This window comes from Segatella asaccharophila (assembly GCF_054687055.1).
This window is the reverse complement of record NZ_BAACAN010000019.1, coordinates 1-57,671: the sequence shown is the minus strand read 5'-3', so window position 1 is coordinate 57,671 and position 57,671 is coordinate 1. Positions and strand designations below refer to the sequence as shown.

The following is a 57,671-nucleotide window of genomic DNA, read 5'->3' as shown; positions in this document are numbered from 1 at the left end:
ATAAGCCTTTACAGCACCCGTTTTGGGATCCATGCTCATAAATCCTGCCCGCAAGAACATTTTATAATAACGAATAGAATCAATCGGGGTCATCGTCGTATCCAAATCACCATGATAAGAAAATACTGTCATGTCTGTCGGAGTATGGAAAGAGCGTCTGATCTCCTGAGGAGATGCCCCTTCCCGCTTCAACGCACGATAACGGTCACTCTGGACGATCGAACGATTCATAATGGACTTAATCTGAGCACTAGTCAATTGATCAGAGAATGGGGCACTCGGCTTGTGCTGGTTTTCCGTATCAAATGCAGGCTGCAAGAAGTTTGCAATATGCTCATAGACAGCCTCTTCTGCATACTTCTGCATACGCGAATCTATCGTTGTAAGCACTTTCAAGCCATCCGTATACACATTATAAGGAGTCCCATCTTTCTTAAAGTTCTTGTTACACCATCCATAAAGAGGATCACTCACCCAGGCAATGGAATCAAGCACATACTGATCATGATTCCAGACAGGGTAATCATCCAACTGAGGCCGTTTAGCCATCATATACTGGCGTAAGAATTCCCGGAAATAGACCGCCGTTCCATCCTTATGGTCAATACGGTGGAAATTCAACACCAATGGTTGTGCACTCTCCTCAGCATAATCGGCAGAAGACAGATACCCTGCCTTGACCATTTGCTGAAGGACCACGTTCCTCCTCTGTTTACAGCGTTCAGGATAGCGCACCGGATTGAAATAAGATGGATTCTTGCAAAGTCCGATCAGTGTGGCCGATTCATCAAGGGTCAGCGTCTTCGGTTCTTTATTGAAATACACATTAGCCGCAGATTTTATGCCCACCGCATTATGTAAAAAATCAAAATAATTTAAATAAAGCGCTATGATTTCATCCTTCGTATAGTAACGTTCCAATTTTATAGCGATCACCCATTCTATTGGTTTTTGAAATAAACGCTGAGTCGTGCTCTGAGCGGTCTGGGAATACAACTGTTTAGCCAGTTGCTGGGTGATCGTAGATCCTCCCCCGGCATTTTGTTCACCCAGCAGTCCCCTCTTGATAATCGCTCTTCCAAGGGCTTTGAAATCAATTCCGGAATGTTGGTAAAAGCGGACATCTTCCGTTGCGACCAAAGCATGAACCAGATTGATAGACATCTTTGAATAAGGGATAACGATCCTGTTTTCCTTATTTAAATTCCATGTCCCCATCACTTTTCCATCAGCAGAATATACCTGTGTAGCGTAACGGTTAATCGGGTTCTGAAGGTCTGACAGATCCGGCATATATCCAATCCATCCAAACCAAATAGCCGTAAAAGCCAAACTTGAAAAGACCACGACAGTAACCAGTGCGCCCCAAAGAAAATGTATAAATTTCTTTCTCATTCTATATAATTCTCTGTTGATGTTTACCGTGCAAAAATACAATTATTTTCTGAATAATCCACACAGAGCCTAAAATATTAGCAAGTAAGACCTGAATTGATTTCTGAACGACATGGCTCCGATTTAATTCTGGTTTTTCTCATTATATTTCAACAAACATTCTGTTTTATGGAAAATATTTTCTATCTTTGCAAAGGGAAATTTGCATTCGACATCGTTGAGTCTTGTCCCTTTTACAAACATTATGCCAGGCAATATGCTTAAAGCAATCCGAAAGTGGTGATTCAGAATCAATATACGAAAGAACGATTGTTGAGCTTGTCCATAATCACTTCAAAAAGTGAATTGATTGACAAGAGGTATAATAAATTTTCTCTTTTTAAACCTATGGCTTTCGATGCTGACACTAATAGAAGAAAGCCTCATCGTCAGATTATTCTTATATTTTTATTCCAAATGTTTTTGATATAATGGAAAAACATAATTTCGTAACAATTGCCGATCTGTCAAAAGAGAAGATATTATACCTTCTTCAGATGGCACATGAATTTGAGAAGCATCCCAACAGGGAAATCCTTAAGGGAAAAGTTATTGCCACCTTATTCTTCGAACCTTCCACGCGTACACAATTAAGTTTCCAGACCGCAGCTAACCGATTAGGAGCACGGGTCATCGGTTTCTCTGATGCCAAGACCTCCAGTACGACAAAGGGTGAAACTTTGAAAGATACGATCCTGATGGTCAGCAATTATGTTGATGCCATTGCCATGCGGCATTACATCGAAGGAGCTGCGCAATATGCGAGTGAAGTAGCACCAGTGCCGATCATCAATGCAGGCGATGGAGCCCACATGCACCCATCACAATGTCTGCTGGACCTTTATTCGATCCACAAGACCCAGGGGACCTTAAAAAATCTGAACATCTATCTCGTAGGTGACTTAAGGTATGGACGAACCGTACACTCACTGATCATGGCCATGAGACATTTTAATCCGACCTTCCACTTCATAGCCCCTAAGGAACTTGCCATGCCTGAAGAGTATAAGATATACTGCAAGGAACACGGCATCCAATTTCAGGAACACACGGCTTTTAATGAAAAAGTGATTGCGGATGCTGACATTCTTTATATGACACGAGTCCAAAAGGAGCGCTTCAGCGATCTGATGGAATACGAAAAGGTAAAGAACATATACCGCCTGACCAATGACATGCTCAAAGGTGCAAAACCAAACATGAAAGTGATGCATCCATTGCCGAGAATCAATGAGATCGCTTATGATGTAGACACCAATCCTCATGCTTACTATATCCAGCAAGCCAAAAACGGACTCTATGCCAGGGAAGCCATTTTCTGTTATTGCCTGGGAATATCCCTTGACGATATCAAGAATGATGACACTATTATAGAAAGTAAATATTAATATTCAACGCTAAACAAAAAAGTCATGGCAAAAAAGGAAATGTTAGTAGCCGCCATTGAAAACGGTACGGTAATCGACCATATTCCGGCTGATAAGACCTTCCAGGTCGTCAATCTACTGAAACTTCAGGATTTCAGCTCTCCAGTGACCATCGGATATAATCTTCCTTCCAAGAAATTAGGGAAAAAAGGGATTGTTAAAGTTTCGGGCAAATTTCTGTCTGACGATGAAATCAACCGTCTTGCCGTCTTGACCCCTAATGCTGTCGTCAATACGATCAAGGACTACGAAGTAGTGGAAAAGAGGACCGTGGAATTACCAGATGTCCTAAGAGGGATCATCAAATGTAATAATCCCAAGTGTATTACCAATAATGAACCTATGGAAACTGTATTCAACGTCGTGGATAAAAGCAAGGGCATCGTGAAATGTCATTATTGTGACAAGGAACAGGAAATAGACAAAGTGAAACTCCAATAAAAAGGACATTGGTAATTGCAGAAAGTTACAAAAAGTCACTTTAAAGTTTGGATAAGTAAGAAGGATTACCTAAATTTGCAAATTGCATTTAGGCAAAAAGATTTTTAATTTTAAAATAACACTGTACACAATGGAAAGGGATCAAGAGATTTTTGACCTAATTGAAAAAGAGCATCAGCGCCAGCTCAAGGGAATGGAACTGATAGCTTCAGAGAACTTTGTCAGTGACGAAGTGATGAATGCCATGGGCTCCTGCCTGACGAACAAGTATGCCGAAGGACTGCCGGGACATCGTTACTACGGTGGCTGTCAGGTGGTAGACCAGGTAGAAAACCTGGCACGTGAACGAGTCAAGAAAGTCTTTGGTGCAGAGTTCGCCAATGTCCAGCCTCACTCCGGTTCACAAGCTAATGCAGCCGTACTTCTTGCCTGTCTGAATCCCGGTGACACTTTTATGGGACTGAATCTCTCACAGGGTGGTCATTTGTCTCACGGCAGCGAAGTCAACACTTCCGGGATACTCTATCACCATATCGGATACAACCTGAGTCAGGAAACGGGCAGGGTCAACTATGATGAGATGGAAAAGCTGGCCTTGAAATATAAACCAAAACTGATCATTGGGGGTGGTTCTGCATATAGTCGTGAATGGGACTATGCACGGATGCGTAAGATATGTGACGAGGTAGGTGCTATCTTCATGGTTGATATGGCTCATCCGGCCGGACTGATCGCAGCCGGATTATTGAAGAATCCCGTTCAATATGCAGATATTGTAACGACCACCACACACAAGACCCTTCGCGGTCCTCGCGGCGGAGTCATCTTAATGGGAAAAGACTTTGATAATCCTTGGGGGAAGACTACTAAAAAGGGAGTTGTTAAGAAAATGTCTGCTCTTCTCAATTCTGCCGTATTCCCTGGTGAACAAGGTGGCCCCCTGGAGCACGTGATCGCTGCTAAGGCAGTAGGATTCAACGAGAACCTCCAGCCTTCATGGAAAGACTATGCTTCACAAGTGAAGAAAAATGCTTCCGTACTGGCTGATGACATGATGCAGCACGGTTTCGATGTCGTCAGTGGCGGCACGGACAACCATTCAATGCTTATCGATTTCCGCTCTAAATATCCGGATCTTACCGGAAAAGTAGCTGAGAATGCTCTTGTAGCAGCAGACATTACCGTAAACAAGAACATGGTTCCCTTTGACACACGGAGTCCTTTCCAGACCTCTGGCATCCGGCTGGGAACAGCAGCCATGACCACACGTGGTGCCAAAGAGGACATGATGCATCTCATTGCAGACCTGATTGATGAAGTCTTGAAAGATCCGGAAAATGACCAGGTCATTTCAAGGGTCCGTGAGAAAGTCAATAATACGATGACAAAATATCCCCTCTTTGCTTATTGATCTATCATAAACTTTGGGGGAACAGGACATCACTGTCTCTCCCGCTTATAAATAAGGCCCGAGACAATTACGTTTCGGGCCTTATACTATATTCTTCCAACATGCAGAACTGTCCATACGGTGTTTATCTCACCGTAATATGAAAACATCCCTGGTTGATCTCATACTTGATAAAACAACGGTTATGCTTGTGCATATCGTTGAGCACTTCACTGAGCACCCACTTTAAAGTATCATTCCTCACCTTACGGCGATTTTCGCCAGGGGCTTCAACTGTCCGATAACGATTATAGCTGACATCAAAGGTTGTACCATACATGTGGCATGAATGCTCCGTGGCATTCCCATTATGACTTCTCAGATTCTGGACATCCTCCTTACTTCTCATCACGCTCGTCACGATAATCTGATGCAAAGGGATGCCTTTCAGTTGTAAACTGTCATAATAGCTCCGTCCGATATCCTGCAGAAGAATAGCAGCCCGGGGCACCAGATACGGAATGCTGGAATGGAGAGGTTCAATATAAAAATACGGATTGCTTCCTACATATACAAGTTTGCCCTTTTCTTTCATGGCTGTCTTGCGATTTTCGACCGGTTTCACCCCCCATCTACTGGCAGAGACAAGTTGGGTATCATTCTCATCCGCGAAAGTATTCTGGAAATCAGGAACGCTGATGATACGATGCTTTGCCAAGGACCCGTCCGGATTAAAGAACATCGTGAAAGCAGCCGAATCAACAGGTATACACGAATTTCCTTCTTTCTGATCAGAAGAAAGGGAACGGGCAAAGGCCTGCGAATCCCGTGCGATAGAATCATTACTCCGTTGATGCTGGCTGGATCGCATGACCCCCGGAAAGATCAATCTTACTAAAAACAAAAATAAGACGACAGACATAAAAACTCTCGTATATTTCTTTTTTGAAATCTCCATCTTCATCTCTCGAATAATTTAATCGCAAAAGTACAAAAAAGAAGAGATATAAAAGAGGCGTTTCACTATTTTTTTGTAACTTTGCAGTGTTATTATAAGGCAAAAACCGTTAAATAAAAACATTGATAGAGAAGCATATCATTTTAGAAGATATTGATCCCGTAATTTTCTATGGGATCAACAATTGTCATCTTCAGATGTTCAAATCACTCTTTCCCAAATTACATATCATGGCAAGAGATAATGTCATACGTATTCTTGGAGATGAGGATGATCTGTCAAAAGCCGAAAAGGATATAGAGACCATGCGCAAGCATGTTCTCAAGTATAATACCATCAAAGACGAAGATATTTTAGACATCGTCAAGGGTCACAAGACCAAGGAAGACCTTATTCAAGGTGTACTCCTATATAACATTTCAGGAAAGCCCATCAAGAGCAGAAGTGAGAATCAACAGAAATTAATTGATGCCTTCGGCAGGGATGACATGATCTTCGCTGTAGGGCCTGCGGGTACAGGGAAAACTTATCTGAGCGTTGCTCTGGCGGTCAAGGCTCTGAAAGAAAAAACGGCAAAAAGGATCATCCTCAGCCGTCCTGCCGTCGAGGCAGGTGAAAAACTCGGATTTCTCCCGGGAGACATGAAGGACAAGATCGATCCTTACCTGCAACCGCTCTATGATGCCTTAGAGGACATGATTCCCGCAGCCAAACTCCAGGACATGCTGGATAAGCATATCATACAGATTGCTCCTTTGGCTTTCATGCGAGGGAGGACGCTCAGTGATGCTATTGTCATCCTGGATGAAGCGCAGAACACCACTCCTCAGCAAATCCGTATGTTCCTCACGAGGATGGGATGGGATACAAAAATGATCATAACAGGTGACCTTACTCAGATAGACCTTCCGAGAGAACAGCGAAGTGGCCTGATAGAGGCCTTGAGGATTCTCCGTGGTATAGAAGGTATTTCTGTCGTCCAGTTAGGGCAAAGGGACATCGTCAGGCACAAATTGGTCACCCGGATTGTCAATGCTTACGCAGCTTATGACCAGAAAATGGAAGAAATAAAGAAAGCGCGGAAAGAGGAATGCCGAATCCCTTATTTTGACTCGGACATCAAGACAAAAAACTAATATTCAGGAAGCGGGATTCCCAAAGCATGGACAGGAGAGCTTTATACGGTTGTTAGTTTAAACTTATATATAATGAAAGCTTTAACCAGAACTGATTTCCATTTCGATGGACAAAAAAGTGTTTACCACGGAAAAGTACGTGACGTGTACAACATCAATGACGACTTGATCGTAATGGTCGCTACGGACAGAATCTCAGCTTTTGACGTTGTCCTGCCAAAGGGCATCCCTTACAAAGGACAAGTCTTAAACCAGATCGCAGCCCGGTTCCTGGACCTCACAAAGGACATCTGCCCGAACTGGAAACTTGCCACTCCTGATCCGATGGTGACGGTAGGACTGAACTGTAAAGGATTCCCGGTAGAAATGATTATCCGCAGTATCCTCACAGGAAGTGCATGGCGTGCTTATAAAGAAGGATGTCGTGACCTTTGCGGCGTAAAACTCCCCGACGGGATGAGAGAGAACCAGCGCTTTCCTGAGCCAATCATCACTCCGACGACAAAGGCTGCAACAGGCCATGATCTGAATATTTCGAAAGAGGAGATCATCCGGCAAGGCATCATTCCGGCAGAGGACTACGCTATCCTCGAAGACTGGACCAGAAAACTTTTCAATCGCGGCCAGGAGATCGCTGCTCAACGTGGATTGATCCTCGTAGATACCAAATATGAATTTGGCAAACGCGACGGACAGTGCTATCTGATTGATGAAATTCATACCCCTGATTCCAGCCGCTATTTCTACGCCGATGGCTATCAGGAGAAATTCGAAAAGGGAGAACCACAAAAACAACTTTCTAAGGAGTTTGTCCGCCAATGGCTTATCGAACATGATTTCATGAACCAGCCAGGTCAGAAAATGCCTGAACTGACCGACGAATTCGCAGAAAAGGTCAGCGATCGCTATATCGAACTCTATGAGCATATCATCGGAGAAAAATTTGATAAAGCTGCTGAAGAAGGAAACATCGCAATGCGTATAGAAAAGAATGTAAAGTCTTATCTGGCTTCACGCAAATAGTCATGATCACAGACCCGGAGTGCTCTCTTTTGCGCCCCGGGTTTTTGTAACCTTTCAAGAAACATGTATCAGCAGGAAAAAATAAAGCCGTACGGGAAAAAGGGAGAAAAGGGACAACTCGTAGAGGAGATGTTTGACCGGATTGCTCCTACTTACGATACCCTCAATCACCGACTGTCCTGGAAAATTGACAGGAGATGGCGGAGAAAGGCTATTCAGAAACTGATCCCCTATTCTCCGGAAAAGATCCTGGATGTTGCAACAGGAACGGGCGACTTTGCTGTTCTTGCAGCCAAGATACTCCATCCCCGGGTCCTCATCGGATCGGATATTTCCGAAGGAATGATGCAGATCGGACGAAAGAAGGTAGATCAAGAACATCTGGAAGACATTATTTCTTTCAAGAAAGAAGACTGCATGAATCTTTCTTTCGAGGATTGTACCTTCGATGCGGTCACAGCAGCATTTGGAATCCGCAATTTCCAGAACCTTGACCGAGGATTAAGCGAAATGTGCCGGGTACTGAAAAGGGGAGGTCATCTGAGCATTGTAGAACTCACTGAACCTGTAAAATTCCCGATGCACCAACTCTTCAGAATCTATTCGCATACTTTTCTGCCCGTATATGGCAAACTCATTTCCAAGGATTCCGGCGCTTATCATTATCTCACCAGAACCATAGAGGCCTTCCCCCAGGGAGAGACCATGATGAATATATTAAAAAAAGCAGGGTTTTCCGAAACCGGTTTCAAACGACTTACTTTTGGAATTTGCACACTCTATTTTGCCAAGAAATGAAGACAGATCAAGCATCTATTCACGATATTTAAAATAAGGAATAAGGCTTATGGATAAGTATGGACTAATCGGATACCCTTTAGGGCACTCTTTCTCAAAGAACTATTTCAATGAGAAATTTCACAATGAGAATATTGATGCCCAATACATCAATTTTGAAATCCCCGATATTGGAGACCTACCGGAGATTGTTGATTCCAACCCGGAACTGAAAGGGTTCAATGTGACAATTCCCTATAAGGAAAAGGTAATCAGTTACTTAGATTATATCAGTCCAGAGGCCCGGGCCATCGGCGCTGTAAATGTCGTGAAAGTTGAACACAAAGGCAGTCATGTCACGCTAAAAGGATTTAACAGTGACGTGATCGGTTTCACCAAAAGTATCGAGCCCCTGCTGGAGAAATTTCATAAGAAAGCCTTGATCCTCGGTACCGGAGGGGCATCAAAGGCCATCAACTACGGGTTGAAATCTTTAGGATTGGAAAACATATTCGTATCCCGTTTCCAACGCCCGGGTACAATCCAGTATGAGCAGATCACTCCGGAAATGGTTCAGGAATACAATGTGATTGTCAACTGTACCCCCGTGGGAATGTATCCTCATGTGGATGAATGTCCTCAACTCCCGTATAAGGCCATGACTACCCGTAATCTGCTCTATGATCTCATCTATAACCCAGATGAAACATTGTTTATGAAACGAGGGAAAGCTCAAGGCGCAAATGTCAAAAACGGACTGGAAATGCTGCTCTTGCAAGCCTTTGCAAGTTGGGAATTCTGGAATGGCAAAGAATAATTGACTGTCTAAAAGACAAAAGTTTAAAGATAAACATTCATCAAAATAAAGAATTATTCAATAACAAGATGACGAAGGACCGTTATATGATGCGCGGCGTTTCCGCTGCAAAAGAAGATGTGCATAAGGCTATCAAGAATATTGACAAGGGCGCTTTCCCTCATGCTTTTTGCAAGATCATACCAGACATTTTAGGAGGTGACCCTGATTACTGTAACATTATGCACGCTGATGGAGCAGGTACAAAATCGTCTTTAGCTTACCTGTACTGGAAAGAAACCGGTGATTTAAACGTCTGGAAGGGCATTGCCCAGGATGCGATTGTCATGAATACAGATGATCTGCTCTGCGTGGGAGCAGTAGACAACATTCTGGTATCCAGCACCATAGGAAGGAATAAAATGCTTATTCCCGGTGAAGTGATCTCTACAATTATTAACGGAACAGATGAAATCCTGTCGGAGATGAGGAAAATGGGCATCGGCATCTGGCCCACAGGAGGCGAAACAGCCGACGTAGGGGACCTGGTACGAACCATTATTGTAGACTCCACCGTCACCTGCCGAATGAAGCGTAAGGATGTCATTGACAATGCTCATATTCGACCGGGGGATGTAATTGTAGGATTAAGTTCCACCGGCACGGCCACATACGAAAAAGACTATAACGGGGGAATGGGCAGTAATGGCCTGACCAGCGCCCGTCACGACGTATTTGCTAAATATCTTGCCGGGAAATATCCGGAAAGCTATGATCATGCCATGCCTGAAGAACTGGTATACAGTGGCAGATACAAACTGACGGATCCGGTTGACGGGGTCCCGGTAGATGCAGGTAAACTGGTTCTGTCACCTACCCGCACCTATGCACCTGTCATCAAGAAACTCCTTGAAGAGCTCCGCCCCGAAATTCACGGCATGGTCCACTGCACTGGTGGAGCCCAGACGAAGGTCCTCCACTTCGTAAGCGAAGACTGCAAGGTGATCAAAGACCATCTCTTCCCGGTGCCCCCCTTGTTTAAAATGATACAGGAATGCAGTGGCACTGACTGGAAGGAGATGTATCAGGTATTCAATATGGGACACCGGATGGAGATCTATGTACGCCCGGAGATCGCAGAAAAGGTCATTGCTATCAGCAGGTCTTTCCACATAAATGCCCAAACGATCGGTCATATCGAAAGGGGACCGCGCAGTCTGACCATTCAGTCAGAATTTGGAGAATTCCATTACTAAGACCCTCTGTTCCCCTCCCTATCCGATTACAGAAAAGACAAATCTATAAGTTCTCGGTTCATGCCGATAATTAAGTTTAAGAAATAAAGAAGCATAATGGCTGAAAGAAACAGTATACTTGAAAAACTTGAAGGATTAGGCAACCGATTTAAAGAAATCAGTACGCTCATCACAGATCCCTCAGTTATCGCTGACCAGACCCGCTATATCAAACTGTCCAAAGAATACAAGGAGTTGGAAGAGATCATGCAGGCACGCAAGAAATATATAGCCTGCCTTGATGCAATCCAGGAAGCAAAGGATCTCCTGGCAAATGAGGATGATCCGGAAATGAAAGAGATGGCCAGGGCTGAATTGCAAACTAACGAAGAGCTCCAGCCTAAACTCGAAGAAGAAATAAAGCTGGATCTCGTTCCCAAGGACCCCGAAGACAGTAAAAACGTTCAAATGGAAATCCGTGCAGGCACGGGTGGTGATGAAGCTGCGCTCTTTGCCGGTGATCTCTTCAACATGTACAAGAAATACTGTGACAAGCGGGGCTGGAAAGTCAGTATTATGAATTTCTCTCCCGGTACCGTCGGCGGATACAAAGAAATTGTTTTTTCTGTCAGTGGTGACAATGTCTATGGCACCCTGAAATACGAGAGTGGCGTCCACCGTGTCCAGCGTGTACCCGCCACAGAGACACAGGGGCGTATGCATACCTCTGCGGCCACCGTAGCCGTATTGCCAGAGGCCGACAAATTCGAAGTGCACATCAACGAAGGAAGCATCAAATGGGATACCTTCCGGTCAAGCGGTGCCGGTGGACAGAATGTGAACAAGGTGGAATCGGGGGTCCGCCTCCGCTATCCCTGGAAGAATCCGAATACGGGAGAAGAGGAAGAAATACTGATCGAAAGTACTGAAACGCGGGATCAACCTAAAAATAAGGAAAGGGCCCTTGCCCGGCTACGTACGTTCATTTATGACCGTGAACATACTAAATATGTCAATGATATTGCGAGCAGGCGCAAATCCCTGGTCTCCACCGGTGACCGCAGCGCCAAGATTCGGACTTATAATTTTCCCCAGGGTCGTGTGACTGATCACCGTATCGGTTACACCACACATGACCTGCAAGGATTTATGAATGGGAACATCCAGGACATGATTGACCACCTGACCGTAGCTGAAAATGCAGAGAAATTAAAGGAAAGTGAACTGTAAACACCACTAAAAAGATAAATCGTAGATGAACAGACAACAACTGGTAGACCAGATCCGACAAAAAAGGAGTTTTCTATGTATCGGACTGGATACCGATATTCAGAAAATACCGGAGAGCCTTAGGGGAGAAGATGACCCGGTATTCACATTCAATAAGTCCATTATTGACGCTACAGCCCCTTACTGCATAGCCTATAAACCTAATATGGCTTTCTATGAGAGCATGGGACTCACAGGTATGAAGGCCTTTCTAAAGACCATAGAATACCTGAAAAAAAACTACCCCCATCATCTTGTCATTGCCGATGCAAAACGCGGAGATATTGGCAATACTTCTGCCATGTATGCACGTACTTTCTTTGAATATGATCATGTAGATGCCCTGACCGTCGCTCCTTATATGGGCGAAGACAGCATAAAGCCTTTTCTGACTTATCCAGGAAAATGGGTGATTCTCCTGGCGCTGACCAGTAATCCGGGCAGTCAGGACTTTCAACTGACAGAAGACAGGAAGGGAGAAAGACTCTTCGAAAAAGTCATCCGCAAGAGCCAGAACTGGGGGACACCGGACAACATGATGTATGTCGTGGGTGCCACTCAGGGAAAGATGTTCAGCGATATTCGTAAATGTGCACCGGAAAATTTTCTGCTGGTTCCAGGCATTGGGGCACAGGGAGGAGACCTTCAGGAGGTTTGTCGCTATGGTATGATCGCAGACTGTGGACTCATCGTCAATTCTTCCCGTGGAATCATTTATGCCGGTCATGGAACGGACTTTGACACTATGGCATCAAAGAAAGCCCGGATGCTGCAACAGCAGATGGCCATGGAACTGCAGAAAATCGGCCTGTGAACACAGAAAAAGCATTTATCTTTTGAACGATAGTAAAATCATCAATGATCCTGTCTTCGGATTTATCAAAATCCCTAAAGGATTACTCTATAATATTGTCAGCCATCCTCTGGTCCAACGCCTGACCCGCATCAAACAATTAGGTCTGGCCAGTGAGGTCTATCCCGGCGCACAACACACCCGGTTCCAGCATTCTATCGGGGCCTTCCATCTGATGAGCGAAGCCGTCCTTTCCCTGCAGCAGAAGGGTGTCTTCATCTTTGACAGTGAAGCCGAAGCGGTTGAGGCAGCTATCCTCCTGCATGATATTGGCCATGGCCCGTTTTCTCACGTCCTGGAAGGAACACTCATCCATGGGATCACCCATGAAGAGATTTCCCTCATGATGATGGAGCAGATCAACGCGGAAATGAATGGGGAACTGAATCTTGCTCTCAATATCTTTAAAGATCAATACCCCAAGCATTTCCTCCACCAGTTGATCAGCAGCCAGTTGGACATGGACCGTCTGGATTACCTCCGCCGTGACAGTTTTTTCACGGGAGTAACCGAAGGGAGCATCAACTCGGCAAGGATCATCAAGATGCTGAACGTTATTGATGACCATTTGGTTATCGAATCAAAAGGCATCTATTCCATAGAGAACTTCCTCACCTCCAGACGCTTGATGTACTGGCAGGTCTACCTCCACAAGACCGCCGTAGCCTGTGAGAAAGTACTGGTCAATTTATTGAAAAGGGCCAAATACCTGACGAGGGAAGGTGAAGACCTCTTTGCCCCACCCCAACTCAAATATTTTCTCAGTCGTCATGTTGACCGGAAAGTATTTCTCACAGACCCTGAAGCACTGGAAATGTATGAATTATTGGACGACACAGACATCTGGAGCAGCGTGAAAGTATGGATGCAAAGTCAAGACAAAATACTCGCCATGCTCGCCACCGATCTTATTGACCGTAACATCTTCAAAGTAGAAATACGGGAGCAGCCTATTTCCTTGGAAGAAATTCATTCTATCCAGACACATATCGCCAGGAAGGCCTCGGTCAGCTTTACAGATGCAAGCTATCTGCTCAGCGTCAATGCCATCCAAAAAGATATGTATGATGTGAATGATGACAAGATCACAATTCTCTATAAAGACGGGACTTGCAGAGATATTGCAGAAGCATCTGATTTACTGAATATTGCCTTGCTTTCCAAAAAAATTCGCAAATATTACTTATGTTATCAACGATTATGAATTAATTTTTCTACCTTTGCAACAATAAATCAATCTCATTGCCAAAATGGAATTTACTGCAAAACAAATTGCCACTTTTATTCAAGGCCGTATTGAAGGTGACGAAAACGTTACTGTAAATACGTTCGCTAAAATCGAAGAGGGCATTCCAAAAGCCATTTCTTTCTTGGCTAATCCAAAATATATTAATTATCTCTATCATACTCAATCCTCCATCGTACTTATTGACGACCAAATCAAATTAAGTCAAAAAGCCCCTGGAAACCTGACCATAATATGGGTAAACAATGCCCGTGATTGTGTGGCAAAATTATTACAACTTTACCAGTCCTCGATTCCCGAGAAGAAAGGTGTTGACTCCCTGGCCTTTATCTCTCCTAAGGCAAAAATCGGGAAAGAGGTATATATTGGAGCCTTTGCTTTCGTCGGTGAAGGAGCTGTCATCGGGGATGGCTGCGAGGTTTACCCCCATGCTTATGTTGGAGATGGAGTCCAAATAGGGAAAGACTGCAAAATTTATCCAAACGTAACCATTTACCAGGGTTGTAAACTCGGTAATCGTGTCACTCTTCATGCCGGATCGGTAATAGGAGCAGACGGTTTCGGATTTGCTCCGAATCCGAAAATGGACTGTTATGATAAAATTCCGCAAATAGGTATTGTGACCATAGAAGACGACGTCGAAATCGGTGCAAACACATGCGTTGACCGCTCAACGATGGGGAGCACCTATATCCGGAAGGGCGTCAAACTGGACAATCTGATCCAGATTGCCCATAATGATGATATTGGCGCCAATACCGTAATGTCTGCCCAGGTAGGTATCGCAGGGTCTACAAAAGTAGGAAAATGGTGCATGTTCGGAGGACAAGCAGGAATCACGGGGCATATCAAGATTGGCAATCAGGTCAAGGTAGGCGCACAAAGCGGTATCCCCGGTAATTTGAAAGATGGCCAGGAAATGATGGGGAGTTTGCCCATGCAGCCGTTCCGTTACTTCAGGGTTCAGGCGATCCTTCAGGAATTACCAGAACTCTATCAGCAGATCAAAGAACTTCGGCAAGAAGTAGATCAACTAAAAAAAGCGAAGGTATAAAACTTTCGCTTATTCCTTAAAGAGGTAAAATAGAAAATAGTATGTCCAAACAAAAAACACTAAAAGGAAGTTTCTCCCTTTTTGGTAAAGGCCTTCACACAGGACTGAATCTCACTGTAACTTTCAATCCTGCTCCTGAAAACAGCGGGTATAAAATCCAGCGCATTGATCTTAAAGATCATCCTATTATAGATGCCATTGCCGATAACGTTGTTGAGACTCAAAGAGGTACAGTGTTAGGTGAAGGCGATATACGCATAGGCACAATAGAACATGGCATGGCTGCCCTCTATGCCTTAGGCATAGACAACTGTCTGATACAAGTTAACGGACCGGAATTTCCTATTCTTGATGGTTCCGCTGCTATGTATGTAGAAAAAATACAGAAAGTAGGTATTGTCGATCAAAATGCAGAGAAAGATTTCTATATTATCCGTAAAAAGATAGAAGTAAAGGATGAAGAAAGTGGTTCAGTGGTCACCATTCTCCCCGATAATCAGTTCAGTATTACGGCGATGTGCTCCTTTCAGAGCAAATTTATCAACAGCCAGTTTGCTACACTGGACAATGTCCAGGATTTCCCAGCAGAAATAGCCCCTGCACGCACCTTTGTATTCGTCCGGGATATCGTTCCCTTGCTGGAAGCAAACCTGATTAAGGGAGGTGACCTTGACAATGCCATCGTCATCTATGAAGAAAAAGAATCTCAGGAAAAACTCGATAAACTCGCAGATGTTCTGAAAGTGCCACATATTGATGCGAACAAGATCGGCTATATACAGCACAAACCCTTGTTATGGGAAAATGAATGTACCCGTCATAAATTACTTGACATTATCGGCGATATGGCATTGATCGGAAAGCCGATCAAAGGACGTATCATAGCTACACGTCCCGGACACACGATCAACAACAAGTTTGCCCGGCTGATGCGCAGAGAAATTCACAGGCATGAAATACAAGCACCTATCTATAATCCAAACGAGGCACCGGTCATGGACAATGTACGGATCCGCCAACTGCTGCCACACCGCTATCCCATGCAATTAGTGGACAAGATTATTGATATGGGCCCCACAAGCATTATCGGAATCAAAAACGTAACCGCCAACGAACCGTTCTTCCAGGGCCATTTCCCCAAAGAACCGGTCATGCCAGGTGTCCTTCAGATTGAAGCCATGGCACAATGCGGTGGTTTGCTGGTGCTCAATCAACTCAAGGATCCAGAATGCTGGTCCACTTATTTTGTAAAAATCGATGACGTAAAATTCCGACAAAAGGTAGTACCGGGAGATACCCTCCTTTTCCGTGTAGAACTTCTTTATCCTGTCCGTCATGGTATAAGCTCCATGAAAGGATATATGTTTGTCGGTGACCGTGTTGTCTCAGAAGCAACTTTCACTGCACAAATCGTAAAGAATAAATAAATAGATAATGTCAAATAATATCAGTCCGTTAGCTTATATTGATCCGGAAGCGAAAATAGGCGAAGACAACACGATCGGCCCTTTCTGCTATATCGATCGGAATACAGTTATCGGAGATGGAAATATTCTGAGGAATAGTGTCACCATTAATGATGGTGCCCGTATTGGGAACGGCAATGAGTTTTTCCCGGGTACGAGTATCTCCACAAAGCCGCAGGATCTCAAGTATAAAGGTGAACCAACCCTCTGTTTTCTAGGTGACGGTAATAGCGTTAGGGAGAATGTAACCATTTCAAGGGGAACAGCATCAAAAGGAATGACGAAAGTGGGTGACCATAACTTGCTTATGGAGAATATGCATATCGCACATGATTGTTTTTTCGGAAGTAACCTGATTATCGGAAATTCTACTAAATTTGGTGGAGAAGTACACTGTGATGACAATGCCATCATCAGCGCCGAAGTGCTTTGCCATCAGTTCTGTCATATCGGCTCATACGTCATGATCCAGGGAGGGAGCCGTTTCTCCCAGGATGTCCCCCCCTATATCATCGCAGGAAAAGAGCCGATCCGGTATGCAGGCATCAATCTGGTGGGACTTCGCCGCCATGGGTTCAGCAATGAACTGATCGAACTGATACACAACGCTTATCGCTATATTTACTTAAGTCCCACTCGCAAAGAGGGGATCCAAAAGATTCACGAAAATCTCCAGATCACACCGGAGATACAGTATATCATTGATTTCGTCCAGAATTCAAAACGTGGAATTATCAAGTAATTCCAGCAAAAGATAAGAAAAGGAGAATGAGATCTGGAATGTCAACGTTCAGGAACTCATTCTCCTTTTCAATGCCTTAAAATCATCACCCGCTACGATATGGCAAAAACTTTAATTGTCATCTTAGGGCCGACAGGGGTAGGAAAGACTGAATTATGCCTGGATATAGCCTCTCATCTTCATATCCCGATTATCAATGCCGACAGCAGACAAATTTTCAAGGAACTGCCGATAGGTACAGCCGCACCTACCATTGAGCAACAACACCGTGTCAAACACTATTTCGTAGGAAATCACCATATCAAAGAATACTATTCGGCATCCATGTACGAACAAGACGTGATGGCTCTTCTGAACGATCTTTTCAAACAAGGGGATGTCGCCTTACTTACCGGAGGATCTATGCTTTATATAGATGCGGTCTGTAAGGGCATTGACGATATTCCTACCGTTGACCCTGCCACACGTGCCCTGATGATGCAACGATTGAGCACGGAAGGCCTGCCTGCACTTGTGGATGAATTACGCCATCGTGACCCTGAACACTGGGCCATCGTGGATAGAAAAAATCCACGACGCGTCATTCATGCCTTGGAGATCTGCAGGATGACGGGGCGTACCTACACCTCATTCCGCCATCATACACCCAAAGTGCGCCCTTTTCATATACTTAAAATAGGACTGAACCGCGACAGGAACCTGCTCTATGAACGAATCAACGGCCGTGTTCTTGAAATGATGGATACGGGACTGGAACAGGAAGCCAGAAGGGTCTATCCTCAAAGGGGACTGACAGCCTTGAACACTGTAGGATATAAAGAGCTCTTCGACTATTTTGACGGAGCCATAGATCTGAAAGAGGCTGTCCGGAGAATTCAATCAAATACGCGCCGGTATATGCGGAAACAACTCACCTGGTTCAAGCACGACCAGCAAATTCATTGGATGAATCCCGATAACATTAAAGAAATCATAAATTATATAGACGAGAGCATGGCTTTAACAAATAAATAGGTACATTTGCAATCATAAATTACTCAAAAAGCAAACAAAACAGGCAATAAATTATGAAGAAAATAGGCAAATTGATCAACTGGACTTGGCAGAAGATACGTACCTTCTGGCCGTGGTACAAGGGACTCTATAAGGGAAGGCGATGGTATACCAAGACGGGCATTGTCATCGCTTCCTGCATTATCGTCTTCTTCCTCTATTTAGGGGCCGTTGACATCAACTTTCTTTGGCTTTTTGGCAAATCACCGGGTTATCTGTCCGGCATCATGAACCCTCCGGTCAACGAGGCTTCGGAAATTTATAGTGCGGATGGTGTGCTGATCGGAAAATATTTCAATCAAAACCGTACACCTGTTAAATACAACGAGATCAATCCTGCTTTTTTCAGAGGATTGATCGATACTGAGGATGTGCGGTTCTACCATCATTTCGGTATTGACCCCATCGGTGTTTTCTCGGCTATGAAAGATGCCATCTTTCATCATGACAGCCGCGGTGCCTCAACGATCACTCAGCAACTGGCAAAGAATATGTTCCGCGTCCGCTCCCAATACTCCACCGGACTGGTAGGTCTCATCCCGGGACTCAGGATCCTCGTGGTCAAAAGCAAGGAATGGATTATTGCTACAAAATTGGAAACCGTGTACAGCAAGAAAGAGATCTTGACCATGTATGCCAACACCGTAGACTTCGGTTCCAATGCGTATGGCATCAAAACGGCTGCGAAGACCTACTTCAATACAACACCTAAGGATCTTACGACAGAACAGGCTGCCCTGCTTGTAGGAATGCTGAAAGCCACGTCTTACTATAACCCCCGTACAAATCCTAAAAACAGTATTGCCCGCCGTAATACCGTACTTGCAAATATGGTAGAATATGGTGATCTGAGCAAGACCGCTTTCGATTCAATCTCCAGGATACCTATCAAACTGAACTTCAAGGTAGAAGAGAACTATGACGGCCAGGCGAAGTATTTCCGGGAGGCTGTAGCCCAATACCTGAAAAACTGGTGTGAAGAGAACGGATACGATCTGTATACAAGTGGATTAAAGATCTATACGACTATTGACACGCGTATGCAGAGGTATGCAGAGGACGCTGCCGTAAAACAGATGAAAAGCATCCAGCAGGATTTCAAGAGTCAATGGGGCAATAATGATCCATGGATCGATGAAAACGGACATGTCATTCCGGGATTCATCGAGGGGGTAGCTGAAAAGCAGCCGGTCTATAAATACCTCTGCCAGAAATACCATAACAACCTGGACTCTGTAACTTATTACCTGAATAAACCTCATCCTGTAAAACTTTTCGACTATGAAAAGGGAACAATAGAGAAAAATATTTCCACCATGGACTCTATCAGATATATGGTTCATTTTATGCATTGTGCCATGGTAGCCATGGAGCCGCAGACCGGATATGTAAAGGCATGGGTAGGTGACATTGATTTTAACCACTGGAAATATGATAAAGTAACGGCAGAAAGACAACCGGGTTCCACCTTCAAGCTATTCGTTTACACGGAAGCGATGAACCAGGGCTTGACCCCTTGTGACAAGCGCAGGGATGAGTTTATCTCCATGCAGGTCTATGATAAGAAAAAACACATGGAGGTTACCTGGCAGCCCACCAACGCGAATGGACATTTTTCAGGAGACTCTATTCCGCTGAAGAGTGCCTTTGCACAGAGTATCAATTCCATCGCAGTCAGAATTGGTCAGGAAATGGGTATCAAGCGAATTATCGCTACCGCACAGGCTATGGGTATCAAAAGTCCGCTCGACGACGAACCTTCACTGGCTTTAGGGTCAAGTGATGTCAATCTGTTGGAACTGACCAATGCCTATAGCGTGATCCCTAATGAAGGGAAGCACCATGACCCGGTTCTCGTAACCAGGATTCTGGACCATAAGGGTAAGGAAGTTTACGTGGGACCCACTGATGATAACCAGGTCATCCCTTATAAAAGCGCTTATCTGATGCAACAGATGCTGATGAGCGGGCTCACGGATCCAGGCGGCACCTCCTCTAGACTACGGGCTTACATTGATAAATTCAGGGATACTAGTTTTGGAGGGAAGACAGGAACGACGAACAATCACTCTGATGCATGGTATGAGGCTGTCACTCCTAATCTGGTCGTCGGCGCATGGGTAGGAGGAGAATACCGATGTATCCACTTCCGGTCAGGGGCCTTGGGACAAGGATCACGAACGGCCCTGCCGATATGCGGAACCTTCCTGAAGTCTGTCTTGAATGACCCTCGCTTCAGGAAATACCATGCTAAATTCCCGAAACCGGATGAAGAAGATATTACCAAGAGCATGTATACTTGCGCAAGCTACTATAAAGCTCCTGCTGTAAAGAAGACAAGTACGAAATCAGACAGTACCAACTCATCTGCAGATCAGGAAATTCAATTTGATGAAAATGGAAATCCGGTTGCACCGGCTAACGGAAATGCCACTGAGCAGCCTGAAAACAACAACGCTCCTAACAATAACGGCAAAGGCGGCAAGCGGCATCAAGGTGAAGAGCCTGTCAATCTGAATAATCTCTGATCCTTCCATGATCCATCAAAGAAAGGAGAATAAAATAAAAAATATTCAACAAGCTAAAGAACGCATAGAAGAAAAAATTGATCTCAATAATCTGGAGTTGCAGCAAGCACTCCAGATTATTCAATTTACGCACCGGTCTCTCTTCCTCACAGGAAAAGCGGGAACAGGTAAGTCAACCTTCTTGCGTTATATCGCAGCAAAGACAAAGAAAAAACATGTCATCCTGGCTCCTACTGGCATTGCAGCAATTAATGCCGGAGGTTCCACAATGCATAGTTTCTTCAAACTCCCCTTTTATCCCCTACTCCCCGATGATTGCAGATATTCCATCCGGAATATCCGGAAGACCTTAAAATATAATTCTGAAAAGATCCAACTCCTTAAGAGTCTGGAACTGATCATCATTGACGAGATCAGTATGGTGCGGGCTGACATTATGGACTTCATAGATAAAGTCCTGCGCGTATACTGCCACAATATGCGGGAACCCTTCGGAGGGAAACAACTGCTTCTTGTCGGAGACATCTACCAACTTGAACCCGTCGTAAAAGAAGATGACCGCAAACTGTTATCTCCTTACTATCCTTCCAGCTATTTCTTTGATGCCAGAGTGTTCCAGCAATTCCAGTTGGTAAGCATTGAATTGAAAAGAGTATACCGTCAGAAAGATCCTGTGTTCATTCATATCCTTGACCATATCCGCACCTCACAGGTAAACAGTGAAGACCTGGATACCCTTAACCAACGCGTAGGAGCGAAGTTGGACGAAGACCATAGCCAACTGTCCATAACGCTGTCTACTCGCAGGGACACCGTTGACCAGATCAATCAAAAGCACCTCGAAGAACTGTCAGGACAACCCGTTCTCTTTCGTGGAAGTGTAGAAGGAGAATTTCCTGACAACAGCCTTCCTACACCTGTAGAATTATCCTTGAAGCCAGGGGCACAAATCATTTTCATCAAGAATGACATCAATCATCAGTGGGTGAACGGAACACTGGGAACGGTCACAGGATATGACAATATCAAAGAAAATCCTCAGGACGCCCTGATCTATATCACAACAGAAAAGGGAGAGGAAGTCTCCGTGGAGCAAACTGCCTGGAGCAATATCCGTTATCATTTCGATGAAACGGAAAAGAAAATTGAGGAAGAAGAAATAGGAAGGTATATCCAGTATCCCATCCGTCTGGCATGGGCGATAACCGTTCATAAAAGTCAGGGGTTAACCTTCAACCAAGTCAAGATAGATTTTACCGGTGGAGTATTTGCCTGCGGCCAGACCTATGTTGCCCTCTCACGCTGCACTTCATTGCAGGGGATCAGTCTGAAAGAGCCCATCCGCAGGGATGAAGTTTTCGTGCATAATGAGGTCAGGCAATTTGCCAGGAATTACAATAACAGGAATATTATCCAGACAGCTCTTGCACAAAGTAAAGCTGACCAGGAATATGCCCAAGCGCTGCAAGCCTTTGAACGAGGTGATATGCAGGCGGCCATTGATCATTTCTTCGTGGCCATCCACAGCCGTTATGATATTGAACAACCTGCCGCCAAACGACTAATTCGCCGTGAGCTGAATGTGATCAACCAACTCCGTGAAGAAAACGAACAGTTGAAGGAAGACTGGAAGGAAAAGGAAAACTACCTGAAGAAATTATCCACGGAATATGTCCTTTTAGGAAAAGAATGTGAAACTGAAAAGATATACGACGCTGCCGCAAAGAACTATCAGAAAGCCTTGACACTCTATCCCGGTCACCCGGTAGCCAGGCGCCGTCTGCAACAACTTCAAGACAGTGGCCGCGTGCCCGTCACCCCTATTCTGCCAGATAACGCCCCTGATCAGTGATGTTCCGGAACGATGGCATAGTATACCAGGTCATGGTCGGTAAGGTTCTCCATGTAATGAGAATGGCCCATCGGACAATAATGCACCTGACCCTCGCGAGCCACCTCTACCTTCCCGTCAAAATGGAAGGTTGCTACCCCACTAATCACAAAAATAATCTCACAGTTCCCTTCATGGGTATGTAGGCCGGTAGAAGCCCCGGGACGAAGGGTCGAATACATGATCTTCACTTTATCATCCACGTAATTACGTGTATCTAACTCGCCCTTACCTCCCTTGAAGTTTTGAATATGGGCTTCCTTGATCTGATCAAAATCTATAATCATAAATATATCTGTTAATCTGAAGTAAAAACAAGGACAAAGATAACAAAAAAATTGGAATATCCCCTCCAGGAGATACCCCAATTTTTTTATTCTTGTCTGCTTTTACAGCAGCACTGTCCTTAGAATGTTACACGAAGGCCGATCTGCATGTGCCAGCGGCTGGAATAGTCACTGATTGCAGGAGTCTCGCCCACGAAGGTATAAGAAGGAGTCGCAATCTTCGATGTCTTATCAAAAGCGACATTTTGCACCTGAAGGATATTCGCATTCCACAAACTGGAATAGAACTTACCCCAGTGCTTATTGATCATATTGCTGACATTGAGAATATCAAATACCAGAGACACCTTGCTCCCACGCTCTTTCAAGTAGAAGAAATCCTGGGCAAAATGGAAATCGAAATGATTTTCAAAGGGAGCAGTAATAGAGTTGCGCTTTGCATACTGGCCACGATGGTCTTTGGCATACTTATTACTCTCTATCCAATCTTCAAACTCCTTCCGGTTCTGTTCGGCTGTCGTTGTCACATTGCCCTTGGAATCTTTCGTATCCACGAAATTCATCTGGGCAAGTTCATCCTGTGTAGGAATGTACAGCAAGGAGTTGCCCCGGCTATAGTCACCGTTGAAGGAAGAACTCGAAGCATCTGACATGGTAAGACTGTAACGCTGTCCGCTGAAGCCATTATAAGTCAACGTAAAATGAGACTGGAAACGGCCGTTTCCATAGCGAGGGGTATTATAAGTAGCTTCCACCAGAACATTATGAGGAATGTCAAACATTGAATAAGCCAGTGCCTCATGATTAGGATCAGTACTGTAACAATAGCCCCAGTTGGAACTGGCAACAGATGAAGTACCATCATTCACGGAATAGGAATGCCCGAAGGTGTAACTGGCCATCAGGTCAAGGCCGAAGGCAAAGTTCTTCTCTAACTTTGCACTGAGACTGTAACTATGTCCTTGATTAGTATTCTTCATATTAATGATGGAATTGACACTATAGGTTCCACTCCCATCAGCAAGATTGCTGGAACGAACACTGGAATAGTAGACCGTCGCAGAATTCTTCACCCCCGGAACAGCATAAACGGTTCCATTAGGCTGAAGGGCTAGATTTTCAAAGAAAACAGCATTCAAAGAACGAGAGTACAAAGCCTCCAATGTCATCTTAATGCCGAAAGGCAGTTCTTGCTCCCAGGCCAGGTTCGTACGGAAGGCCTGCGGGAAACGGAATTTATGATCAACAGTAACAATATCAGGCGTAGCAGCGCTGGCTTTATCAGAATTCAATGCATCCATAGGATCCTTGTTACCATATTCAGAAAATTTCGGTGCTTTAGTTCCAGCTTTATCATTTGTGTACAGCGTACCACCCTTCATCTCCATACCGGTATTGGCCCACGCATTCTCTATCCAGACAAAAGGAGCCCGTCCGTTGAATATTCCTGCACCGCCACGCAGCAAACTGCTATGGCTGTCGTTGAGATACCAGCGGAACCCAAGGCGTGGAGAAGCGGCAATCATCGTAGCCGGACGGCGGCCTACACGTACTCCATCGTTTCCGGCCCAGTCTACAGTCTGATTAAAGGTTGTATTCCAGGTAGGATGGTTGAAATAGAACGGCGCATCAAAACGCAGACCGTATGTCAACTGGAAGCGTGTGGACAAATCCACCTTGTCCTGAGCATAAATGCCAAAGATCCCTGCCTTAAAAGGAGTCTTCCACTGTGTCGTACCGGTCAGCGTCGGATCTGAATACTTATAGACAAAACTGTCTGGATTCTGATCATTCAAGAACTGATCGACCGTTGAATAGACATATTCTCCGAATGCAGCCTGGATGAAACCATTCTTCATGTCATAATACTCATCATGAGTACCCAGCGTAAAGGTGTGATTCTTATAATAGATAGAGAGGTTGTCTTCTAATGTCCAGTTATTCTGGTTCAGCATGTTCACGCCGGAAGAATATTCTGTTCCCATACTGACCTTAGGAGAAGCGTTGATATAAATCGTAGGACCCTTATAACTTATATCACGATGGTCACGGACAAAGGTTGCACCGAAACGAAGTTCGTTATAAAGGTTATCATTAATATGGGAATTCAACTCAGCCACCAGGGAATGAGTAGTATTCTTCATCCGGTAACCTGAACCGTTGAAGATAAATGAAGTGGCACCGATCCCAAAGTTATCATCGTAGGAGAAATTACCCTGATAGCGGAATGACAAAGTGCTCTTACTATTGATATTCCAGTCCAGACGTCCTAAAACAGACGTTCCTTCCTGATTGATATTGCGCTTGTTATAGGTCTCCTGTATCCCCGTCACATCATAATACTTGTCAGCCATCGCCTTTGCCCTGGCAGTCGTCATGAAATAACCCGGAGCGCCGGCATAAAACTGTGAGGGATAGGAGTGCTTGCGATATTCCAGCGAAGTAAAGAAGAACAATTTATCCTTGATGATCGGGCCACCGAAGGTAAAGCCATAGGTCTGTGTGGTCTCATTCGTCAATTTCTGTTCCTTATCATAGTATGGGCTCCAGTGGCTATACATGTTCTCATTCGTATAGTAGCTGAATGCAGTCCCCGTAAATTTATTCGTACCGGATTTAGTAATCGCATTGATAGCACCTCCTGTGAATCCGCTCTGGCGAATATCAAAAGGAGAGGCCACAACCTGTATCTGTTCGATCGCATCCATAGAGATCGGGTTAGCATTGGTCTGGCCGCCATTCGTTCCCGTAGAAGAAAGGCCGAAAACATCATTGGCCACTACACCGTCTATCTGGAAGGAATTATACCGGTTGTTCGTTCCTGCAATAGAAATGCCCCCATGCCTGTTGACATTTACCAGTGGAGAGAGCTTGGCCACATCATAGATATTACGATCAATGGTCGGCGCATCTTCGATCTGCTGTTGGGAGAAATTGGAAGAAGCGCCATAGCCTCCTCTTCCCGCCTTTCCCGTAACGGTAACCTCACCGAGCGTCTGAGCATCTTCTTGTAAATCTACATTGAGAACTTCTGGCTCACCAAGAGCCAGACTAATGTTCTTTCTGGTCTCTTTCTTGTAACCGATATAGTTAATCGTCACCGTGTAAGGGCCACCTACACGCATACCCTGGATGGTGTACCGTCCATCGGCATTGGTCACTGCATGATACCGCGTTCCGGACGGTTCGTGAATAGCAGTCACGACAGCACCGACGACATTTTCACCATTTGAAACAACCTTTCCGTCTAAACTTGAAGTTGTCACCTGGGCCATTACTGTTGCACTGAAAAACAACAGAAGAGCCATTAGAAAATGCAATCTTTTTTGCATAACTTAAACTAAAAATGATTAATAATATTTAGGGGAGTCTCCCTTTTTCTAAGTACTCTGCAAATTTAATTAAAAAAGATCATAACTTTGTTACAAAATGATGAAAAAGTAAGAAAAGAACTCCGAAAAAGCAGAATTCATGATTTTGATCAATTCCTGAGGATGCTTTCTGACAGCGATAATAAGAGGACCAAAATGACCGGTTTGAAGGGCTTTCTGACACTTTGTTCCTTCCACTGCCTGAAGGATGCATTATGCAAAGATTTTTACATAATCATGTATCTTTTCAAACCACCAGATAACATTTTGACAGGATTTACGGAAAAGTCTCACAAACCATTACATTTGTGAGACTTCCAAACTTGAGGGGTAGTCCTCGCTGCCACCTCAGGTCATCCTGCTATGACATCATACGTTGTCACCATAAGCAGATCCTTAATCCTTCCTGTACCAGATTCTCATGATCTTCCTTCGGATTGCGATGATGTTAAGAACTGAAACGAGGACGAACAGGCATAATCCTACAATAATCGTGGGCAGGAGGTTACCGTCATTCAACTCGGGGAAAAGGGTCTCCAGAATATTCATGTAATATCCCCGGATAAAGAAAATAGCAATCCATGCCAGAAGCAGCACGCCGACATTCAGACCAATCGTCAGAAACTGGTATGGCCTGGCGACACTCTTCGGACTATACCCGATCAACAGCAGGTTCTCTAACTTTGAAGAATTCTTCTGTACCAGCAGATAAATGCTCAACATCAGGATATAAAAACTCAAGACTGAAATAACCAGTCCTACGATCATGACCATGGAGACCATCATCTTCAGAAAATAAGTCGTCTTTTCCTCATTCAGTTTGTCATCTTCGATCTCATAGCCTTTGTGACCTAAGTATTTTCCGATACTTTCATCCGCAGGGTTCCCTACTTTCATGATCAGACGAGTAGGCTGACTATGATTGAACGGAGCATATCGGGGATTACTCCAGTCCATGAAACTCTGAGGTACCAAGATGGTATTCAATCTGCTGGAAAATCCGATCACCTTACCTTGAAACTGGTCATTATGCCCATTGCCCTGAATGAACATCTTGAAGTCAATCATCCCCGCAAGTCCATCACTGATCTTCGGCAGAGCATGATTCTGGGCAAAACCGAAATTATACATCGTAATATAAGCCCGAGGGATAATGATCGGAACGACCTTGGCACCAGGATGGTATTGCCAGTTCTTCAGGGAAACATCGACAAAACCATCGGGAACGGACTCTATAGGTATCTCAGAATTCAACACATTGGTACCATTCACCCCCATGGAGGCATTCACCTTATATTCTGTAGGAGTAAATTTCCCTACTCTCCTGGCGAATTTCTGGGCAGAAAGATCAGCGATCTCACTCTGGTTGAAAGTATTTGAACTCCCGTTAATCGTATTTGCCGTACTGATCTTCTTATTGACAATCATGAAATCAGCACTCATAAAACTGTCCTGGGAGGTGAAGATAGGAATTACATCATGATAAAACTGAAAACCAAGCAATACAATAAGCATACCGAAGAGATTGGCGAAGAAGAAGCCTACAAACTGGGGGACGCTGATATGTTGTTTCAGTAATTTCCAAACTAAATTCATTGTTCAAACAATTTAAATATCGGATAAAAGAATCATAAACGGAATGTTTTCTCGTAAGGCAGATCCATCTGCTTACCGATACTGGTCACGATGACCCCTGCTCCCTGCTTTTTCGCTTCTGCCATCATAATATTACCCATAATACAGGAATTATGATCATCCAGGTGAGAGATAGGCTCATCAGCCAGAATAAAGTCAAATGGCTGGACCAGAGCACGTATCATGGCTACCCGCTGCTGCTGGCCGAAAGACATCCTGCCGATCTTGGCATCCAATTTATCTCCAATGCCGAGTTGGTCAAACCAGTCTACAATCTCTTCCCGTGATTTTAAGCCCGTGAGACTGTTTTTGATCATCACGTTCTCCATGGCCGTAAGCTCCGGGAAAAGGCGCAGCTCCTGAAAGAGATGTGAGATATGGAATGTCCTGATTTTTACCCAGTCGGGGACTTCATAGGTATGGGAGTCCGTACCATCAAATAGGACACTGCCGGAATAGTCATGGCGATAGCCGATAATATAACTGCAAAATGTACTCTTGCCCTTTCCACTATCCGCCTCAACGAGATAAAGGTGTCCCTTCTCAAAGGTTACGTCTGTATTCCAAATATCAGAATGCAACTGATCAGCCTGAGAGGAAAAAACCTGGGGGATGACCGAACTTAACTGAATTTTGTTCATTACTTTAATGTATAAACAACCAACTATTTTTCACTATAAAACATAAATGATATTTCTTTATTTCATGGTATAGACAATTGAATTGACCTTCCCGAACAACGGACTGAGAAAACCTGTAAAGACAGAGAGCGCATCTGACTTCTTATCCTTTCCGGAATTCACGAGGTTGATGATCATCACCATCTTTTTCCCTATAATGAATCTTTGTAATGGAACCGGGATAGGTCTCGGGCTCTTCCTTATGGAACTCTCAGCCAGCTCGGCACTGCTGCCACTATAGAATTGCAGGTCATCGGAAGCCCCGAAGTAGAAGGCCGTCTTCTTGTCCGTATAATAATAGGCATTCTTATGCCAGTTTGAAATTTTCCCGCCTTTGGGTACACTCTGCTTCCAATAGCCCACATCAGCCAACCAGTCACTGTTGGCCAGTTTGGCACCCCACATGATCTGCAAACTGTTGTCACTCATGCCGGGAAGGATGATATTCATATCCCCGTTAACACTATTCATGATACTATTGACATCGATCGCCTCATTCACGCCGGCAAGAAGAGCAGTCAGTCCGCGGTTATTCTGCATCAACGGCAAGAACTGATGTCCATCCACATTCATGAACACCCCAGCCATTGCATCTGCTGGCATGGTCAGGGCATACCGGCCCGTGATGGGACGGTACACCTTCACCGCCTTTTTCAAGGCTGCATCCACTCCTTGATTAAGGGAGAAAGTCGTGCCATGGAACAACAGGACATTCCCTTTCTTCATAATATCCGCGGCGATCAGCACTTGCGTAGCATCCGTCCCGCGGGGGGCTCCGATAGTAAACGGTGCAACGAGTTTCTGTGGTAATGACTGGGCCTGGGCGACCATTGCCATGGGCGTAGCCATGGTATCCAAACGGTCAAAAAGAGGACTGCTCTTGATGCCGTCATCTTCGTCCTCCTTCAGGTAAGTTGCCATTTGCTGCATCATCTCAGCCTGTGCGCTCACTGCCACCGGTCCCATGACCAGTATGGCATGGCGGGAAAATCCCAACACCCATGCACTCTTGAAGACGGTAAACTGCAATCCCCGGTGCTCACTGAGCTGCTGGCATATTCCCTTATGGGAGAGTTGCTGAAGCCAACTCTCCAAATCATCCTCGTCCTTTACTTTGGCACAAAGACCGAGATTACCGTCCTGCGACTCGAAAAAATACATCTTATGAGCCACATCAATACCGCAATCAGAAATGTCCTTCACATGCAGGATAGACTTCAGGACTGTATTTTCATCCTTCCCTGGGGATTTTTCCGCTATCTTCTGCATATCCAGGGAAATGAGGGCCGTACTCTCACCGGGTATGGCATTCAGATAATCATTCCCCGAACAGGAAGTGAATAACACAATTACACCTGAAAATAAAAGGCATAAACGTGAAGTTAACAATTTGAGCATTTGCATTTTCTCACCAATTAAATTATTCAAGTATCTATCAGGGGTGTAATAAAAATTACTGACATCTGTTCACAAGATTCGACAACATAACCGCATACAGTCCTGCTGTCTCCGTCCGCAGGCGACTTGACCCCAGGGTTACGGACTCATAGCCATGCTTCATGGCCAACTTTACCTCATCGATGGAGAAATCTCCTTCAGGCCCCACCAGCACAGTTACTTCTGCATCCTGGCGATCAAGCACGGAACGCTGAAGTTCTGTATAAAAATCTTTCTGTGGGATCTCCGGATAGCAATGACAGATAAACTTCCGTCCACGGCGGGGAGCGATAACAAAATCCTCGAAACGGACGATCTGATGCAAGACCGGCTTCCATGGCTTCCGGCTCTGTTTCATAGCCGAAATGATGATCTTGTCCAGACGGACAGTACGCATGACCTTCCGTTCGGAAAACTTACAATTGAGGAAGGAAAGTTCATCAAACCCGATTTCCGTAGCTTTCTCTGCCATCCATTCGATACGATCCATCACTTTTGTCGGAGCGATGGCAAGATGTATATGTCCCATCCACCTGTGCCTCTGAGGCAGTTTTTCCTGAACTTTGTAAAGGCAGCGCCTGGTAGCTGCCAGGGTGATCTCCGCACGATAAAAGTTTCCCACACCGTCCATCAGGAATATCTCGTCCCCGCTCTTGAGACGCAACACACGCATGGCATGCATCGCTTCGTCAAAGGGCAACTCTTTCAGAGAGCCGGCATCAGGAACATAAAAAAATCGGTCTTCTTTCATGATTTCTGTTCCTTCATCGGATGCTGCCTGTTCTTCCGACGCCTCATCTCATCACGCAATAAGGACGCCAGTTCATAATTTTCTTCCTTCACAGCTTTATCCAATGCACTTTGCAACATCTGATCGCTGATGATATTTATCGGCAATGACATACCGGAAGACTGGGGATGATAGGCCACCCCTTGTCGTCTCATCAACTCCGCATCAGCATAGACGGGAATTTTGCCGATGACAGACAGCAGGATCGCATCACTGGCCCGCATGGGTATTTCTTCAAGTGTATCCTGATTCATCAGAAAAGCACTATACTCACCGTCAATAATATCATTGATATCTATTTCAAAAGTTATTTCGCTCTGATTGTGGATTACCCCCCACAATACTTCAGGCAGTAACCGGTCAACACCGGATACAGGTTGAGTACGCAAGGCAAACTGATACATCATCTGCTTGTCACACGTCACCACCAGTTCCCTCGTCTCATCTTCATTCAACAGGGTCAGCAATCCTATATCACTGGAACCCACGATCTCTGAAACGCCACCGAAATGAACTTGAATTTTCTTCATGCCACAACACCCTCCTTCTTGGGACGGAATATCAACGCAAAGGATACTGCTACAACCAAGGCGTAACCGGCAAAAATAAGCCAGCAAGACCGCCAGTCGGTGCTTGCCATCCCGGCCTTCATTACCGTATGCGCATTCACGACGGCCTGGGCAGATAATGTCCCCACGGTAGCCCCAATCCCATTCGTCATCAGCATAAACAACCCCTGGGCACTGGAACGGAGCTTCGGATCAGTTGACTGATCGACAAACAGTGAACCGGAAATATTGAAAAAATCAAAGGCAACACCATATACGATCATGGACAGGATAAACATCCACACCCCTGATCCGGGATTGCCGAAACCAAACAGGCCGAAACGGAAAACCCAGGCAAACATAGCCATCAGCATGACATTCTTGATGCCGTAATGCTTCATGAAAAAAGGGATGAGGAGGATGCAACAGGTCTCACTCACCTGAGAAAGCGAGATCAGGATATTCGCATGATTGACACCAAAAGTGTTGGAATACTCAGGAATATCCTTAAAACTGGTGATAAAAGGATTAGCAAAACCATTCGTGATCTGTAAACTTACCCCCAGCAACATGGAGAATATAAAGAAGATTGCCATTTTCTTCTTCCTGAATAAGGCAAAAGCCCGCAAGCCAAAAGCATCCACCATAGACTTCTTCTCCTCTCCGTTATGGGTATCACAACGGGGCAGGGTAAAGGTATAGAAGAACAAGATGATGCTGCAAATGCCGGAAGCGATAAACTGATTCTGATTCGGCTGAAAGCCAAGGATGTCGACCATCCACATCATGAAGATAAATCCTATCGTCCCGAAGACACGTATGGGGGGAAAATCCTTCACGGTATCCATACCGGCTTTCGTCAACGCATTATAGGCCACGGAATTGCTTAGGGCAAGAGTAGGCATATAAAAAGCTACGCTGATCGTATAGAGGAAGAACAAAATACCAAACTGGATATTGGACTGTTGTGAAAAAGCATAATAAGCAGCGGCAAACATGAACAATCCGGCAAAAAGATGGCAAAAGCCCAACAACCGTTGCGCCTGTACCCAGCGATCGGCAATAATCCCCATCAATGCCGGCATAAAAATGGAAACAATTCCCTGCACCGCATAAAACCAACCGATTTCAGAACCCAAGCCGATATTCACCAAATAAGTCCCCATTGAAGTCAGGTAAGCTCCCCAGGCAGCAAATTCAAGGAAATTCATCGCGGCTAAGCGTATCTTTAAATTCATTTCGACATAGAATTGATAATTATTGCAAAGATAAAGACTTTTATTGAGAACAGACAGAAATCACTGAAGATTTTTTCTGTTCAGGAAGAAACCTCATTTCCTGCCAATTCTTTCTTTTATCCATAGGTCAAATAAGGGCAAAAAAAAATTGATTGTCTCACGACAACCAATCTTTTATTAACCTTAATAATCTAATACCATGAAAAACACAGTGCAAAAGTACAACAATTTCCTTTATATGCAAGTTTTTGACATAAAGAATTGCTATACTTTAATATTACTTAAACCTTTCATTCTGCCAATTAAGTTTCTTTTGCACAAGGATGGATTCTACTGCTTTCCTTTCCGTCGAACCTACCAGCGGAGCAGCCAAACTCAGGACCATAGAATCATCACCGGGAGAAAGTTTTGCAGAAATCAGATAGGGTTCAATCATTGCCCTAAGGTTGTCAAAACGCTCTACTGACATGGTATCAGGCCGGAAGATAAAATCTTCCGGTTTCACATCCGGCAGTCTGTCTTTCGAAGCAAGGGCATGCCAGGATGAATCATAGAACCGGATATCACTCTCCTTTGAGGGGGCACTGAACGTTCTGACAAGACAAAGGATGGAATCTCCATTTTCACGGGGAAGCAATTTCATCTCCAGCGTCGTCGAAAGATTTAAAGTCAGATGAACATAATCATTTGTCAAGGTATCCATCTCACAATTGCCATTCAGCAGGTTCTTCACATCCGCCTTCACTTTCATATCGGCAAAATCTACAAACTCCTGCCTCAGGTTGGCATTTAAATAAGGTATGATGGAATCTGGCATGGCAAGCCACATTTTCCTTGCCGACTGGGCAGGAACCTGAAGCGAAAGAAGCCCTGCAAACAGAATTAAAAAAAGTCTTTTCATATTCACCATCTATTCTTTTTAGTCAAAATTATCTTCTCTCTGCATTCCTGCACGTTCCCCATGCACCCTTCCCGGCAGCGCTCATGCGCCCGGGTGTGCATAAGAAAAAGCACCATACCGGAGCTGACACGTCCAACGTCTCTCCTGAGGAGCGACAAATACGGTAAACAGGTCATCCAGTCCTACAGGGGCACATCCTCCTTTATAAAAAGGTGTGCCGCCCTCTTCTTCATCATAGCTTACCGAATATACTTTGCCCAGACGTTCTGCAAGGATTTTCATCTCCCGGATGGCCTGGCCCTTACTCGGGCAAAACTTATAAAAACGGGCTTGATTGAAATAGCTTAAAGTATCAACATATTGGAAGTCCAGTTCTATTCTGTCAAATTTTATCCCTTGGAAAGTTTTATCCGTATAGAGGATCGAAGCCGAGTCAGATGCCTCTGGACTCCCCCAAAGCCGCTGGAAATCTTCAAGGGCAGTAACGTAAGAGGTTCCGAATCTCACCTGGTCCACTCCGGCCCCTCCCGCCGTCACCGGATTTTCCATCTGCGCATGAACGTTCAGCATACAAAGGATAAATACAACTATTGATAATCCGGTTTTAAGTTTCAAAGAATTCTGATACATGATGCGCAAAGGTAGAAAATAAAAAGGAGGCAACCAAAAAAGTGGCCTCTTATTTTAGGGCTATTTTTCATTCCTCCGTATCCCTTCTTCCTCCCCTGCGGCCAGACAGGAACCAACTCCTGTTCTCACCCTTTCCAGGAAACATTTTTCAAAGAGACACCGGTCTTTTTATTCCTGAAAAGAAGGGAAGAAAGGGAAGATACTTGCTCAATTACAGTTTATTTCTTACCTTTGCGACAAAATTTTATTAAGTTATGGCAAAGAAAAAGGTCTTACCTCTCCTCGAAGGGGTAACCATTGAAAAGGTAGCAGCAGAAGGAAAATGCTTGTTTCACGATCAGGAAAAAGTCATCTTCGTTCCCTTCTGTGTCCCCGGTGATATTGCAGATGTTCAGATCACAAGGAAAAAGCACAACTTCTGTGAAGGTAGGATCGTCAGGTTCCTGCATTACAGTGCCGTACGGGAAAAACCCTTTTGCACGCACTTCGGCATCTGCGGAGGTTGCAAATGGCAGAACCTCCCCTACCCTGAACAATTAAAGGCCAAGCAGCAGCAGGTCCTTGACCAACTTACGAAAATAGGAAAGATCCAACTCCCTGAGTTCCGGACCATTATCGGTTCAGAAAAGACAAGGGAATACCGTAACAAACTCGAATTCGGTTGTGCCAACAAGCGATGGTACACCAAAGAGGAATTAGACCAGCTCCCTAAAGATGACCATGCCGACGAGAATGGCCACACAGCACTCCAGATCAGGCGCTCCAGCCAACAGGATAATTGTATCGGTTTTCATATCACAGGCGCTTTCGATAAGATCTACCCGATAGAGAAATGCTGGCTGATGGATGACCTGCACAATGCGATCCGCAATGAAATACGGGACTATGCCTTTTCCACCGGGATGACTTTCTTCGATGTACGGGCCCAACACGGATTGTTAAGAAATATCATGTTCCGGAATTCCAATACCGGAGAATGGATGGTATTGATCCAGTTCCATTATGACCAGCCTGATGACCAGCCGAAAGCGAAAGCTCTCCTGCAGCATATCGCAGACCATTTCCCTCAGATCACCTCTCTCCTTTACGTCAACAATCAGAAATGTAATGACACCATCGGGGATCTCGACATCCAGGTGTTCAAGGGCAAGGATCATATTTTTGAAAAGATGGAAGGGCTCACCTTCAAAGTCGGTCCAAAAAGTTTTTACCAGACAAATACTGAACAGGCCTATCGCCTCTACAGCGTCGCAAGAGAATTTGCCGGACTCACAGGGAAAGAAACGGTCTACGACCTTTATACCGGAACGGGGACCATTGCCAATTTCGTCGCCGGGAGTGCCCGTAAGGTCATTGGCATCGAATATGTTCCGGAGGCAATCGAAAATGCCAAGGAGAACAGTTCTATCAATGGCATAGACAATACCTGTTTCTTCGCAGGAGATATGAAAGACATCCTCACGGACCAGTTTGTCCGGACACACGGACACCCGGAGGTCATCATCACGGATCCTCCCAGGGCAGGCATGCATCCGGAGGTCATCAAGGTGATCCTCAATGCTGAACCGGAGCGCATCGTCTATGTCAGTTGTAACCCTGCCACCCAGGCCCGTGACTTGTCAGTTCTTGACCCCGTCTATCGGGTAGTGGAAGTGCAGCCGGTGGACATGTTCCCCCATACTCCTCACGTGGAGAACGTGGTCCTGCTCGAGAAGAGAGAAAAATAGCATTGCTTTCAAATCTAACTATAACCATTTATACATTTATGACAAATTTCAAAAGAGGATTATTCCTCACTTTCGCTGCTGTCCTTTTCAGCACCACACACGCACAGACCAAATTGCCAGACTGGATGAACAGTATAAAATTATCCGGATATGGAATGACGCAGTATCAGTACAGTGGCCAAGAAGGAGCTAAAGCCAATTCTTTTAACCTGCGACTGGGCAGGATCATGCTCGACGGACGGATCATGAATGACTTTTTCTGGAGAGTCCAACTCCAGATCAACGGCAACACCTCTACCCTGGGAAGTTCTCCAAGACTGGTTGATCTGTTTACGGAATGGCAGAAATACGATTTTCTCCGCATCAAGATAGGACAATTTAAACGCCCATTTACTTTTGAGAATCCGATGAATCCGATCGACCAGGGGTTCATGAGTTACAGCCAGGCCGTCGAGAAACTGGCAGGATTCTCTGACCGTGATGGAGAACATAGTTCCAACGGAAGGGACATCGGACTGCAGGTGCAGGGAGATTTCCTGAAGAATGCTGCTGGCAGGAATTTATTACATTACCAAGTAGGAATCTTCAATGGCCAGGGTATTAATGTCAAGGACGTAGACCAACAGAAAGACATCATAGGCGGTATCTGGGTGATGCCTGTTCCCGGCATGCGTCTGGGCACGTTCGGCTGGACCGGCAGCTATGCCCGCAAGGGCACCTGGACTACCACCAGCGCGCAAGGCCAGGAGATTCAGCATGACGGGGTAAGAAGTCTTCAGCAGCGCAGGTACGCTTTCTCTGCCGAATATCTCTTCAATGACTGGACCTTACGTTCTGAATTTGTCCATTCCACCGGCCAGGCCTTTGCCAAGGCCTTAAGTAACACCAATGACAACACGTCTGGCGACTGCACGATCTCAGATGAGGGGAGCCAGGCACAAAGTGTCTATGCATTGGTCATCGCCCCGATTATTCAGAAACGCCTTCACGCTAAAGCCCGCTATGACATGTATCAGCCAACGGGTGATGCTTCCAGGATGAGATCCCAGTATGAAGTAGGATTAGACTATGAATTTGATCACAATTTCGAGATCAATGGCGAATACGCCATGGTCAATGACCGAAGTCTGAAAAAGGAGAACTACTCTATCGTGGATGTAGAAGTGGACTTCCGGTTCTGAATGAAGAAGGATGGAGGAAAGCAATCCATCCCGACACGCCACAAAATGATAAGCGGGGATATTTCTGATCAGAAATATCCCCGCTTACAGATTATCGGCGATGCACTTTCACCCGGGCACGAGACGGACTGCCTCAGATACACCGCCAGTCTCCCGTAGGCTTTACAGGCTATAGGAAAATCCGACACTCAGATATTCCTTCAGCTGCCAGTATCCATGAATGCCACGGCTGGCGCCATCATCAAACCGAGGGAAAACAAAAAGGTTGCAGGAAATCAATTTACTCAACTGGAAGACAAACGTATTCTCCCACTCCAGTTCTGTCCTCTTGTATGAAGTATAGCCATAAAGGCGGGTATTCCATTTGATCAAGTCGGACATCTGCCATTTCAGGTCGATCGTAAACTCAGAACCATAGTCAACCAGAGAACGCTTTCCTTCGTCAATGCCATAACGAGTAGCCAGATCCTTGATCTTGACATATTTCCAGTTTAAGGCAAAAGGGGCAAGATGAACGGTCCCCGTCAACTTCTTCTTCAGCCAGTTGACGTTATAATCCATACCGATTGAAAAGTTAAGATTAAAAGGAGACATGAACGCTGCATACACCGTCGGGTCATTACTCTTATAAGTATTTGTAAATTGAGTTGTGGCAATTGTCTGGAAAGTGTAATACCAGTTTTTCGTAGCCTGCAGCCCGAGTTTGTCCGTATATCTGATCATGTTCTCTGTAGCCATCAGGGAATGGATGCTGTCCCCCCTGGAATTCTGAAAACCCAATTGCATTTCCAGTTTATGACTCCACAAGAACCTCTGGTGATTATCATAATTAGCCTGGAAGACAACGTTCCCCAGCATAGAATAATTACTCTGTCCCCCCTTATACCAATTACTGGAGACAAAGTTCTGCATGAACTGTAAATAATAATCGCCCTGGAAAGTCCAGAAATTAGGCTTCCTGACCAGGAGATCCATCGGAGCCACATCAGGCTCCTGAGCTTTAGGGGACACTATATCCACAAAATCCGGATGGGTCTGCTGGGCTGACGGTTCCATCCTGTCAAGGTTCGAGGAATTGGCGATAAGTACTTTCTCACTCTGACGGACCAGTTGAGGATAGTTCAGATAGATATTCATTAAAGTAGAATCCAGGAACTGGTCTGCCGCCTGATCCGAGTCCTGTCCGTAGTGAAGTCCGAGGAGATGAACGGCAGGGAAATGATAGAAAGTCAAAGGGGCCAAGAGGAAGAAACTCCTGTTCTGATTCATCAGATGATTACGGGCCGCTATCGTATCCTTAGCGAACACACCTTCCAAAGAGGTTGTATCCAACCAACTCTTATAGGTATTCAGTGAATCCAGATAATTTCGGACTATCTCAGATTCACCTGTATAATTTCTTCCAAGTCCACCGCCGATTCTCTGTGCTTTAACCACTTGAACCGAAACCAGAAGCAGGACGATCAAAAACCGATATTTCATTTTCTTTTCTTGTCTGTCAGTTGGTGGCAAAGGTATGAAATAAAAATGAGAAAACGAACATTCTGCCACACGAAATCATCCAAAACGGTTGGCACTTTCATTATTTTATACTACCTTTGCAAATTAGTTATAACTAAGGTAATTTAAATATTTATTTATCGTGGCTGAAACAAAATATATATTCGTCACAGGTGGAGTAGTTTCTTCCATTGGAAAGGGAATTATCTCTGCATCAATAGGTAAACTCCTTCAGGCAAGGGGATATGACATCACCATTCAAAAGTTTGATCCGTATATCAACATTGATCCGGGCACACTGAATCCATACGAACACGGAGAGTGCTATGTCACCGTGGATGGAATGGAAACGGACCTTGACCTCGGGCATTATGAACGGTTTACAAGTATTCATACGACCAAGGCTAATTCTATGACCACCGGCCGCATATACAAATCAGTCATCGATAAAGAGCGGCGGGGAGACTATCTGGGCAAGACCATTCAGGTGGTCCCGCATATCACCAACGAGATCAAGCGTAACATCAAACTCCTCGGGCAGAAATATCATTACGATTTCGTCATCACGGAGATCGGTGGGACGATCGGTGATATTGAGAGCGCGCCCTATATGGAAGCTATCCGCCAGTTGAAACGGGAACTGGGAAAGAATGCTGTCAATATCCATCTTACGTATATCCCTTACCTCAAGGCTGCACATGAACTCAAGACCAAGCCTACCCAGAATTCCGTCAAGGAATTGCAAAGCGTAGGCATCCAGCCTGACATCCTGGTTCTCCGCACGGAGATGCATCTCAACGATGCCATCCGGAAGAAAGTTTCAGATTTCTGTAATGTGGATATGGACTGTGTCATCCAGAGTGAAGATATGCCCAGCATCTATGAGGTTCCTGTAAATATGCAGAACCAGGGACTGGATGCTGCCATCCTCAGGAAGATGGGGATTCCCGTAGGCCCCACGCCGGAGATGAAACCCTGGAAAGGTTTCCTGCAGCGCATGAAGAAAGCCAAGGATACCGTTCAGATCGGCCTGGTCGGCAAGTACGATTTACAGGACGCCTATAAGAGTATCCGCGAGAGTCTTTATATTGCCGGAACCTACAACGATTATAAAGTACATATCACCTTTATCAATTCCCAATATATCACCCAGGAGAACGTAGCAGAAAAACTCACGGGACAGGATGGAATCATCATTTGTCCGGGATTCGGACAGCGGGGAACAGACGGTAAGATCATAACTGCCCAATATACCCGCACGCACGACATCCCTACCTTCGGCATCTGCTATGGCATGCAGATGATGGTGATTGAATTCGCCCGCAACGTCCTGGATTATACGGACGCCAACAGTCGCGAGATGGATGAAAAGACGCCCCATAATGTCATTGACATTATGGAAGAGCAGAAGAATATCACGAACATGGGAGGGACCATGCGCCTGGGAGCTTACGAATGTGATCTGAAGAAGGGCTCACGAGCATACGAGATCTATGGCCAGGAGCATATCAGCGAGCGCCATCGTCATCGCTATGAATTCAATAACGACTACGAGGCGGAATTTGAGAATAACGGCATGATGTGCGTAGGCCGCAATCCGGAGAGCGATCTGGTAGAAATCGTTGAAATTCCAAAACTGAGATGGTATATAGGAACCCAATTCCATCCGGAATACCAGTCTACCGTCCTCAAACCTCACCCGTTGTTTTTAGATTTTGTCAAGCATGCCATTGCTTTTCAGAAAGAAAAAAAGCAGACCATTAATCATAAATAAGGTGAGGGGTTTTTCATCTTTCAATATCGAACTATAAATGGATAAAAATAGTATTATCGGCTTTGTGCTTATTGCCGTGGTCCTGATAGGTTTCAGCTGGTGGGCAAGACCTTCAGATAAAGAGCAGAGAGCTGCCTTCGTAAAAGATTCAATCGCTAATGTCCAGCGCGCCAAAGCTGTCAAGACGGCACAATTTGCTGCCGCCAGGAAACAAGCAGAAACCAGGAAGAAAATAGAAGCGGATACGACTGCCCTCTTCCACTCTGCACTGGCAGGAAAAGCTCAGGAGATCGTCCTTCAGAACAAGAAGGTGGCTCTTACCTTCAACACCAAGGGTGGGGTTGTGGAAAAGGCCATCATCAAAGGCTATATCGGCCATAACCTGAAAGTAAAGGATGGTTCTCAGGATTCCCGAAATGTAACCCTCTTTGATGTCAAGGACCAGAGCCTGAATTTCATGCTGGCCGCTAAGGATGCAAATATTGTCACCAGCGATCTGTATTTCACCCCATCGGATGTCACGGATTCCACCGTCGTGATGACGGCCAAGGCAGCTACAGGCAAATATATCATCATGACTTATCGGCTGGGCAAGGACTATATGCTTCACATGACCCTACGGGCAACGGGGATGGCCAATCTCTTTTCCCCGGATACTGACCTCATGGACATTGACTGGTCAGAGCATTGCCGCCAGCAGGAACGCGGCTTCTCTTTTGAAAACCGGTATGCCAGCCTCACCTATCACAAGGCTGATGGAGGTACGGACTATATCAACCAGGGGAAAGAGAAAATTGACCAGCCGGTCAAGGAACCGATTGACTGGGTGGCTTTCAAAGATCAGTTTTTCAGTGCTGTCATGATCTCCAAGAGTAATTTCAAGGAGGATGCTCTCATGACCAGCATCCCACAGGAAAAAGGGTCTGGTTATCTGAAGCAATATGGGGCAAAGATGAAAACATTCTTTGATCCGACGGGCAAAAGGCCTTCTGAATTTGAATTCTATTTTGGTGCTAACGATTTCCAACTCCTCCAACATGTTGAAAAAGAGAGCACGTTCGGCCATAAACTCCAGTTGCAGCGCCTGATCTATCTAGGATGGCCTCTGTTCAGGGTGATCAACAGATGGTTTACCATCTATGTGTTCGACTGGCTGAGTAAGATCTTCCCGATGGGCATCGTCCTGATTCTCATCACCCTGCTGCTGAAGGTAATCACTTATCCTATGGTCAAGAAGAGTTATATGAGCTCAGCCAAGATGCGAGTGCTGAGACCCAAGTTGGATGAAGCGACCAAACAGTATAACAAGCCTGAAGACCAGATGATGAAGCAGCAGGCGATGATGTCGGAATATGCCAAATATGGTGTCAGTCCCTTGTCTGGTTGCCTGCCTGTCCTCGTCCAGGCTCCTATCTGGATAGCCATGTTCAACTTTGTCCCGAATGCCATCCAGTTGCGGGGACAGAGTTTCTTATGGATGCACGACCTGAGTACTTTTGACCCGATCATAGAATGGAACAAGAACTTGTGGCTCATCGGTGATCACCTGTCACTGACCTGCATCCTCTTTTGTATCGCACAGATCGTCTACAGTTGGTTCACGATGCAATTGCAGAAAGACCAGATGGTGGGACAACAGGCTGACCAGATGAAGATGATGCAATGGATGATGTACCTGATGCCTCTCTTCTTCTTCTTTGTCTTCAATGACTATTCTTCAGGATTGAATTTCTATTACTTCATCAGTCTGGCCTTCAGTGCAATCATCATGTATACGCTGAGGAAGACGACCAACGACAAGAAACTGCTCAGCATTCTTGAAGCCCATTATAACAAGAATGCGGCAAGTCCGAAGAAATCCACCGGTGGTTTCGCCGCCCGCCTGCAGGCTATGCAGCAGATGCAAATGCAGCAGCAGCAGGATATGCAACGGAAACGGGCTGAACTGGAAGAAAAGAAAAAGAAACTTTAATATCCGGAATCACAGGCGGAGTGAAGATCTGTTCACTCCGCCTGTGATTAAAATCATATTCTATGAATAAAACGATTTTACTCGCTGCTGCCATATTGATGGCATGTGGTAGTCTGAATGCACAAACAATGATTGGAAAGAACGAGATCCGGCTCTCAAGTGACCTGATGACCCCGGAAGCTCTCTGGGCCATGGGCCGGATAGGAACAGTCCAGGCTTCTCCTGATGGAGAGAAGGTGGTCTACCAGGTGGGCTACTATAGTGTGAAAGAGAACAAGGGTCATCAGATGCTCTTCGTCATGGATGCTGACGGCCTGAACAAGAAACAACTGACTGAGGACCGGGCTGACGAGACCGATGGGGCATGGCTGGACAACCGGAAGATAGCATTCCTCCGCGACGGTCAGTTATGGAGCATGAACAGTGATGGGACAGACCGCAAACAACTCACCCACTCGAAGATCAGCATCGAAGGATTCAAGTTCTCTCCTGATGGCCGGCAGGTCCTTCTCATCAAGAGCATTCCTTATCATGGAAGTATCCAGAAAGATCCCGCCGACCTGCCCCTGGCAACGGGACGGATCATCACAGACCTCAACTACCGGCACTGGGATCATTACGTAGAGACTATCGATCATCCTTTTCTGGCACAGGTGACCTCTTCAGGCATAGACGAGGGCACTGATATTCTTGACGGCGAACCTTACGAATGTCCGCTGGCTCCATGGGGAGGAATAGAAGAACTGGCCTGGAGCCCTGACGGAAAGGACATCGCCTATACCTGCAAGAAGAAAACCGGCGTAGCGTATGCGACCTCTACGGATGCAGACATCTATCTATACAATATTGCTACAGGACAGACAAAGAATCTGTGCAAGCCGGCCGGATATAAAGAACCGGCAATAGACCCGACAAAGAGCATGCGCAACCAGGCTGTCAACCATCAGCCGGGAGATATAAATGTAGGCTATGATGAAAACCCGCAATTCTCCCCCGATGGCAAATATATTGCCTGGCAGAGCATGAAACGTGATGGTTATGAGAGTGACCGTAACCGCCTGTGCGTTTACAATCTGACTACTGGCGCCAAGAGATATGTCACGGAAAGTTTTGATACCAACGTGGATGCTTTCACGTGGGGCAATGATTCGAAAACACTTTACTTCATGGCCTGCTGGCACGCTTGCGTGAACCTTTACAGGACCAGTCTGCAGGGAAAAGTCAGCCAACTCACTGAGGGATGGAATGATTATGGGTCCCTGCAGATGCTGGGAAACACCGGAAAACTGCTGACTACAAGGCACAGCATCTCCCACCCGGACGACATTTATATTGTCACGCCGGAAAGAAAGGCTAAGAAAGCGAAAGTTAGTCAGATCACCGATGAGAACAAAGCGATCCTTGACCAACTTTCAATGGGTGAAGTACGGGAAAGATGGGTGAAGACAACTGACGGGAAAGAAGAACAGGAATGGATCATCCTTCCGCCTCATTTTGATCCGGCGAAGAAATACCCCACCCTCCTCTACTGCGAAGGCGGCCCGCAAAGTCCGGTATCACAGTTCTGGAGCTATCGCTGGAATTTCCAGATCATGGCCGCCCATGGTTATGTCATCGTTGCCCCCAACCGCCGTGGACTCCCCGGTTACGGGTCTGCCTGGAACGAAGAGGTCAGCGGAGACTGGACGGGACAGTGCATGAAGGACTATCTTTCCGCAATAGATGATGCAAGTGCTAACTTGCCTTATGTGGACAAGGACCGTTTAGGATGTGTAGGCGCCAGCTTCGGAGGATTCTCCGTATACTACCTTGCAGGCCATCACGACAAACGCTTCAAATGCTTTATCGCACATGACGGTGCTTTCAACCTTGAAAGCATGTATACCGACACGGAGGAGGACTGGTTCTCCAATTGGGAATATGACGATGCCTACTGGAATAAAGACCGTACGGCTAACGCAGCAAGAACTTATGAGAACAGCCCCCATCTAGCAGTAGCCAACTGGGACACCCCTATCCTGTGCATCCACGGGGAAAAAGATTACCGTATCCCCTATACTCAGGGGATGGGTGCTTTCAACGCTGCCCGCATGAAGGGAATCCCTGCTGAACTCCTACTCTTCCCTGATGAGAACCACTGGGTATTAAAGCCACAGAACGGGATTCTCTGGCAAAGGACATTCTTCAACTGGCTTGACCGTTGGCTAAAAAAATAGATATTCCTGAAACAGAAATGAATTTCTATATCAAGAGTTGAGATTTGAACACAACTCAACAAATACAATTAATAAGAAAGAAATAATATGGTAGCACAAATTCAAAAGAAACTCAGCGACTCTGCCGGTGCAAGGTGGGCGGCAGTACTTATCGTATCCTTCACCATGATGATGGGTTACTTCCTCACCGACGTCATGTCACCTCTGCAGGATATGCTGGAGACACCAGTCGCCAGCGGAGGCTTCGGCTTAGGCTGGTCCAGTTCCGAATATGGCTTTTTTGCCGGCTCTTACGGGCTGATCAACGTCTTTCTGTTAATGCTCTTCTTCAGTGGCATCATCCTGGATAAAATGGGAGTACGCTTCACCGGTGTCCTGGCCAGCTCGCTGATGGTTATCGGTGCTTTCATCAAATTTTATTCCTTGCAGTTTATTACTCCCGATCACACCCTGAGTATTCTGGGCGTGGACTACAAACTGCAGGTGTGGATTGCATCACTCGGATTTGCCATCTTCGGTGTAGGCTGTGAGATGTGTGGGATCACCGTCTCCAAGATCATTGCCAAATGGTTCAACGGCTACAGTATGGCACTGGCCATGGGAATTCAGGTCGGCATGGCCCGTCTGGGCACTGCTGGCGCCCTGGGACTCAGCCCGATCATTGCCCATCACTATAATAACGTAGCCTCACCGGTACTCTTCGGCGTTCTCCTGCTGGTCATTGGACTACTTGCTTTCCTCGTGTACGTGATCATGGACACCAAGTTGAACAAGTCCATTGCCGCCTTGAAATCAAAGGAGGAAGAAGAGGAAGAGGGATTCAAGATCAAGGACCTGAAGGCCATTTTTACCAATCCGGGATTCTGGTTGATCGCACTGCTGTGCCTGTTGTTTTACAGTGCCGTATTCCCCTTCCTGAAATTCGCTACCAAGTTGATGATTGCCAAATACAATGTGAATCCTGATTTTGCCGGAATGATCCCGGCCATCCTTCCCTTCGGCACAATCTTCCTTACCCCTATCTTCGGTTCCATCTATGACCGGATCGGAAAGGGTGCCACGCTCATGATCATCGGGTCAGTGCTCCTGACGGCTGTACATGTCTGCTTCGCATTACCTATCCTCAACACAGGAGCATTTGCTATCGTCCTCATGATCCTGTTGGGCATCGCCTTCGCCCTGGTACCCAGTGCGATGTGGCCCTCCATGCCAAAGATCATCCCCATGAAACAGTTGGGATCTGCTTATGCCATTACGTTCTATATCCAGAATATTGGTCTTACCCTGGTCCCGATGCTGATTGGTAATGTCCTCCAGGCCAACACGAAAAACGGCAACGTCAACTTTACCAGCACGATGTGGATCTTTGCCAGTTTCGGCATTGCCTCTATCGTCCTTGCAGTAATCCTCCGCATCCTGGACGGGAAGAAACATTATGGCCTCGAACAAGCCAATATCAAGAAATAAAAGAGAATACTCTTTTCCAAGGGGGAAACTTTGATCAAAGTTCCCCCTTTTTTCATGTCTCCTTGCCCACCCTCACGCAATTATTCAAAACACATGGAGATCTTCAAAAGCCTTGATCCTCTCCCGTACCGTGCATCATGCCCAACGTTATTAAGCCTATGGAAGATCCCGATGGTACATAGAGAAATACGCAATGGTGCATTGAGACAGCCCCAATGGTACATAGAGAGAGTCTCTATGGTGCATAGAGGTGATCATCGGCAGCGATCACAGCAAACCAAGGTGCAGGAAAACCGTCTTTTTTAGTAGAATTTTCGGCAAGCCGACAGGAATAAAGGCGAATCACATTACAAAAAGATGAAGTTCCTTTGACAATAACCGGAAAATCAATTCATGACGATCAGCCTCTCCGTATTTTTCGTATATTTGCCGTACAAATTCAGATTTAAAAATCAAATTCAGATTTATGAAAAAATTATTCCTTTCAGTTTTATGCCTTCTGATGGCTCTGACCGCCGGTGCACAGATTGAACGTCCCAAACTGGTTGTCGGCATCGTCATTGACCAGATGCGCTGGGACTATTTGTATTACTACTATGACAAATTCGGTAATGACGGCCTCAAACGCCTCCTTAGCGAAGGGTACAGTTGCGAGAACACCATGCTCCCGTATATTCCCAGTGTTACAGCCGTAGGCCATTCCGCTATTTTCTCAGGTGCAACACCGGCCTTGTCCGGGATCGCAGGCAACTATTTTGCGATCAATGACAAGAACGTATACTGCTGCTCCGATAACACCGTCAAGGGACTGGGCAGTAACGACTGGGACAGTCAGATGTCCCCTCATAACATGTGGTGCACAACCATAGGAGACGTGCTCAAGACCGCAGACGACTTCAAGTCCAAAGTCATCGGTATCTCACTCAAAGACCGTGCAGCAATCCTTCCGGCGGGCCAAAGCGCCGATGCCGCTTACTGGTGGGACCAGTCTGCCGGACATTATGTGAGCAGTACTTACTATATGAAACAACTCCCGGAATGGGTAACCGACTTCAACAAAGACCATCATACATCTCCCAATTTCGACATCAAGACCACCACGAAAATCGGCGTGGACTACAGTTTCGATTTGGCCAAGGCGGCCCTGAAAAATGAAGGCCTCGGTCAGCATGAGGTCACCGACTTGCTCACGCTGAGCATCTCTTCCACAGATGCCATAGGGCATGCCTACAGCACACGTGGAAAAGAGAATTATGAAGTTTATATGGAACTGGACAAGGACCTGGCAGACTTCCTGCGCACATTGGACCAGGAAGTGGGAAAAGGCAATTACCTGCTCTTCCTCACGGCAGACCACGGGGCAGTACACAACTACAACTTCATGAACGAGCACAGGATACCGGGAGGCGGATGGGATTATGATGCCACTACACGGCAGCTCAATAACGATCTGCAAGGAAAATTCGGCATCTCCCCTGTCATGTTCGAAGACAACTATCAGTTTTATTTCAATGATTCGATCATCGCCTCACACCGACTGAAGAAGCAGGACGTAATTGATGAGTCCGTAAACTTCCTCAACAAGGATCCCATGTTCATCTATGCCGTAGACAATGAACACGTGGCAGAAATGGCGATCCCCAAGATCCTCAAGGAACGTATCATCAATGGTTACAATCGCCAGCGCAGTGGTGAGATTACGGTAATCCCACGCGCCGGATACTATGGAGTAAGCAAACCGTCACCTGCTTATAAAGGATCATCCCACGGAGAATGGAACCCTTACGATGCCCACATCCCATTAGTTTTCATGGGATGGCATATCCATCACGGAGAGACCGCTGAGCCAGTACAGATGACGGATATAGCACCTACCGTCTGCACAATGCTGCACATCCAGATGCCTAACTCGTGCATGGGCACGGCCATTCCGGAAATTGTCAACCAGGAGAAATAAGACGGACCTGTGCCCATCACAAATAACAAAGGGGACTCACCATACTGTGGCTGGTCCCCTTTATCTATATACTTTCACTAATCGAGAAACATCCCTCCCAGAACTCCCGGAGAGATCTTCCCAAGCATTTTATTTCTTCGTACGGGTAATATCGAAGAGCCAGGAAAACTTGATGACGATGTTTCCATAATTGCTCTTCCCGAAATAATCCCTCTTCGAATCACCGTAGATATTCCCCAATCCATAATAATAACGAGCCTCCAGGAGGAAATGCCCTGCATGAGGGACAGTATACTCCGCACCTATTCCGGCGGCAATACCATAATCGAGTTTGTTTTCTACTGACATGGTATCCTGTGCCCAAATCGTATTCGAACGCTTGGTAGTCCCCTTCTTGATACGGGAAATCTCATCCCCGAGATTAAAATTACTCTTCGTTGACTCACTGAGATAGAAACCTAACTGAGGCCCCGCATTAACGAAAAACTGCATGCCCTTTTTCTCCCTCCCCCAAGCCAGATGGGCCAGGAAAGGAATCTGGACATAATTGATTGTCCGGCTGTATTGCTGCTTTTTATTAGTCTCAGGATCAATCACTGCCGCATCCTTTATATCCACAATATTCTCCTCCCATCCGAGCGAAGCATAGTTGACCTCGGCATATACGGAACAGATCGTATTGAAATACTTTTCACAAGTATACCGGAAAGACAGTCCTCCCGTAATGCCTCCATGATTATTCTGGGACACACTCGGGTTGAACCCCACAGTGCTCAGGATATATCCCCCGTTGAATCCCAGAGAGAGATCGTCCCGATGCTGGCCGATCTGGGCATGGGCAAGAGAGAACAGACAACAGAACATGCTGATAAGAAGGATTCTTGCTTTCATACTTTAATAGGCTATGGAGGTGATGGTGTGATTGTATTGATAATGAATCAACTGAAAACTATCGTTCTGATAACCACCCTTGCCCACTCTCTGAAAGCGAAGGGGAGTCTGAACGGGTTGATAGCTGCTCTGCCCGCGGGCTCCTGTAAAATGCTTCCCATACTGATGATAGCCCCTCAAGAAGAATTCAGCCTGATCGTAACCCGTAATACCGAAACGGGGCAGCCCCGCAGGCATCATCTCTGTACCAAACCAACCCTGATAAGCCTTTTCCAGTTCTATTGTCTTTTCACTGGCAGGGTTATAATAGAAGGTGGTAGGAATATAGGTATCATAACGGTAGAACTTCTCCAGATCGTATGGCGCATAGATCAGCCATTCCGTATATCCGAACAGAGAAATTCCGAAACCGGGATATTTGGCAGTCATGGCATCCAATTTGTCAATGGCTTCATTCAGTTGTGGAGAACGGCCGGTATTGAGAATGACCACATTCTGCCTGGTACGGTCAAATGATTTCACGAAATCGTTCAACGGAGTAACCAGACTTGTCAGGCCATACTTGATATGTTTCTTATCCAGCTCCTGTCTCAGCTCTTGCGTAAAAGCACCCTTATCAGAAGAAGCATCCTTACAGTCAATAAAAACAGGATGGCCATTGGGGAAACGGTTCAGACAGGCTTGCACCGCCTTTCTGTTCAGGACATCGGGAGACTGATAGACCTGATATACCTGCGGATTCACTGTCACCTCACTCCCTGTAATGGAAAAGGGAATCACAAGTTTAATCCCATACGTCTTGCAAAACGAAGCCAAGGGTGCCACCTGATTGGAATATAAAGGACCAAAAATCAGATTACACTGACTAGCCCCCTTCTCCAGCAGGGTGCGACGAATATCGGCATCTACGGGAACATTCCACGCATGAATATCGACAGAAATACCCTGTTGCTTCAAATTATCCACTGCCAGCAATAATCCTCTATAGTACTCGATCATCCGCTTGCCGTCTCCATCATTATTATGCAAAGGAAGCATAATTCCCACACGGATCACACTGCCTTGACTGACTTTTGAAGAAACCTGGCTATTGGACGATACTGCCGCTTGAGGAGAAGTCCCAGAGACCGTATTCTGGCCCGTCTTGGTCTGCCCCTTTTCATAAGGAATAAAAATGGTATCCCCTTTCTTCAAGGAGTACCCTTCCAATTTCATTTCCGGATTAGCATCCATCAAGTCCGGCAGACTGATACCATATTTCTTGGCAATACCGAAAACGGTATCCTTTTTCTTTACCGTGTAAATATCGCGCCAGTTCAATGTTCCTTGAGCCATCATAAAAGTACAGGAAAACAAGGCAACGAACAAGAAAAACTTTCTCAATTGATATTTCATAAGACCTAATGATTTCATATACATCTGCAAAAATACAAAAAAACATTCATCCTCTGCCTATTCCATCCTTATCTTTTTCCCTTTTTATAAATTATTGCCTTTTTCCTTCCCTCCTGCCCATGGCCATCCGTCACTCAAAGACCATTCACTCCGCCTCCGGAAAGCACGGAACCTTTTCACAAGCCCTCGGCCCCCCTCTTTTCCTTCAACGCCAACGGTCTCGTTAAATCATATTAAAAAAGATCAAATCGCATTCTTTATGAACATTTGTTCATTATATTTGCAAAAGAATTGAAAAGAATATCCTTATGCCAAGACCCAAGACAATAAGAAAAATAGCAGATAAGCCCATCATCTCCGGACTCAAGCCATACGGAATGGCCGGTCCCGTCAAGAGATCTGATGCCATATTCCTTCTCTTCGAGGAATATGAGGCCCTACGACTTTGTGACTATGGCAGGTACAACCAGTGTGAAGCAGCAAGACTGATGGGAGTGTCGAGGCCTACGCTGACACGGATATGCATGTCAGCGCGGAATAAAGTGGCGACAGCTATCGTAGAGGGGCATCAGTTGATCATAGAAGGAGGAAAAATAGAGATCAATCACGAATGGATGAGATGCAATCACTGCCATTGTTCTTTCACGAAACAGCAGGAAGGAGACACGATGTGCCCTCTGTGTGGGAGCAAGGACATTGAAGAGACTCCGGAAGATCCACATACAGACAACTTGCAGGCCCCTCTGCAAGTTTGTTGCGGAAGTAATCGGAAAAAGTCAAGATGCCCGGGAAGAACAGGCAGGAAAGGAAAACGCAGATATGAAGATTGCAATATGCAGTAAAGACAACACCCTCTCAAGTGAGGTGGACTCCCGTTTTGGAAGGTGCCGATTCTTTGCCCTCTACGACAGTACGGACCAGTCTGTGACCTTCATCAGAAACACTGCCGGATCACTGGCGGAAGGTGCCGGACCTGCAGCATTCAAACTGTTGCAAAATCAGAACGTCGAGAAAATCATATCCGGCAACTTCGGTCTTAAACTTAAGGCCCTTGCCTCTGACGCCTCCATACAGTTGATCATCCCTCAAGAGAAATATACTTTAAAAGAAATCATTCACTTACTTCATCATTAAAACAATATGGAAAAAAAGATTGCTATACCTGTAGAAAAAGGTAAACTCTGTGCCCATTTCGGACACTGTGAGAAATTTTACGTAGCTGTAATTGATAATAACAAAATCAAAGAAGAGCAGGAAATTACTCCTCCGGAACATCAACCCGGACTGTATCCCAAATGGATGAAGAGTTTAGGTGTCCAATGTGTCATCGCCGGCGGAATGGGCGAAAAGGCACAGGACCTGTTCCGTCAAAACGGCATACAACTCTATACGGGAGTACCGGTAAAAACAGCAGCAGACCTGGCACAAGACTACATTCAGGGAACACTGAAAAGCGGTGTCAACAGTTGCAACCATCACTCAAGAAACCATGAAGAGAATAAATGACCGAATAGTCAAGTGAGTTTAACAGTAAGGAAGTGCCTTCCGCCTTTATAGTTCGCCATCTATAATGACGAGGCACTTCTCTTTTCCATCTATTCCTTTTTATCAATGAAAATAACGATCCTGGTGGACAACCACCTGTCAGACACGGTTCCAGGGATGTCTTCAGAACATGGTCTGTCAATCTATATTGAAGACAAGTCAGCCAGATACCTGCTGGATACGGGGGCATCCGACCTGTGGGCTCACAATGCCCGCTTGCTTGGTCTTCAGGTAAAAGACATTGATACCCTCATCCTGTCACACGGCCATGCCGACCACACTGGTGGATTACCTATTTTCCTGTCACAGAACAGGAAAGCATCTGTTATTGCATCTGAAAAGATTATCAAATACCAATATTTTTCCCATCGGCATCCGACTATTGTAAACCTGAGTCCTCCTCAAGGTACAATAAACACATATCTGTCTCGCTTTCATTTCATTCATGATGACTATCGTCTCAATGATCATATCAAACTCGTATTCACAAAGCAGAAAGTCCATCCGGTTCCTGAAGGTAACCGATTTCTGTCTGTAGACAAGGGGACTGGAGAAGGTCCTTATCTGGCAGACGATGAAATCGCCCTGGCTATTGAGAAAGACGGTGCACTGACTATTGTATCTTCTTGTTCACACGGAGGAATACTGAACATCATCCAGTCATGTGTCGTATCCACTGGGATATCCAGGGTAAACGCCTTTATAGGAGGATTGCACCTTATCGATCTCGAACCGGAAAAACGAGACGACGTAAAAGCGATAGCAGATACTCTAAAGAGAAACTACCCGGACATAAACCTTTACATAGGTCACTGTACGGGGAAAACTGCCTATCACGAACTCAAAAAGGCTTTGGGTGACCATGTCCACAAACTCTATTGCGGAATGAGACTGACTATCTGATTACAAACCATGCCAATACGAATACCAAGGGAGCCTGCCAGTTAATGGCAATCTCATTGTGAGAATAATTTGCCTGTTCGTCAACCCAGTCCGTCGCAGTCAATCCACCGCCTACCAGATAGCCCGGCCACGGTGCTTCTATCCCATCGGAAGCCGAACGTCTGTCATGTGGATGCATTGGCGGATTCACACCGACATCCGTCACATAGGAACGGCCGTAATAATTACGCCCCAATAAATGTCCGATAATATCCAAAGCTGTTTCAGTATATTTTCTATTTTTAGCCAGAGCACTGGCTACATAAAGATTCACAGCCTGCCGTGCCACCGTACCGTTACATCCCCAATAATATATACCACCCAAAGGTCGCCGGTAAACATCTTTTCTTGCGGTATTGACGATCGCATCGGCCGTTTTTATCGTATTGGCACGAATAGCACGTTCCACGGTTGCATTCTTCCCCTGCCTGCCGGACAAAAGATAAGTGAACATTCCAAGATTTGAGACAGTTCCAAAATCCCAGTCCGCCTCAACTTTATAGTTCATTTCTCCAGCTCTTTCTTCAAAATCTTTCAAATATACCCTTTTGCCTGTTGTCTCCCACATTTCAGCGGCAGCCCAAAGGCGATCATCTTTGTCATCGGTTTCATATCCGCCTGTTTTGAAATCGGGATTGACATACGTTTTATTATCAGGATTCTTACGCAAAAAATTGTAACTGAGAACAGCTGCATTCAAACATTTTAGAGCATAAGCCTTATCATAAGGTCCGAATGCCCGAGCCGCACGAGCCAGCACAGCGACGAAGTCCGCCGTGGCAGCCGAAGTCCAGTCCGCGAAATAACGCTCCCCCTCATCCTTATCAGCCATAATAAAGTCCGCAAAGTTTGTTCTCGTAAGTTTGTGCGATACTCTACCCGAACCGTCGGGATATTGCATCTTAAGCAGCCAATCTGTCTCCCATTTCAACTCTTCCAGAAATTCAGGATAACCGGGAGCTGTTCGGGGTAAATTCAATCGAATTTTGTTTATTGTCGGTCCGAAATGTTCCCATACCATAAACAGAATGCCCATGGTAACACCTGCATTCACTACATACTTTCCATAATCGCCTGCATCATGCCAGCCTCCCACACCATTTCTCTTACGCCCCGGCCAGCCGATATAATCTTCGTAACCATCATCGAGATGGCAGGCACCATGCTTATAACAGACGCCATTGAAAGTTCCCGAAACATTCATACCACAACGCCACAGATAAAAAGCTCGCATAGTTACCCTATATGCATCGTCATAAACCCTCTTATTAATTGGAAAAACGACGGAACGACCTTTTCCAGACGTTTCCAGATAATAAGTTCCTTTTTTCGATACGGCAGAGAAATCGGCTATCCGTACCGTTTGATTCACATCTTTCTGATATACCGCAGGGGTTGTCCTGCCACTAAACACGACCTTGCGATTCACAGCATTACAAACATAAAAAGAATCGGCATTATCGGTCAGCGTGGCTTCCTTAGTCGCACCTGGAAGGAAACCGAGAGAATTGACCCGTATTGTCGGTATATTCACCTTCGTTTGTCCGTATCCGCAAACCATGGCAAAAACAGAAAAGATAAAACCACTTATCAAGCCTTTATTTACCATAATAATTTTTTTTAGATTAAACACATTCATAAAATAAACGCAAAAGAAATCATTTCAAAACAGGATATAGGCCCCACTGGATTCTCGTCATCAAGCGATAACGAGAGCCAAGGTTTTCTTAGCTATCAGAATTTGATTTCTAATAATCATGGTATTTGCCGGGATTATTTCGATGATTTTATCATTTCAATAATGGCAGTCACAAAAGTGAAGGATCAAGGGCCATTCGACAGACCTTCAAGAGAAGACTTAAATGTATCAAGTTTCAACTCCAGATTTTATGAGTTGAACCTCATTTCTGCTTACTTTAACATTCAAAGTTACTAACTTCCAGTTAATTAACAAAACAATACGCCATCTATCTTACTAATCAATGAAATAAATGTTAAATCAACTTATTCAGTGGGACCTTAATTACTCATTCTGATCTAAAAAATAGCAGAAATCTGAATTTATACCCAGCATTTCGAACATCTTCCCCATTTCTGAATAGGTGTAGTCCCTTTCCCTCTTGTGCTTACCTCTAAGAGATGAATTGGAATTCTCTATTGCCTTGCGAAAGCTTCCGCCTTGTTTTTCAAAATATTGATGGAGAGGGTGCGAGCGGAAAAATTTTGTAGTATATTTGAAATAGCAAAGCAAAAACAACTCTGTACATCTATCCGTTTCAAAGAACCTGACTTCATAATCAATGCTTCTCTTGGGCTTCAATATATAAATGCCGTGATATTTCTTTTTCAATCGTATGTAGTCATACCAGCTCTTGGTATCTTTTTTTTATCTTTATACGATATTACTACTTCATTCTTATTATCCAATCCGCAACCTCCCTTTGGAATATTATCATCCCATGCTGGTCTGAAGAATGAAAACACATTTCCTTTTCGTTAGCGAAGATAGCACCCTTGCAAGCAGCTTTTATATCTTTAATAGCTGTTCCTGGCCAACCGGCATTCGTTACGAAGGGGACGACTATTTTTCCTTTCCAATGATTGGAAGTGAGAAAAGTGGAAACAACCGGAGCCATTGTATACCACCATGTAGGAGTTCCGATGATAATTCTCTGATAATCTGCAACCTTAATTTCTAATGGTTTAATCGCAGGTTTTATGTGATTATCTACCTCGTATTTGCCTTGCTCAACAATATCATCATAAGAGCCAGTATAGGGTACTAAAGGTTCTATCTCTGCAATATCTACACCTAATATTTTTTGAATATTTTGTGCTATGCCCTTAGTATTTCCACCTAATGAGTAATATACGATTAAAGTTTTTATTCCCTTCTGATCCTCATCAGTTTTATTAACTATACTATCCATATTATAGTTTTATCCAAATGGTTTTACATATACGACTAATCATCTCAAAGCGTACTTAATATCTCATCTACGATCTGAGGTGCTGTCAAATGGTTCTCTTTAAAAACTTCATCCACAGAATAACGATCAATAAATTCCTTCTTTATTCCGAAATTAAGAACCTTCATATTTGTCGGTCCGTAATATCTTGCTATTTTCTCTCCAAAACCGCCGTCTAACACACCATCCTCAAGGGTTACAACTACCTCATGATTTTTTTCCAAACCATCTAATACTTCAGTGTCTAATCCTGTTATATATCTAGGATTTATCAACGTAGCATCTATATCCATTTTATCTTTTAATTTTTCAACTACCGATTCTCCCAATTGATAAAATGAACCTAAACTCAAAATAGCAACTTTAGAACCCTTTTTGGTTATTTTATAACGATTCAATTGACCAAAATTTTCATTAATATTCTCCCCTGTTGAAACTACGCCACCATAATATGGAACACGTATTGCCACAGGATGAGAAGTTTGCTGTATGCCCCAATTCATCATGGCAAAATACTCTTCCTTGCTCGTTGGTGCTAAATAGACCATATTTGGGATGTTGCTAAGTAATGGGATATCAAAAATCCCAAGATGAGTCACATCATTCATGGCAGAAATTGAAGCCCAGTAAACTAAGATTAACGCTGGATTATTGTTAATACACAGATCTTGTGAGAGTTGATCGTATGCGCGTTGTATAAACGTGCTGAATACACCATACACCGGTTTGGCTCCATTGGCTGCAATAGCTGATGCCATGGCTACGGCCTGCTCTTCGGCAATACCGACATCTACAAACTGTTTGCCGGCCTCTTTCCTTCGTTCCTGGGTGAATCCGAGAACAGTAGGAGTGGCTGACGAGATAGCAACAATCGTTCTATCCTCTTTCATCTTATCCAATAGATATTTCGCCGTCAAGTCACTATAATTTTCGCCATTATTGCTAAATTTCCATTTACCTGTTGTCAAATCGAAAGGACCACCGGCATGATATTTTTCTTTATTTTCCTCTGCAAATTTATATCCTTTCCCTTTTACCGTATTTATATGAACAACTACCGGGTGATCGCTATCCTTCACCTTCTGAAAAGCATCAACCAACGATTGAACTTTGTTTCCTTCTTTAACATATAAATAATCAAATCCGAATGCTTTAAAGAAATTACACTCCGCTTTTCCATCTGTATCACGCAGTTGTTTTAAATCTTTATATATTCCACCATGATTCTCTGCAATGGACATCTGATTATCATTTACAATGATAATGATATTTGTTCCTAGTTCAGCTGCATTATTCAATCCTTCATATGCTTCACCACCACTCAGCGAGCCATCACCGATTACTGCGATAATATTTTCTTTGTCACCTTTTAAGTCACGTGCCTTTGCCAGACCTGTAGCCAAACTGACTGATGTTGAGGTATGTCCGATGACAAAGAAATCATGTTTGCTTTCGCTCGGTTCCGAATAACCTGATACATCATCATATTTTTCAGGATAAAGAAAAGCATCCTTACGTCCCGTGAGCATTTTATGGACATAACTTTGGTGAGATACATCAAATACGATTTTATCCACAGGTGAGTTGAATACATAATGCAAGGCAACTGTGGCCTCAACCATCCCAAGATTGGGCCCTATATGGCCACCATGCTCACTTAATTTCTTCAACAATGTTTGGCGAATTTCATTACTTAATATATCAAGTTGACTATTTGATAACTTTTTTAAGTCTGATGGACTATCTATTTTTTCAATATACATACAAATATACGTAACTATTCAGCCATTCATTTTATGCCACAACAGTTTCATCGCAAAGGCTCGCTGGCAGAGACTCCCTGTCATAATCACAAAGCAGGGGCCATTTCATCCAACTGATTGAAAATCAATGAAAAAT

General features: G+C 45.0%; 46 protein-coding genes (1 of these 46 running past the window's edge). 28 read left to right on the top strand and 18 right to left on the bottom strand.

What is annotated here, in order from left to right; all coding sequences use genetic code 11:
* Window positions 1–1,395 carry the 5' portion of a transglycosylase domain-containing protein gene (locus ACYRYG_RS10445; RefSeq protein WP_460198113.1) on the bottom strand. Its footprint begins 912 nt before the window's first position, so only the first 1,395 of its 2,307 coding nucleotides appear in the window; it begins with the start codon at window positions 1,393–1,395; its stop codon lies off the left edge, out of view.
* 470 nt (window positions 1,396–1,865) lie between these two features.
* Between ACYRYG_RS10445 and pyrB the strand changes: the two genes are divergently transcribed.
* The 3 genes from pyrB (at window position 1,866) to glyA (ending at window position 4,713) form a co-directional block, all read left to right on the top strand.
* A complete protein-coding gene (gene pyrB / locus ACYRYG_RS10440) occupies window positions 1,866–2,822 on the top strand; it encodes an aspartate carbamoyltransferase (protein WP_293418562.1) in 957 nt (318 codons plus the stop codon).
* Between the two features lie 24 nt (window positions 2,823–2,846).
* A complete protein-coding gene (pyrI, locus tag ACYRYG_RS10435; RefSeq protein ID WP_293418560.1) occupies window positions 2,847–3,302 on the top strand; it encodes an aspartate carbamoyltransferase regulatory subunit in 456 nt (151 codons plus the stop codon).
* A gap of 130 nt (window positions 3,303–3,432) precedes the next feature.
* On the top strand, window positions 3,433–4,713 hold the full coding sequence (gene glyA, locus ACYRYG_RS10430) for a serine hydroxymethyltransferase (RefSeq protein ID WP_293418558.1): 1,281 nt from the start codon (window positions 3,433–3,435) through the stop codon (window positions 4,711–4,713).
* 124 nt (window positions 4,714–4,837) lie between these two features.
* On the opposite strand, the gene ACYRYG_RS10425 is transcribed toward glyA, so the two are convergent.
* On the bottom strand, window positions 4,838–5,656 hold the full coding sequence (locus ACYRYG_RS10425) for a DUF5715 family protein (protein ID WP_460198110.1): 819 nt from the start codon (window positions 5,654–5,656) through the stop codon (window positions 4,838–4,840).
* A 116-nt stretch (window positions 5,657–5,772) separates the two neighbouring features.
* Here ACYRYG_RS10425 and ACYRYG_RS10420 point away from each other — a divergent pair, with 116 nt between their 5' ends.
* The 14 genes from ACYRYG_RS10420 to ACYRYG_RS10355 all read left to right on the top strand — a co-directional run bounded on the left by ACYRYG_RS10420 (window position 5,773) and on the right by ACYRYG_RS10355 (window position 22,680).
* On the top strand, window positions 5,773–6,786 hold the full coding sequence (locus tag ACYRYG_RS10420) for a PhoH family protein (RefSeq protein WP_293418554.1): 1,014 nt from the start codon (window positions 5,773–5,775) through the stop codon (window positions 6,784–6,786).
* A 72-nt stretch (window positions 6,787–6,858) separates the two neighbouring features.
* Complete coding sequence (locus ACYRYG_RS10415) at window positions 6,859–7,809, top strand: phosphoribosylaminoimidazolesuccinocarboxamide synthase (protein ID WP_293418552.1); 951 nt, start codon at window positions 6,859–6,861, stop codon at window positions 7,807–7,809.
* Window positions 7,810–7,872: 63 nt separating this feature from the next.
* Complete coding sequence (ubiE, locus tag ACYRYG_RS10410; RefSeq protein WP_293418550.1) at window positions 7,873–8,607, top strand: bifunctional demethylmenaquinone methyltransferase/2-methoxy-6-polyprenyl-1,4-benzoquinol methylase UbiE; 735 nt, start codon at window positions 7,873–7,875, stop codon at window positions 8,605–8,607.
* Window positions 8,608–8,656: 49 nt separating this feature from the next.
* Window positions 8,657–9,403, top strand: coding sequence for a shikimate dehydrogenase family protein (locus ACYRYG_RS10405; protein ID WP_293418548.1), 747 nt, complete (start codon window positions 8,657–8,659; stop codon window positions 9,401–9,403).
* Between the two features lie 68 nt (window positions 9,404–9,471).
* Window positions 9,472–10,638, top strand: a complete 1,167-nt coding sequence (locus ACYRYG_RS10400) for an AIR synthase-related protein (protein ID WP_460198108.1) — start codon at window positions 9,472–9,474, stop codon at window positions 10,636–10,638.
* A 96-nt stretch (window positions 10,639–10,734) separates the two neighbouring features.
* Window positions 10,735–11,847 (top strand): peptide chain release factor 1, encoded by a 1,113-nt coding sequence (gene prfA, locus ACYRYG_RS10395; RefSeq protein ID WP_293418544.1) that lies wholly within the window; start codon window positions 10,735–10,737, stop codon window positions 11,845–11,847.
* A 25-nt stretch (window positions 11,848–11,872) separates the two neighbouring features.
* A complete protein-coding gene (pyrF, locus tag ACYRYG_RS10390) occupies window positions 11,873–12,700 on the top strand; it encodes an orotidine-5'-phosphate decarboxylase (RefSeq protein ID WP_293418542.1) in 828 nt (275 codons plus the stop codon).
* A 22-nt stretch (window positions 12,701–12,722) separates the two neighbouring features.
* Window positions 12,723–13,943, top strand: coding sequence for an HD domain-containing protein (locus ACYRYG_RS10385; RefSeq protein ID WP_460198106.1), 1,221 nt, complete (start codon window positions 12,723–12,725; stop codon window positions 13,941–13,943).
* Between the two features lie 46 nt (window positions 13,944–13,989).
* Window positions 13,990–15,039, top strand: coding sequence for a UDP-3-O-(3-hydroxymyristoyl)glucosamine N-acyltransferase (lpxD, locus tag ACYRYG_RS10380; protein WP_293418538.1), 1,050 nt, complete (start codon window positions 13,990–13,992; stop codon window positions 15,037–15,039).
* 41 nt (window positions 15,040–15,080) lie between these two features.
* Entirely contained in the window at window positions 15,081–16,466 is a 1,386-nt protein-coding gene (locus ACYRYG_RS10375; RefSeq protein WP_293418536.1) for a bifunctional UDP-3-O-[3-hydroxymyristoyl] N-acetylglucosamine deacetylase/3-hydroxyacyl-ACP dehydratase, read from the top strand.
* 7 nt (window positions 16,467–16,473) lie between these two features.
* Window positions 16,474–17,247, top strand: a complete 774-nt coding sequence (gene lpxA, locus ACYRYG_RS10370; RefSeq protein WP_293418534.1) for an acyl-ACP--UDP-N-acetylglucosamine O-acyltransferase — start codon at window positions 16,474–16,476, stop codon at window positions 17,245–17,247.
* A gap of 99 nt (window positions 17,248–17,346) precedes the next feature.
* A complete protein-coding gene (gene miaA / locus ACYRYG_RS10365) occupies window positions 17,347–18,261 on the top strand; it encodes a tRNA (adenosine(37)-N6)-dimethylallyltransferase MiaA (RefSeq protein WP_460198104.1) in 915 nt (304 codons plus the stop codon).
* 53 nt (window positions 18,262–18,314) lie between these two features.
* Entirely contained in the window at window positions 18,315–20,828 is a 2,514-nt protein-coding gene (locus ACYRYG_RS10360) for a transglycosylase domain-containing protein (protein ID WP_460198103.1), read from the top strand.
* A gap of 7 nt (window positions 20,829–20,835) precedes the next feature.
* Entirely contained in the window at window positions 20,836–22,680 is a 1,845-nt protein-coding gene (locus ACYRYG_RS10355) for an AAA family ATPase (protein ID WP_460198101.1), read from the top strand.
* Here ACYRYG_RS10355 and ACYRYG_RS10350 read toward each other — a convergent pair.
* The 10 genes from ACYRYG_RS10350 to ACYRYG_RS10305 all read right to left on the bottom strand — a co-directional run bounded on the left by ACYRYG_RS10350 (window position 22,674) and on the right by ACYRYG_RS10305 (window position 34,176).
* Complete coding sequence (locus ACYRYG_RS10350; RefSeq protein ID WP_293419291.1) at window positions 22,674–23,006, bottom strand: cupin domain-containing protein; 333 nt, start codon at window positions 23,004–23,006, stop codon at window positions 22,674–22,676. The genes ACYRYG_RS10355 and ACYRYG_RS10350 overlap by 7 nt on opposite strands.
* Window positions 23,007–23,125: 119 nt before the next feature.
* Entirely contained in the window at window positions 23,126–26,338 is a 3,213-nt protein-coding gene (locus tag ACYRYG_RS10345; RefSeq protein WP_460198100.1) for a TonB-dependent receptor, read from the bottom strand.
* Between the two features lie 435 nt (window positions 26,339–26,773).
* The gene (locus ACYRYG_RS10340) at window positions 26,774–27,973 is read right to left on the bottom strand and encodes a cell division FtsX domain-containing protein (RefSeq protein WP_293419285.1); all 1,200 of its coding nucleotides are present in this window, start codon (window positions 27,971–27,973) and stop codon (window positions 26,774–26,776) included.
* 32 nt (window positions 27,974–28,005) lie between these two features.
* On the bottom strand, window positions 28,006–28,653 hold the full coding sequence (locus tag ACYRYG_RS10335; RefSeq protein WP_293419283.1) for an ATP-binding cassette domain-containing protein: 648 nt from the start codon (window positions 28,651–28,653) through the stop codon (window positions 28,006–28,008).
* 57 nt (window positions 28,654–28,710) lie between these two features.
* Window positions 28,711–30,090: a DUF4836 family protein gene (locus ACYRYG_RS10330; protein WP_460198099.1), complete on the bottom strand. Its 1,380-nt coding sequence runs from the start codon at window positions 30,088–30,090 to the stop codon at window positions 28,711–28,713.
* Window positions 30,091–30,145: 55 nt separating this feature from the next.
* Complete coding sequence (locus tag ACYRYG_RS10325) at window positions 30,146–30,880, bottom strand: RsmE family RNA methyltransferase (RefSeq protein WP_293419277.1); 735 nt, start codon at window positions 30,878–30,880, stop codon at window positions 30,146–30,148.
* Window positions 30,877–31,449, bottom strand: a complete 573-nt coding sequence (locus tag ACYRYG_RS10320; protein WP_293419274.1) for a bifunctional nuclease family protein — start codon at window positions 31,447–31,449, stop codon at window positions 30,877–30,879. Before ACYRYG_RS10320 ends, ACYRYG_RS10325 begins: the two co-directional genes overlap by 4 nt.
* Window positions 31,446–32,705 carry an MFS transporter gene (locus tag ACYRYG_RS10315; RefSeq protein WP_460198097.1) on the bottom strand — a complete coding sequence of 420 codons (1,260 nt, stop codon included), beginning with the start codon at window positions 32,703–32,705 and terminating at the stop codon, window positions 31,446–31,448. Before ACYRYG_RS10315 ends, ACYRYG_RS10320 begins: the two co-directional genes overlap by 4 nt.
* A 277-nt stretch (window positions 32,706–32,982) precedes the next feature.
* A complete protein-coding gene (locus tag ACYRYG_RS10310; protein WP_293419268.1) occupies window positions 32,983–33,606 on the bottom strand; it encodes a DUF3256 family protein in 624 nt (207 codons plus the stop codon).
* An 81-nt stretch (window positions 33,607–33,687) separates the two neighbouring features.
* On the bottom strand, window positions 33,688–34,176 hold the full coding sequence (locus ACYRYG_RS10305; protein ID WP_293419265.1) for a hypothetical protein: 489 nt from the start codon (window positions 34,174–34,176) through the stop codon (window positions 33,688–33,690).
* A gap of 314 nt (window positions 34,177–34,490) precedes the next feature.
* On the opposite strand from ACYRYG_RS10305, the gene rlmD reads away from it, so the two are divergent.
* On the top strand, window positions 34,491–35,963 hold the full coding sequence (rlmD, locus tag ACYRYG_RS10300) for a 23S rRNA (uracil(1939)-C(5))-methyltransferase RlmD (protein WP_293419262.1): 1,473 nt from the start codon (window positions 34,491–34,493) through the stop codon (window positions 35,961–35,963).
* Window positions 35,964–36,001: 38 nt separating this feature from the next.
* Window positions 36,002–37,144 (top strand): porin, encoded by a 1,143-nt coding sequence (locus ACYRYG_RS10295; protein WP_460198096.1) that lies wholly within the window; start codon window positions 36,002–36,004, stop codon window positions 37,142–37,144.
* A 162-nt stretch (window positions 37,145–37,306) separates the two neighbouring features.
* Here ACYRYG_RS10295 and ACYRYG_RS10290 read toward each other — a convergent pair whose 3' ends face one another.
* Window positions 37,307–38,626, bottom strand: a complete 1,320-nt coding sequence (locus tag ACYRYG_RS10290) for a DUF3078 domain-containing protein (RefSeq protein ID WP_293419181.1) — start codon at window positions 38,624–38,626, stop codon at window positions 37,307–37,309.
* Between the two features lie 160 nt (window positions 38,627–38,786).
* On the opposite strand from ACYRYG_RS10290, the gene ACYRYG_RS10285 reads away from it, so the two are divergent.
* The 5 genes from ACYRYG_RS10285 (at window position 38,787) to ACYRYG_RS10265 (ending at window position 48,030) form a co-directional block, all read left to right on the top strand.
* Window positions 38,787–40,418 (top strand): CTP synthase, encoded by a 1,632-nt coding sequence (locus tag ACYRYG_RS10285; protein ID WP_460198095.1) that lies wholly within the window; start codon window positions 38,787–38,789, stop codon window positions 40,416–40,418.
* Between the two features lie 37 nt (window positions 40,419–40,455).
* Window positions 40,456–42,390, top strand: a complete 1,935-nt coding sequence (gene yidC, locus ACYRYG_RS10280; protein ID WP_293442895.1) for a membrane protein insertase YidC — start codon at window positions 40,456–40,458, stop codon at window positions 42,388–42,390.
* A 62-nt stretch (window positions 42,391–42,452) separates the two neighbouring features.
* On the top strand, window positions 42,453–44,606 hold the full coding sequence (gene dpp5, locus ACYRYG_RS10275; RefSeq protein WP_460198093.1) for a dipeptidyl-peptidase Dpp5: 2,154 nt from the start codon (window positions 42,453–42,455) through the stop codon (window positions 44,604–44,606).
* 87 nt (window positions 44,607–44,693) lie between these two features.
* Window positions 44,694–46,073: an MFS transporter gene (locus ACYRYG_RS10270; protein WP_293419169.1), complete on the top strand. Its 1,380-nt coding sequence runs from the start codon at window positions 44,694–44,696 to the stop codon at window positions 46,071–46,073.
* A 466-nt stretch (window positions 46,074–46,539) separates the two neighbouring features.
* Complete coding sequence (locus ACYRYG_RS10265; protein ID WP_460198091.1) at window positions 46,540–48,030, top strand: alkaline phosphatase family protein; 1,491 nt, start codon at window positions 46,540–46,542, stop codon at window positions 48,028–48,030.
* 129 nt (window positions 48,031–48,159) lie between these two features.
* Here the strand turns inward: ACYRYG_RS10265 and ACYRYG_RS10260 are convergent, their stop codons facing one another.
* Both ACYRYG_RS10260 and ACYRYG_RS10255 read right to left on the bottom strand, forming a co-directional pair.
* Window positions 48,160–48,921, bottom strand: coding sequence for a porin family protein (locus ACYRYG_RS10260; protein WP_293422331.1), 762 nt, complete (start codon window positions 48,919–48,921; stop codon window positions 48,160–48,162).
* 3 nt (window positions 48,922–48,924) lie between these two features.
* On the bottom strand, window positions 48,925–50,316 hold the full coding sequence (locus tag ACYRYG_RS10255) for a PBP1 and LysM peptidoglycan-binding domain-containing protein (RefSeq protein WP_460198089.1): 1,392 nt from the start codon (window positions 50,314–50,316) through the stop codon (window positions 48,925–48,927).
* A gap of 308 nt (window positions 50,317–50,624) precedes the next feature.
* Between ACYRYG_RS10255 and ACYRYG_RS10250 the strand changes: the two genes are divergently transcribed.
* The 4 genes from ACYRYG_RS10250 (at window position 50,625) to ACYRYG_RS10235 (ending at window position 52,764) form a co-directional block, all read left to right on the top strand.
* Window positions 50,625–51,158 (top strand): DUF134 domain-containing protein, encoded by a 534-nt coding sequence (locus tag ACYRYG_RS10250; RefSeq protein WP_293425691.1) that lies wholly within the window; start codon window positions 50,625–50,627, stop codon window positions 51,156–51,158.
* Window positions 51,136–51,450, top strand: a complete 315-nt coding sequence (locus ACYRYG_RS10245; protein WP_252760535.1) for a NifB/NifX family molybdenum-iron cluster-binding protein — start codon at window positions 51,136–51,138, stop codon at window positions 51,448–51,450. Before ACYRYG_RS10250 ends, ACYRYG_RS10245 begins: the two co-directional genes overlap by 23 nt.
* A gap of 6 nt (window positions 51,451–51,456) precedes the next feature.
* Window positions 51,457–51,822 (top strand): NifB/NifX family molybdenum-iron cluster-binding protein, encoded by a 366-nt coding sequence (locus ACYRYG_RS10240; RefSeq protein WP_252760536.1) that lies wholly within the window; start codon window positions 51,457–51,459, stop codon window positions 51,820–51,822.
* A gap of 105 nt (window positions 51,823–51,927) precedes the next feature.
* Window positions 51,928–52,764, top strand: coding sequence for an MBL fold metallo-hydrolase (locus ACYRYG_RS10235; protein WP_293422322.1), 837 nt, complete (start codon window positions 51,928–51,930; stop codon window positions 52,762–52,764).
* Here the strand turns inward: ACYRYG_RS10235 and ACYRYG_RS10230 are convergent.
* The 3 genes from ACYRYG_RS10230 to ACYRYG_RS10220 form a co-directional block, all read right to left on the bottom strand.
* The gene (locus ACYRYG_RS10230; RefSeq protein ID WP_460198087.1) at window positions 52,757–54,412 is read right to left on the bottom strand and encodes a glycoside hydrolase family 9 protein; all 1,656 of its coding nucleotides are present in this window, start codon (window positions 54,410–54,412) and stop codon (window positions 52,757–52,759) included. The two genes, ACYRYG_RS10235 and ACYRYG_RS10230, sit on opposite strands and share 8 nt — an antisense overlap.
* A 796-nt stretch (window positions 54,413–55,208) precedes the next feature.
* Window positions 55,209–55,733, bottom strand: coding sequence for a flavodoxin (locus ACYRYG_RS10225; RefSeq protein WP_460198085.1), 525 nt, complete (start codon window positions 55,731–55,733; stop codon window positions 55,209–55,211).
* 44 nt (window positions 55,734–55,777) lie between these two features.
* The gene (locus ACYRYG_RS10220; RefSeq protein WP_294077520.1) at window positions 55,778–57,535 is read right to left on the bottom strand and encodes a 1-deoxy-D-xylulose-5-phosphate synthase; all 1,758 of its coding nucleotides are present in this window, start codon (window positions 57,533–57,535) and stop codon (window positions 55,778–55,780) included.
* Between the last annotated feature and the right edge of the window lie 136 nt (window positions 57,536–57,671).

Excerpts from the sequence above, each read along its gene's own strand:
- ACYRYG_RS10230 (WP_460198087.1), bottom strand. The coding sequence starts at position 54,412 with ATGGTAAATAAAGGCTTGATAAGTGGTTTTATCTTTTCTGTTTTTGCC.
- ACYRYG_RS10295 (WP_460198096.1), top strand. The coding sequence starts at position 36,002 with ATGACAAATTTCAAAAGAGGATTATTCCTCACTTTCGCTGCTGTCCTT.
- ACYRYG_RS10225 (WP_460198085.1), bottom strand. The coding sequence starts at position 55,733 with ATGGATAGTATAGTTAATAAAACTGATGAGGATCAGAAGGGAATAAAA.
- ACYRYG_RS10315 (WP_460198097.1), bottom strand. The coding sequence starts at position 32,705 with ATGAATTTAAAGATACGCTTAGCCGCGATGAATTTCCTTGAATTTGCT.
- prfA (WP_293418544.1), top strand. The coding sequence starts at position 10,735 with ATGGCTGAAAGAAACAGTATACTTGAAAAACTTGAAGGATTAGGCAAC.
- ACYRYG_RS10265 (WP_460198091.1), top strand. The coding sequence starts at position 46,540 with ATGAAAAAATTATTCCTTTCAGTTTTATGCCTTCTGATGGCTCTGACC.
- rlmD (WP_293419262.1), top strand. The coding sequence starts at position 34,491 with ATGGCAAAGAAAAAGGTCTTACCTCTCCTCGAAGGGGTAACCATTGAA.
- ACYRYG_RS10305 (WP_293419265.1), bottom strand. The coding sequence starts at position 34,176 with ATGCTGAACGTTCATGCGCAGATGGAAAATCCGGTGACGGCGGGAGGG.
- miaA (WP_460198104.1), top strand. The coding sequence starts at position 17,347 with ATGGCAAAAACTTTAATTGTCATCTTAGGGCCGACAGGGGTAGGAAAG.
- lpxD (WP_293418538.1), top strand. The coding sequence starts at position 13,990 with ATGGAATTTACTGCAAAACAAATTGCCACTTTTATTCAAGGCCGTATT.
- ACYRYG_RS10240 (WP_252760536.1), top strand. The coding sequence starts at position 51,457 with ATGGAAAAAAAGATTGCTATACCTGTAGAAAAAGGTAAACTCTGTGCC.
- ACYRYG_RS10260 (WP_293422331.1), bottom strand. The coding sequence starts at position 48,921 with ATGAAAGCAAGAATCCTTCTTATCAGCATGTTCTGTTGTCTGTTCTCT.
- ACYRYG_RS10340 (WP_293419285.1), bottom strand. The coding sequence starts at position 27,973 with ATGAATTTAGTTTGGAAATTACTGAAACAACATATCAGCGTCCCCCAG.
- ACYRYG_RS10290 (WP_293419181.1), bottom strand. The coding sequence starts at position 38,626 with ATGAAATATCGGTTTTTGATCGTCCTGCTTCTGGTTTCGGTTCAAGTG.
- lpxA (WP_293418534.1), top strand. The coding sequence starts at position 16,474 with ATGTCAAATAATATCAGTCCGTTAGCTTATATTGATCCGGAAGCGAAA.
- ACYRYG_RS10255 (WP_460198089.1), bottom strand. The coding sequence starts at position 50,316 with ATGAAATATCAATTGAGAAAGTTTTTCTTGTTCGTTGCCTTGTTTTCC.
- pyrB (WP_293418562.1), top strand. The coding sequence starts at position 1,866 with ATGGAAAAACATAATTTCGTAACAATTGCCGATCTGTCAAAAGAGAAG.
- ACYRYG_RS10350 (WP_293419291.1), bottom strand. The coding sequence starts at position 23,006 with ATGATTATAGATTTTGATCAGATCAAGGAAGCCCATATTCAAAACTTC.
- glyA (WP_293418558.1), top strand. The coding sequence starts at position 3,433 with ATGGAAAGGGATCAAGAGATTTTTGACCTAATTGAAAAAGAGCATCAG.
- ACYRYG_RS10375 (WP_293418536.1), top strand. The coding sequence starts at position 15,081 with ATGTCCAAACAAAAAACACTAAAAGGAAGTTTCTCCCTTTTTGGTAAA.
- ACYRYG_RS10320 (WP_293419274.1), bottom strand. The coding sequence starts at position 31,449 with ATGAAGAAAATTCAAGTTCATTTCGGTGGCGTTTCAGAGATCGTGGGT.
- ACYRYG_RS10220 (WP_294077520.1), bottom strand. The coding sequence starts at position 57,535 with ATGTATATTGAAAAAATAGATAGTCCATCAGACTTAAAAAAGTTATCA.
- ACYRYG_RS10335 (WP_293419283.1), bottom strand. The coding sequence starts at position 28,653 with ATGAACAAAATTCAGTTAAGTTCGGTCATCCCCCAGGTTTTTTCCTCT.
- ACYRYG_RS10245 (WP_252760535.1), top strand. The coding sequence starts at position 51,136 with ATGAAGATTGCAATATGCAGTAAAGACAACACCCTCTCAAGTGAGGTG.
- dpp5 (WP_460198093.1), top strand. The coding sequence starts at position 42,453 with ATGAATAAAACGATTTTACTCGCTGCTGCCATATTGATGGCATGTGGT.
- yidC (WP_293442895.1), top strand. The coding sequence starts at position 40,456 with ATGGATAAAAATAGTATTATCGGCTTTGTGCTTATTGCCGTGGTCCTG.
- ACYRYG_RS10400 (WP_460198108.1), top strand. The coding sequence starts at position 9,472 with ATGACGAAGGACCGTTATATGATGCGCGGCGTTTCCGCTGCAAAAGAA.
- ACYRYG_RS10250 (WP_293425691.1), top strand. The coding sequence starts at position 50,625 with ATGCCAAGACCCAAGACAATAAGAAAAATAGCAGATAAGCCCATCATC.
- ACYRYG_RS10325 (WP_293419277.1), bottom strand. The coding sequence starts at position 30,880 with ATGAAAGAAGACCGATTTTTTTATGTTCCTGATGCCGGCTCTCTGAAA.
- ACYRYG_RS10270 (WP_293419169.1), top strand. The coding sequence starts at position 44,694 with ATGGTAGCACAAATTCAAAAGAAACTCAGCGACTCTGCCGGTGCAAGG.
- ACYRYG_RS10405 (WP_293418548.1), top strand. The coding sequence starts at position 8,657 with ATGGATAAGTATGGACTAATCGGATACCCTTTAGGGCACTCTTTCTCA.
- pyrF (WP_293418542.1), top strand. The coding sequence starts at position 11,873 with ATGAACAGACAACAACTGGTAGACCAGATCCGACAAAAAAGGAGTTTT.
- ACYRYG_RS10415 (WP_293418552.1), top strand. The coding sequence starts at position 6,859 with ATGAAAGCTTTAACCAGAACTGATTTCCATTTCGATGGACAAAAAAGT.
- ACYRYG_RS10235 (WP_293422322.1), top strand. The coding sequence starts at position 51,928 with ATGAAAATAACGATCCTGGTGGACAACCACCTGTCAGACACGGTTCCA.
- ACYRYG_RS10345 (WP_460198100.1), bottom strand. The coding sequence starts at position 26,338 with ATGCAAAAAAGATTGCATTTTCTAATGGCTCTTCTGTTGTTTTTCAGT.
- ACYRYG_RS10330 (WP_460198099.1), bottom strand. The coding sequence starts at position 30,090 with ATGCTCAAATTGTTAACTTCACGTTTATGCCTTTTATTTTCAGGTGTA.
- ACYRYG_RS10310 (WP_293419268.1), bottom strand. The coding sequence starts at position 33,606 with ATGAAAAGACTTTTTTTAATTCTGTTTGCAGGGCTTCTTTCGCTTCAG.
- pyrI (WP_293418560.1), top strand. The coding sequence starts at position 2,847 with ATGGCAAAAAAGGAAATGTTAGTAGCCGCCATTGAAAACGGTACGGTA.
- ACYRYG_RS10360 (WP_460198103.1), top strand. The coding sequence starts at position 18,315 with ATGAAGAAAATAGGCAAATTGATCAACTGGACTTGGCAGAAGATACGT.
- ACYRYG_RS10355 (WP_460198101.1), top strand. The coding sequence starts at position 20,836 with ATGATCCATCAAAGAAAGGAGAATAAAATAAAAAATATTCAACAAGCT.
- ubiE (WP_293418550.1), top strand. The coding sequence starts at position 7,873 with ATGTATCAGCAGGAAAAAATAAAGCCGTACGGGAAAAAGGGAGAAAAG.
- ACYRYG_RS10425 (WP_460198110.1), bottom strand. The coding sequence starts at position 5,656 with ATGAAGATGGAGATTTCAAAAAAGAAATATACGAGAGTTTTTATGTCT.